Origin of the sequence: Vulcanisaeta distributa JCM 11217 (assembly GCF_001316005.1) — an archaeon.
Classification (GTDB): domain Archaea; phylum Thermoproteota; class Thermoprotei; order Thermoproteales; family Thermocladiaceae; genus Vulcanisaeta; species Vulcanisaeta distributa_B.
In genome coordinates, this window is record NZ_BBBJ01000011.1 from 1 (window position 1) to 56,671 (window position 56,671).

The 56,671-nt window shown below is 49.3% G+C and carries 57 protein-coding genes and 21 pseudogenes (1 of these 78 cut by a window edge); 55 read left to right on the plus strand and 23 right to left on the minus strand.

Features of this window, described 5'->3' with window-relative positions:
* Nucleotides 1-4: 4 nt before the first annotated feature.
* Nucleotides 5-441 (minus strand): annotated as a pseudogene (hisI, locus tag JCM11217_RS10865) (phosphoribosyl-AMP cyclohydrolase).
* A gap of 83 nt (nt 442-524) precedes the next feature.
* Between hisI and hisE the strand changes: the two are divergent.
* Together hisE and hisH are read left to right on the plus strand one after the other, a co-directional pair.
* Nucleotides 525-832, plus strand: a pseudogene (gene hisE / locus JCM11217_RS10870) (phosphoribosyl-ATP diphosphatase).
* Nucleotides 825-1,429 (plus strand): annotated as a pseudogene (hisH, locus tag JCM11217_RS10875) (imidazole glycerol phosphate synthase subunit HisH). The pseudogenes hisE and hisH overlap by 8 nt, the downstream one beginning before the upstream one ends.
* Here the strand turns inward: hisH and hisD are convergent.
* Nucleotides 1,397-2,566 (minus strand): annotated as a pseudogene (gene hisD / locus JCM11217_RS10880) (histidinol dehydrogenase). The pseudogenes hisH and hisD overlap by 33 nt on opposite strands.
* Before the next feature lie 85 nt (nt 2,567-2,651).
* On the opposite strand from hisD, the gene JCM11217_RS16665 reads away from it, so the two are divergent.
* The 3 genes from JCM11217_RS16665 (at nt 2,652) to JCM11217_RS10890 (ending at nt 4,074) form a co-directional block, all read left to right on the plus strand.
* The gene (locus tag JCM11217_RS16665; RefSeq protein ID WP_243679273.1) at nt 2,652-3,077 is read left to right on the plus strand and encodes a hypothetical protein; all 426 of its coding nucleotides are present in this window, start codon (nt 2,652-2,654) and stop codon (nt 3,075-3,077) included.
* Between the two features lie 103 nt (nt 3,078-3,180).
* Nucleotides 3,181-3,516, plus strand: coding sequence for a hypothetical protein (locus JCM11217_RS16670; protein ID WP_243679274.1), 336 nt, complete (start codon nt 3,181-3,183; stop codon nt 3,514-3,516).
* A 312-nt stretch (nt 3,517-3,828) separates the two neighbouring features.
* The gene (locus JCM11217_RS10890; RefSeq protein WP_054842922.1) at nt 3,829-4,074 is read left to right on the plus strand and encodes a hypothetical protein; all 246 of its coding nucleotides are present in this window, start codon (nt 3,829-3,831) and stop codon (nt 4,072-4,074) included.
* A gap of 62 nt (nt 4,075-4,136) precedes the next feature.
* Here JCM11217_RS10890 and JCM11217_RS10895 read toward each other — a convergent pair whose 3' ends face one another.
* The 5 genes from JCM11217_RS10895 to JCM11217_RS10915 all read right to left on the minus strand — a co-directional run bounded on the left by JCM11217_RS10895 (nt 4,137) and on the right by JCM11217_RS10915 (nt 7,735).
* On the minus strand, nt 4,137-5,474 hold the full coding sequence (locus tag JCM11217_RS10895) for a hypothetical protein (RefSeq protein WP_243679275.1): 1,338 nt from the start codon (nt 5,472-5,474) through the stop codon (nt 4,137-4,139).
* Nucleotides 5,410-5,652 carry a hypothetical protein gene (locus JCM11217_RS10900; protein ID WP_243679276.1) on the minus strand — a complete coding sequence of 81 codons (243 nt, stop codon included), beginning with the start codon at nt 5,650-5,652 and terminating at the stop codon, nt 5,410-5,412. The genes JCM11217_RS10895 and JCM11217_RS10900 overlap by 65 nt, the downstream gene beginning before the upstream one ends.
* Before the next feature lie 81 nt (nt 5,653-5,733).
* Nucleotides 5,734-6,396 (minus strand): aminotransferase class V-fold PLP-dependent enzyme, encoded by a 663-nt coding sequence (locus tag JCM11217_RS10905; protein ID WP_054842925.1) that lies wholly within the window; start codon nt 6,394-6,396, stop codon nt 5,734-5,736.
* An 89-nt stretch (nt 6,397-6,485) separates the two neighbouring features.
* Entirely contained in the window at nt 6,486-6,812 is a 327-nt protein-coding gene (locus JCM11217_RS10910) for an aminotransferase class V-fold PLP-dependent enzyme (protein ID WP_054842926.1), read from the minus strand.
* Nucleotides 6,813-6,925: 113 nt separating this feature from the next.
* The gene (locus JCM11217_RS10915) at nt 6,926-7,735 is read right to left on the minus strand and encodes a 4-phosphopantoate--beta-alanine ligase (protein ID WP_054842927.1); all 810 of its coding nucleotides are present in this window, start codon (nt 7,733-7,735) and stop codon (nt 6,926-6,928) included.
* 130 nt (nt 7,736-7,865) lie between these two features.
* Between JCM11217_RS10915 and panB the strand changes: the two are divergent.
* A pseudogene (panB, locus tag JCM11217_RS10920) lies at nt 7,866-8,612 on the plus strand (3-methyl-2-oxobutanoate hydroxymethyltransferase).
* A 60-nt stretch (nt 8,613-8,672) separates the two neighbouring features.
* Here panB and JCM11217_RS10925 read toward each other — a convergent pair.
* The 3 genes and pseudogenes from JCM11217_RS10925 to JCM11217_RS10930 form a co-directional block, all read right to left on the minus strand.
* Nucleotides 8,673-9,578 (minus strand): TIGR00303 family protein, encoded by a 906-nt coding sequence (locus tag JCM11217_RS10925; RefSeq protein ID WP_243679277.1) that lies wholly within the window; start codon nt 9,576-9,578, stop codon nt 8,673-8,675.
* Entirely contained in the window at nt 9,518-9,769 is a 252-nt protein-coding gene (locus JCM11217_RS16675) for a hypothetical protein (protein WP_243679278.1), read from the minus strand. The genes JCM11217_RS10925 and JCM11217_RS16675 overlap by 61 nt, the downstream gene beginning before the upstream one ends.
* A 20-nt stretch (nt 9,770-9,789) precedes the next feature.
* Nucleotides 9,790-10,633: pseudogene (locus JCM11217_RS10930) on the minus strand (ketopantoate reductase family protein).
* 51 nt (nt 10,634-10,684) lie between these two features.
* Between JCM11217_RS10930 and JCM11217_RS10935 the strand changes: the two are divergent.
* The 5 genes from JCM11217_RS10935 (at nt 10,685) to JCM11217_RS16690 (ending at nt 13,457) form a co-directional block, all read left to right on the plus strand.
* Nucleotides 10,685-11,341 (plus strand): 7-carboxy-7-deazaguanine synthase QueE, encoded by a 657-nt coding sequence (locus tag JCM11217_RS10935; RefSeq protein ID WP_054842928.1) that lies wholly within the window; start codon nt 10,685-10,687, stop codon nt 11,339-11,341.
* 79 nt (nt 11,342-11,420) lie between these two features.
* Nucleotides 11,421-11,564 carry a hypothetical protein gene (locus tag JCM11217_RS16680; protein ID WP_243679279.1) on the plus strand — a complete coding sequence of 48 codons (144 nt, stop codon included), beginning with the start codon at nt 11,421-11,423 and terminating at the stop codon, nt 11,562-11,564.
* On the plus strand, nt 11,509-12,864 hold the full coding sequence (queC, locus tag JCM11217_RS10940) for a 7-cyano-7-deazaguanine synthase QueC (protein WP_243679280.1): 1,356 nt from the start codon (nt 11,509-11,511) through the stop codon (nt 12,862-12,864). The genes JCM11217_RS16680 and queC overlap by 56 nt, the downstream gene beginning before the upstream one ends.
* Before the next feature lie 103 nt (nt 12,865-12,967).
* Entirely contained in the window at nt 12,968-13,108 is a 141-nt protein-coding gene (locus tag JCM11217_RS16685) for a hypothetical protein (protein ID WP_243679281.1), read from the plus strand.
* Nucleotides 13,083-13,457, plus strand: coding sequence for a hypothetical protein (locus tag JCM11217_RS16690; protein ID WP_243679282.1), 375 nt, complete (start codon nt 13,083-13,085; stop codon nt 13,455-13,457). Before JCM11217_RS16685 ends, JCM11217_RS16690 begins: the two co-directional genes overlap by 26 nt.
* A gap of 209 nt (nt 13,458-13,666) precedes the next feature.
* Here the strand turns inward: JCM11217_RS16690 and JCM11217_RS10950 are convergent, their stop codons facing one another.
* The 3 genes and pseudogenes from JCM11217_RS10950 to purE form a co-directional block, all read right to left on the minus strand.
* Nucleotides 13,667-14,467: an ATP-grasp domain-containing protein gene (locus tag JCM11217_RS10950; RefSeq protein WP_243679283.1), complete on the minus strand. Its 801-nt coding sequence runs from the start codon at nt 14,465-14,467 to the stop codon at nt 13,667-13,669.
* Nucleotides 14,468-14,586: 119 nt separating this feature from the next.
* Nucleotides 14,587-14,811, minus strand: coding sequence for a hypothetical protein (locus JCM11217_RS16695; RefSeq protein WP_243679284.1), 225 nt, complete (start codon nt 14,809-14,811; stop codon nt 14,587-14,589).
* Nucleotides 14,808-15,294 (minus strand): annotated as a pseudogene (gene purE, locus JCM11217_RS10955) (5-(carboxyamino)imidazole ribonucleotide mutase). Before purE ends, JCM11217_RS16695 begins: the two are co-directional and overlap by 4 nt.
* A 101-nt stretch (nt 15,295-15,395) precedes the next feature.
* Here purE and JCM11217_RS16700 point away from each other — a divergent pair.
* From JCM11217_RS16700 to JCM11217_RS16735, 10 genes are read left to right on the plus strand one after another with little or no spacing between them, the layout of a single operon-like run.
* The gene (locus JCM11217_RS16700; RefSeq protein ID WP_243679285.1) at nt 15,396-15,587 is read left to right on the plus strand and encodes a hypothetical protein; all 192 of its coding nucleotides are present in this window, start codon (nt 15,396-15,398) and stop codon (nt 15,585-15,587) included.
* A gap of 5 nt (nt 15,588-15,592) precedes the next feature.
* Nucleotides 15,593-17,014: a phosphoribosylformylglycinamidine synthase subunit PurL gene (purL, locus tag JCM11217_RS16705; protein WP_243679286.1), complete on the plus strand. Its 1,422-nt coding sequence runs from the start codon at nt 15,593-15,595 to the stop codon at nt 17,012-17,014.
* On the plus strand, nt 17,008-17,223 hold the full coding sequence (locus tag JCM11217_RS16710; protein WP_243679287.1) for a hypothetical protein: 216 nt from the start codon (nt 17,008-17,010) through the stop codon (nt 17,221-17,223). Before purL ends, JCM11217_RS16710 begins: the two co-directional genes overlap by 7 nt.
* A gap of 14 nt (nt 17,224-17,237) precedes the next feature.
* On the plus strand, nt 17,238-17,600 hold the full coding sequence (locus JCM11217_RS16715; RefSeq protein WP_243679288.1) for an AIR synthase-related protein: 363 nt from the start codon (nt 17,238-17,240) through the stop codon (nt 17,598-17,600).
* On the plus strand, nt 17,600-18,286 hold the full coding sequence (locus tag JCM11217_RS16720) for a hypothetical protein (protein WP_243679319.1): 687 nt from the start codon (nt 17,600-17,602) through the stop codon (nt 18,284-18,286). The genes JCM11217_RS16715 and JCM11217_RS16720 overlap by 1 nt, the downstream gene beginning before the upstream one ends.
* Complete coding sequence (locus tag JCM11217_RS16725) at nt 18,199-18,732, plus strand: hypothetical protein (RefSeq protein WP_243679289.1); 534 nt, start codon at nt 18,199-18,201, stop codon at nt 18,730-18,732. The genes JCM11217_RS16720 and JCM11217_RS16725 overlap by 88 nt, the downstream gene beginning before the upstream one ends.
* The gene (locus tag JCM11217_RS16730) at nt 18,699-18,932 is read left to right on the plus strand and encodes a hypothetical protein (protein ID WP_243679290.1); all 234 of its coding nucleotides are present in this window, start codon (nt 18,699-18,701) and stop codon (nt 18,930-18,932) included. The genes JCM11217_RS16725 and JCM11217_RS16730 overlap by 34 nt, the downstream gene beginning before the upstream one ends.
* A gap of 2 nt (nt 18,933-18,934) precedes the next feature.
* A complete protein-coding gene (locus JCM11217_RS10970) occupies nt 18,935-20,152 on the plus strand; it encodes a phosphoribosyltransferase family protein (protein WP_243679291.1) in 1,218 nt (405 codons plus the stop codon).
* A complete protein-coding gene (locus JCM11217_RS10975; RefSeq protein ID WP_243679292.1) occupies nt 20,136-20,804 on the plus strand; it encodes an AIR synthase related protein in 669 nt (222 codons plus the stop codon). The genes JCM11217_RS10970 and JCM11217_RS10975 overlap by 17 nt, the downstream gene beginning before the upstream one ends.
* Before the next feature lie 60 nt (nt 20,805-20,864).
* Nucleotides 20,865-21,143 carry an AIR synthase-related protein gene (locus JCM11217_RS16735; protein WP_243679293.1) on the plus strand — a complete coding sequence of 93 codons (279 nt, stop codon included), beginning with the start codon at nt 20,865-20,867 and terminating at the stop codon, nt 21,141-21,143.
* Between the two features lie 46 nt (nt 21,144-21,189).
* Here the strand turns inward: JCM11217_RS16735 and JCM11217_RS10980 are convergent, their stop codons facing one another.
* On the minus strand, nt 21,190-21,867 hold the full coding sequence (locus JCM11217_RS10980) for a phosphoribosylaminoimidazolesuccinocarboxamide synthase (RefSeq protein ID WP_243679294.1): 678 nt from the start codon (nt 21,865-21,867) through the stop codon (nt 21,190-21,192).
* A 186-nt stretch (nt 21,868-22,053) separates the two neighbouring features.
* Between JCM11217_RS10980 and JCM11217_RS10985 the strand changes: the two are divergent.
* Nucleotides 22,054-23,159: pseudogene (locus tag JCM11217_RS10985) on the plus strand (phosphoribosylamine--glycine ligase).
* A 4-nt stretch (nt 23,160-23,163) separates the two neighbouring features.
* The gene (locus JCM11217_RS16740) at nt 23,164-23,541 is read left to right on the plus strand and encodes a hypothetical protein (RefSeq protein ID WP_243679295.1); all 378 of its coding nucleotides are present in this window, start codon (nt 23,164-23,166) and stop codon (nt 23,539-23,541) included.
* Nucleotides 23,542-23,671: 130 nt separating this feature from the next.
* On the opposite strand, the gene purT is transcribed toward JCM11217_RS16740, so the two are convergent.
* The 6 genes and pseudogenes from purT to JCM11217_RS11015 all read right to left on the minus strand — a co-directional run bounded on the left by purT (nt 23,672) and on the right by JCM11217_RS11015 (nt 28,201).
* Entirely contained in the window at nt 23,672-24,883 is a 1,212-nt protein-coding gene (gene purT / locus JCM11217_RS10990; protein ID WP_054842964.1) for a formate-dependent phosphoribosylglycinamide formyltransferase, read from the minus strand.
* Nucleotides 24,883-25,562 (minus strand): annotated as a pseudogene (gene purQ / locus JCM11217_RS10995) (phosphoribosylformylglycinamidine synthase subunit PurQ). The gene purT and the pseudogene purQ overlap by 1 nt, the downstream one beginning before the upstream one ends.
* A complete protein-coding gene (locus JCM11217_RS11000) occupies nt 25,555-25,827 on the minus strand; it encodes a phosphoribosylformylglycinamidine synthase subunit PurS (protein WP_054842930.1) in 273 nt (90 codons plus the stop codon). The pseudogene purQ and the gene JCM11217_RS11000 overlap by 8 nt, the downstream one beginning before the upstream one ends.
* A 175-nt stretch (nt 25,828-26,002) precedes the next feature.
* A pseudogene (gene pdxT / locus JCM11217_RS11005) lies at nt 26,003-26,619 on the minus strand (pyridoxal 5'-phosphate synthase glutaminase subunit PdxT).
* A 2-nt stretch (nt 26,620-26,621) separates the two neighbouring features.
* Nucleotides 26,622-27,481 (minus strand): annotated as a pseudogene (gene pdxS / locus JCM11217_RS11010) (pyridoxal 5'-phosphate synthase lyase subunit PdxS).
* A gap of 247 nt (nt 27,482-27,728) precedes the next feature.
* A pseudogene (locus JCM11217_RS11015) lies at nt 27,729-28,201 on the minus strand (PaREP1 family protein).
* Between the two features lie 88 nt (nt 28,202-28,289).
* Here JCM11217_RS11015 and thiC point away from each other — a divergent pair.
* The 3 genes and pseudogenes from thiC (at nt 28,290) to JCM11217_RS16745 (ending at nt 30,611) form a co-directional block, all read left to right on the plus strand.
* Nucleotides 28,290-29,615: pseudogene (thiC, locus tag JCM11217_RS11020) on the plus strand (phosphomethylpyrimidine synthase ThiC).
* Between the two features lie 123 nt (nt 29,616-29,738).
* A complete protein-coding gene (locus tag JCM11217_RS11025; protein ID WP_243679296.1) occupies nt 29,739-30,116 on the plus strand; it encodes a 4Fe-4S ferredoxin in 378 nt (125 codons plus the stop codon).
* Nucleotides 30,117-30,365: 249 nt separating this feature from the next.
* Nucleotides 30,366-30,611, plus strand: coding sequence for a hypothetical protein (locus JCM11217_RS16745; RefSeq protein WP_243679297.1), 246 nt, complete (start codon nt 30,366-30,368; stop codon nt 30,609-30,611).
* Nucleotides 30,612-30,985: 374 nt separating this feature from the next.
* Here the strand turns inward: JCM11217_RS16745 and JCM11217_RS16750 are convergent, their stop codons facing one another.
* Nucleotides 30,986-31,294: a hypothetical protein gene (locus tag JCM11217_RS16750; protein ID WP_243679298.1), complete on the minus strand. Its 309-nt coding sequence runs from the start codon at nt 31,292-31,294 to the stop codon at nt 30,986-30,988.
* 506 nt (nt 31,295-31,800) lie between these two features.
* Here JCM11217_RS16750 and JCM11217_RS11035 point away from each other — a divergent pair.
* The 28 genes and pseudogenes from JCM11217_RS11035 (at nt 31,801) to JCM11217_RS16790 (ending at nt 54,088) form a co-directional block, all read left to right on the plus strand.
* Nucleotides 31,801-32,136 carry a hypothetical protein gene (locus tag JCM11217_RS11035; RefSeq protein WP_054842932.1) on the plus strand — a complete coding sequence of 112 codons (336 nt, stop codon included), beginning with the start codon at nt 31,801-31,803 and terminating at the stop codon, nt 32,134-32,136.
* A 31-nt stretch (nt 32,137-32,167) separates the two neighbouring features.
* Complete coding sequence (locus JCM11217_RS11040; protein WP_054842933.1) at nt 32,168-32,392, plus strand: hypothetical protein; 225 nt, start codon at nt 32,168-32,170, stop codon at nt 32,390-32,392.
* Nucleotides 32,392-33,463 (plus strand): annotated as a pseudogene (locus JCM11217_RS11045) (formate--phosphoribosylaminoimidazolecarboxamide ligase). Before JCM11217_RS11040 ends, JCM11217_RS11045 begins: the two are co-directional and overlap by 1 nt.
* Nucleotides 33,460-34,581 (plus strand): annotated as a pseudogene (locus JCM11217_RS11050) (formate--phosphoribosylaminoimidazolecarboxamide ligase family protein). Before JCM11217_RS11045 ends, JCM11217_RS11050 begins: the two co-directional pseudogenes overlap by 4 nt.
* A gap of 807 nt (nt 34,582-35,388) precedes the next feature.
* Nucleotides 35,389-35,589, plus strand: a complete 201-nt coding sequence (locus JCM11217_RS11055; protein WP_243679299.1) for a hypothetical protein — start codon at nt 35,389-35,391, stop codon at nt 35,587-35,589.
* Nucleotides 35,590-35,695: 106 nt separating this feature from the next.
* Nucleotides 35,696-35,863: a hypothetical protein gene (locus tag JCM11217_RS16755; RefSeq protein WP_243679300.1), complete on the plus strand. Its 168-nt coding sequence runs from the start codon at nt 35,696-35,698 to the stop codon at nt 35,861-35,863.
* Nucleotides 35,864-36,349: 486 nt separating this feature from the next.
* Nucleotides 36,350-36,631: a hypothetical protein gene (locus JCM11217_RS11060; RefSeq protein WP_243679301.1), complete on the plus strand. Its 282-nt coding sequence runs from the start codon at nt 36,350-36,352 to the stop codon at nt 36,629-36,631.
* A 75-nt stretch (nt 36,632-36,706) separates the two neighbouring features.
* Nucleotides 36,707-37,255, plus strand: coding sequence for a cobalamin biosynthesis protein (locus JCM11217_RS11065; protein ID WP_054842936.1), 549 nt, complete (start codon nt 36,707-36,709; stop codon nt 37,253-37,255).
* A gap of 121 nt (nt 37,256-37,376) precedes the next feature.
* The gene (gene cbiE / locus JCM11217_RS11070; RefSeq protein WP_054842937.1) at nt 37,377-38,063 is read left to right on the plus strand and encodes a precorrin-6y C5,15-methyltransferase (decarboxylating) subunit CbiE; all 687 of its coding nucleotides are present in this window, start codon (nt 37,377-37,379) and stop codon (nt 38,061-38,063) included.
* Nucleotides 38,064-38,090: 27 nt separating this feature from the next.
* On the plus strand, nt 38,091-38,300 hold the full coding sequence (locus JCM11217_RS11075) for a hypothetical protein (RefSeq protein ID WP_054842938.1): 210 nt from the start codon (nt 38,091-38,093) through the stop codon (nt 38,298-38,300).
* A gap of 94 nt (nt 38,301-38,394) precedes the next feature.
* On the plus strand, nt 38,395-38,556 hold the full coding sequence (locus tag JCM11217_RS16760) for a hypothetical protein (RefSeq protein ID WP_243679302.1): 162 nt from the start codon (nt 38,395-38,397) through the stop codon (nt 38,554-38,556).
* A gap of 5 nt (nt 38,557-38,561) precedes the next feature.
* A complete protein-coding gene (locus JCM11217_RS11080) occupies nt 38,562-39,149 on the plus strand; it encodes a precorrin-8X methylmutase (protein ID WP_054842939.1) in 588 nt (195 codons plus the stop codon).
* A gap of 17 nt (nt 39,150-39,166) precedes the next feature.
* The gene (locus tag JCM11217_RS11085; RefSeq protein ID WP_243679303.1) at nt 39,167-39,874 is read left to right on the plus strand and encodes a precorrin-3B C(17)-methyltransferase; all 708 of its coding nucleotides are present in this window, start codon (nt 39,167-39,169) and stop codon (nt 39,872-39,874) included.
* Nucleotides 39,871-40,935 (plus strand): cobalt-precorrin-5B (C(1))-methyltransferase CbiD, encoded by a 1,065-nt coding sequence (gene cbiD, locus JCM11217_RS11090; RefSeq protein ID WP_054842940.1) that lies wholly within the window; start codon nt 39,871-39,873, stop codon nt 40,933-40,935. Before JCM11217_RS11085 ends, cbiD begins: the two co-directional genes overlap by 4 nt.
* Nucleotides 40,895-41,587: a precorrin-6Y C5,15-methyltransferase (decarboxylating) subunit CbiT gene (cbiT, locus tag JCM11217_RS11095; protein ID WP_243679304.1), complete on the plus strand. Its 693-nt coding sequence runs from the start codon at nt 40,895-40,897 to the stop codon at nt 41,585-41,587. Before cbiD ends, cbiT begins: the two co-directional genes overlap by 41 nt.
* A 92-nt stretch (nt 41,588-41,679) precedes the next feature.
* Nucleotides 41,680-42,299 (plus strand): annotated as a pseudogene (locus JCM11217_RS11105) (precorrin-2 C(20)-methyltransferase).
* 18 nt (nt 42,300-42,317) lie between these two features.
* Nucleotides 42,318-42,968, plus strand: a complete 651-nt coding sequence (gene cobM, locus JCM11217_RS11110) for a precorrin-4 C(11)-methyltransferase (protein WP_243679305.1) — start codon at nt 42,318-42,320, stop codon at nt 42,966-42,968.
* 208 nt (nt 42,969-43,176) lie between these two features.
* Nucleotides 43,177-43,527 (plus strand): clan AA aspartic protease, encoded by a 351-nt coding sequence (locus tag JCM11217_RS16765; RefSeq protein ID WP_243679306.1) that lies wholly within the window; start codon nt 43,177-43,179, stop codon nt 43,525-43,527.
* Between the two features lie 584 nt (nt 43,528-44,111).
* Nucleotides 44,112-44,474 (plus strand): ABC transporter substrate-binding protein, encoded by a 363-nt coding sequence (locus JCM11217_RS11120; protein WP_243679307.1) that lies wholly within the window; start codon nt 44,112-44,114, stop codon nt 44,472-44,474.
* Nucleotides 44,426-44,860, plus strand: a complete 435-nt coding sequence (locus JCM11217_RS11125) for a hypothetical protein (protein WP_243679308.1) — start codon at nt 44,426-44,428, stop codon at nt 44,858-44,860. Before JCM11217_RS11120 ends, JCM11217_RS11125 begins: the two co-directional genes overlap by 49 nt.
* An 89-nt stretch (nt 44,861-44,949) precedes the next feature.
* A pseudogene (locus JCM11217_RS16770) lies at nt 44,950-46,659 on the plus strand (iron chelate uptake ABC transporter family permease subunit).
* On the plus strand, nt 46,656-47,396 hold the full coding sequence (locus tag JCM11217_RS16775; protein ID WP_243679309.1) for a hypothetical protein: 741 nt from the start codon (nt 46,656-46,658) through the stop codon (nt 47,394-47,396). The pseudogene JCM11217_RS16770 and the gene JCM11217_RS16775 overlap by 4 nt, the downstream one beginning before the upstream one ends.
* Nucleotides 47,332-48,636: a VWA domain-containing protein gene (locus tag JCM11217_RS11150; RefSeq protein ID WP_243679310.1), complete on the plus strand. Its 1,305-nt coding sequence runs from the start codon at nt 47,332-47,334 to the stop codon at nt 48,634-48,636. The genes JCM11217_RS16775 and JCM11217_RS11150 overlap by 65 nt, the downstream gene beginning before the upstream one ends.
* On the plus strand, nt 48,629-49,582 hold the full coding sequence (locus tag JCM11217_RS11155; protein WP_054842950.1) for a hypothetical protein: 954 nt from the start codon (nt 48,629-48,631) through the stop codon (nt 49,580-49,582). Before JCM11217_RS11150 ends, JCM11217_RS11155 begins: the two co-directional genes overlap by 8 nt.
* Nucleotides 49,564-50,926: pseudogene (locus tag JCM11217_RS16780) on the plus strand (cobaltochelatase subunit CobN). Before JCM11217_RS11155 ends, JCM11217_RS16780 begins: the two are co-directional and overlap by 19 nt.
* Before the next feature lie 71 nt (nt 50,927-50,997).
* Nucleotides 50,998-52,357: pseudogene (locus JCM11217_RS16785) on the plus strand (cobaltochelatase subunit CobN).
* Nucleotides 52,342-53,274, plus strand: a complete 933-nt coding sequence (locus JCM11217_RS11180) for a hypothetical protein (RefSeq protein ID WP_054842955.1) — start codon at nt 52,342-52,344, stop codon at nt 53,272-53,274. The pseudogene JCM11217_RS16785 and the gene JCM11217_RS11180 overlap by 16 nt, the downstream one beginning before the upstream one ends.
* A gap of 194 nt (nt 53,275-53,468) precedes the next feature.
* A pseudogene (locus tag JCM11217_RS16790) lies at nt 53,469-54,088 on the plus strand (adenosylcobinamide amidohydrolase).
* 528 nt (nt 54,089-54,616) lie between these two features.
* On the opposite strand, the pseudogene argC reads toward JCM11217_RS16790, so the two are convergent.
* A pseudogene (gene argC, locus JCM11217_RS11190) lies at nt 54,617-55,701 on the minus strand (N-acetyl-gamma-glutamyl-phosphate reductase).
* On the minus strand, nt 55,688-56,368 hold the full coding sequence (locus JCM11217_RS11195; protein WP_054842957.1) for a hypothetical protein: 681 nt from the start codon (nt 56,366-56,368) through the stop codon (nt 55,688-55,690). Before JCM11217_RS11195 ends, argC begins: the two are co-directional and overlap by 14 nt.
* A gap of 208 nt (nt 56,369-56,576) precedes the next feature.
* On the opposite strand from JCM11217_RS11195, the gene JCM11217_RS11200 reads away from it, so the two are divergent.
* A protein-coding gene (locus JCM11217_RS11200; protein ID WP_054842958.1) for a RimK family alpha-L-glutamate ligase crosses the window boundary here: on the plus strand, nt 56,577-56,671 show its 5' end (the start). It continues 730 nt past the right edge of the window; the window shows 95 of its 825 coding nt (coding positions 1-95); it begins with the start codon at nt 56,577-56,579; the stop codon falls past the right edge of the window.

Below are 56,671 nucleotides of genomic sequence, written 5' to 3' on the forward strand. Positions count from 1 at the left end.
CGGCTTAGATTTCGTTGAATTCCGACGAAGGACTCCTAATATCATTAAACTGCATGCGTAAGTTACTTACGTTGTTTGAGTCGAAGCATGAGCGAGTACCTAGGTGCATGCATTGCCGACTTGGTAAACGAGCAGAAGTACAGCGTCTCTATCGCAGTCAACCCTGAAGCCTATTAAATATTGGTAATGACCACTGGTCTCACCCTTAAGCCAAAGCTTTTTCCTGCTCAATGACCAGTAGTGGACCATGCCTGTGGTTAATGTCTTTATTACGGCATCCCTATTCATGCTCGCGACCATGAGCACATCCTTCGTCTCATAGTCCTGGGCCACGGCTATCACGGTATTATCAGTATGCCTATACCATAGGGAATCAGCTATTCTCCTAGCCTCATCCTCACTGAGCCTAAGCACCTTAATATTGCTTGGTGGACTAATCATCACACTTACCGAGGTATCCTAACTATTTAGTTTTTCTGTATGAGAGCATAATCAATATAAAACATATATAGACTTAAGCAGTGATGGTGTGTCAATTCCTGGATGAATTACAAAGTATAATTGATAATAGGATTAAGCATGGAGACTCCAATAGCTATACCCATAGGCTTGCCAGTGGTGGTGTGGACTTGATTAGTAAGAAGGTTGGTGAGGAGGCTGTGGAGGTCGTGGTGGCCGCCATGAGGGGGGTGACAGGGACTGGGTAGTTAGGGAAACGGCGGATCTGATGTATCACTTGCTCGTACTCCTCAGGTTCATGGGTATTAAATTCGATGATGTGTGTGAGGAGTTAACCAATAGGCACCTGGCGAGGGTTGGTTCCGATGGTTAGGGTCGGCATTATAAACTACGGTGTAGGTAACCTGGGCAGCCTAGTTAATGCATTTAGAAGGGTTGGTTCTGAGCCTATAATTATTAATGAGCCTAGTGAGTTCATGAACGTTGACGCTATAGTGCTTCCCGGCGTTGGTTCCTTTGACGCCGCCATGTCTAGGCTTGATAAATTCAAGGATGCGCTGTCTAAGATTAAGGGTTCAACACCGATACTCGGTATTTGCCTCGGACTACAGGTAATGTTTGAGGGCAGTGATGAGGGTTCACTGGGTGGTCTGTCATGGTACCCAGGACGGGTCAGTAGACTTAGGGGGGGCCTAGGGTACCGCACATTGGTTGGGACCTTGTGAAAGCAGTGAAACCCTGCGAATTACTCAACGATAATGGGTATTTCTACTTCATGCATAGCTACGCCGTAATTAACCCAGGCGATGAAATACCGTACTCGGGGATTACACATTACGGAGACGATAACATACTCAGCGTGTTATGCGATGAGAGGGCCATGACGTTTGGCGTTCAATTCCACCCGGAAAAGAGCTCCAGGAATGGCCTGAGGGTATTACGACGATTTATCGAGATTACCCATAAGTAGCCACTCCATTATCGACTTAGCATGGTTATTAAAGCCCTCCCGCACTGCCAGCAAGGCGCCATGCTTAGCCAAGTTACTTACTGAGTCCTTACTAACGGCTTTAACGTATACCACGGGCTTTAGGAAATCATAAACTGAGAGGGCACCTCTCCACCTGGCTGATGATTCCGTGGGCAATACGTGGCTTGGACCAGCAACGTAATCAATCATCGCGGAAGGCATTGAAATCGACACGGCACCGGCATTCTTAATATTACTAACTAAGTTCTCCAAGCCCCATAACGTAACATGCTCAGGCGCTAACTCATTTATTAAGTCAGCGCAATCCTCAGGTCTATCAACAAGTGTTGATAGGTAATTTAAGTTATTGAGCCTCGACTCGATAGCGCTTAGGTACTTCTCATCCCAGGTAATCACTACGCAATCGCTGAGCTATGCTCAAGCTGGGCCATGATATCCAGAGCGACGATGCCTGGGTCAATTGATGGGTCAGCACAGACCACGAGCTCGGTGGGGGGGCCCTCAATACCGTCAATACCCACGTACTGCGAGACCAGGTATTTAGCTGCCTGCACGTAAGCATTGCCTGGTCCAACGATCTTATCGACCTTGGGTATTGACCTCGTCCCAAAGGCCATGGCAGCAATGGCCTGCGGGCCACCCACCTGAACACCCTGGCATTTAGCTTAAGTGCCACGTAGCTATCTCCGGGCTTATGCCACCGTCCTTATTTGGCGGTGTTGTCACTACCAACTCCTCCACACCCGCCACCCTGGCTATAACGCCTGTCATTATGAGTGTCGAGAAGTAACCTCTAGGCACGTAAATCCCCAACCCTCCTAATCGGCACCCACCTAACCCCCCCCTAATTAATCCGCAACACTCCTCCTCGAAATCACTGGGCATTAACCTACGGTTAAAGTCCTCCACTGACCTGTAAGCCGCGTCTATTGCCTGCGCAACGTCCTTATCAACCTTAGACGCCAACTCCCTTAACTCACTTATGTCAACCTCAATCCTCGTAAGTGCAACACCGTCTAACCTCTCGGTATACGCAATCACGGCCTCGTCACCCCTAACCTTAACGTCATCCACAATAGACCTGACGGCATCTACATACTTATCTAAAGTCTTCATCCTCCTAAACTCATTAAGGAGTAACTCCCTACTTAACCTCAGGGAAGACACCCCCCCACAATCACTTAAATACATGTTTTTAAACATGCCAGTGGTCATGATAATCATCGACGTACCACTTCACATTACGAGTATTTGGTTACCGATGTACGGAGATGACCCAATGAGTACAGGTTCGCTGGGTTGCGGTGTCGTCATAAGGCCTGGGTTGAGACTTACAGTTAAGCCAGCGGCTAGCCCTATTAAGTATGGCATTGATCACGTGGATCTAGCGCTTAAGGAGTTAGGCGTTAATGCGGAGATTAATTACTCATCACCCGTACAGCTGGGCGTTGGTTATGGAATGAGTGCTGCGCTTGCGCTGGGCACTGCATTAGGTGCTGCCGTAATTGCACGTAAGCCATTAATAAAGGCGGCCCAGGTTGCTCATGTAATTGAGGTGAGGCTTAGTACTGGGCTTGGTGATGTAATCGCTGAGTATTACGGAGGGGGGGCATTGAGCTTAGGCTAAGGCTGGCGCCCCCCCTGGTATTGGGGGGGTTGTTGATAGGATCCCATACCCACAGGATTTAACTATTGTCACTGCCGACCTGGGTAAATACTCAACGAGTGAGATGCTTCGTGAATTGAGGGATAGATTGGCAATACTGGGTGATAAATACATAAGTGAATTAATTAATGAGCCGACTTATGAAAAGTTCGTGGGATTAAGCACGGCGTTCTCCAGGGAGGTCGGCTTCCTAACTAGGGACCTTGAGGATAAGGTGAAGCCATGCGTGCGCCATGCCGATGCTTACTACGTTAAGAAGAGGGTTTTGGTATTCCTAACGCATAGGGACGAGACTGAGGCCTTAATTAATTGCTTAAGGATCGTTGGTTATGAGCCGAGGATTTTTGAGCCATCGAATGAGGGCGTTAGGGTGGTGATCGATAAGGGTAATATGTCATAAGGATATATTAAGTAGTGTGGTGAAAGAGTATTGGGATTAACCTATAATGATCGATGAATTACTGATTTCGATACTTGGATTAATAATTACTATAATAGGTATGTTAGGCGCTGCGTTGTATTGACTTGGTGGTAAGTTCAGGGAGATTGGCATGAGATTTCAACAGATTGATAAGAGGTTTGGGGGAAATTGAGAGGGGGGACTTATAAACTTTGCCGACTCCGTTAGGTCGGCCATCGTGGCCATGAACTCCGTGGTCGTCGAGTTCCTAGGCGTTAAGGGATTGATAAGCCTGGTGAGGCGTCATTCTTAATGAACGAGGTTGCTAGGTTATCCCAGTCAATGAGGCTCAACCCAATTACTAAGGAGGAGCTTGAGTACATAAGGTCTGTTTTCTCTAAGGGCGATATTGATAAGATAAGTGTTGAGGAGCTTGAGAGGGTTGCGGAGATTGCGAAGCGTTGGTGGTGGGAAGACGGCTCAGAGGTAGCCTATAAGATATTTCTCTACACATGGATGTTAAGGGCATTCAAACTATATGGGAAGAAGGGTGGATGATGAGTCGGCACTAATTGCCTAAATGACATTTCACAGGCTAAACAGAGCTCCTAAACCCTTAACTACTCAGGTGGTATTTCCATATACGTTAGGGTTAGTGGTATTCCCTCCCTCTTCCTAATGTATGAGACTGCCGCGAATATCGCTAGGCCTATTACGAATATTGCTGATGACTCGGCAAGCAACTGAAGTGAATTACCCGTGATTAATAGGTAGTACTGTGGCTGTGTCAGCCAGTAGTAAGCAAATATTGATAAGACGGCTAGGTATACAACGTCTAGAGTAATTAAGACTCTTCTATTCACGCTCAATTTCGTGATACCTCTCACGTGCATTACCAATGCCAGTAGCATTGATGCCATGAAGGTGAACACCAACAGTACCAGTGCGTCTAGGTTTATTGCGTATAGTAGCGCCGTGCTTAACGGTGTTAGGATAAGTATATACATTAGGGCTACGGTAATTACTAAGTCGACTAAGTGCGCCATGACTGGCGAATGTGTCCTCAGGCTCACGTAGGAAAACGCCCTTGGGAGAACCCTATCCATGGAGAATGCCAGTAAGTACCTAGATACCTGGATTATCACGCCAGTCACTGGGGCTATGTACCAAAGGACTGACGAGTACGCCAAAGCAATGGCTATTGGCGTATGCATCAGGGCCAAGTCAGCGCCGGGATTCACAAGTACGTAGCCGTTATCCACTCCGTAAGCACTCATGTAACTCGCACCGATATAAAACCTCAAGCCAAAGCCCTTGAGAAATGCCGTAATGAATAACGTGAAGAATAAGCCACCAAGCGCGAACATGCCAATAACACCAAGAAGTGCTGTTAACCTATCCCTCCTAATCTCACCACCTATTGTCACTGGGTAATTCACATAGGCCCAGACGGCCGTAGTGAAGGCGGCCATACCGAGTAAACCGTATAATCCACCAGTTACTGACACCTTATTAGCCTCATTCAAGGCCTTTAGGTATTCAATGCCAAGCGAGCTCTCGATTATACCTCGCGGTAATAATAACACATAGACTGCAGATGCTACGAATGTTGCCAGGGCAGCCAGAGACATTGCCGCAAACATGGTTAACCCAGCCCTAGCTGAAACTACATTAATCATAATTAATACGGTGATTAAAATTATGGCCAGTATGAACTCATTCCTCGGGTTAAGTACAGCACTTGCCAATGGGTTATTCAACGCTTGCATTACAGTGCCCAACTGAACTATGGCGAAATATACGAGAACCGCGTCATAGAGCATTTCACCCACGGTGAAGTTAAACCAAGCTGCGAAACCAATGGGTGGGTTTAGCCTTGAGAAGTACACGTAGTCACCTGCAGTCCTTGGGTACTGTCTGGTTATGTAGTACCATATCAATGCCCCGGGTATGAACATTAGCCATGAAATTACTAAGGCTATGTAAGCTATGGCCCCCTGCACCATATAAGTAAAGCCCAGCAAGGTAGACGAATGGTATAGTAAGGAAGCCATTATAACCCATACTCATTAATAATAGCTTAAATGGACCGACCTCCCTAACCAAGCCTGTGCTCTCCCTAACGAAGACGCTCATGCTTAACACCACTCAGGAATGCCTCCACTGCATCACCCACCTTAACTCTGTGACCAAGCTCGTTTAAGGCCTTAGCCAGCGCTATGATGCATTCGCCATTATGTTTAAGGATGCCGTGTACCCCCCCATGTGCCCAATCCTAAGCACCTTGCCCTTCAATGGTCCCCCCCATGAGCCGGCTATGAAGACCCCGTACCTCCTCGCCGTTTCTATAACCTTAATGTCACTTAAGCCGTTGGGTACGTAGAATGCCGTGACAGTTGGACTCGAGAAAACCTCCGACTCAGGGACCAACTTGAGATTCATGGCCTCAACAGCCCTAACTACGCCCTGAGCCACGGCCCTATGTCTCATATAGACGTTGTTTAAGCCCTCCTCACGAATTATCTTAAGCGACTCAAGCAAGCCATTGATCAACGGTTCACTGTGAGTATACGGGAACTCCATCTTCTCCATCACATCCCTCCACAATCTAATGTTTAGGTAGAACCCCCCTGTAATTGACTCTCTCCATGCTTCCCAAGCCTCATCACTAACGGCCAGAATCGTTAGGCCAGACGGCAGGTTAAGCACCTTCTGGCTACCGCCAATGAGTATATCCACGCCCCCCCATTTAACATCAATCTCCACACCGCCAATTGATGAAACCGCATCAACGATTAGGAGCTTACCCTCGGATTTAATGGCCCTCGCCAACTCCTTAAGGCCATTCAACGTTCCGCTCGGCGTTTCGCAGTGAACCATCGTGACAACCCTCGCATCCTTAGCTTCACCCTTGAGGAATGATATGACCTTATCTGGATCAAGTACCTTTGTATACTCAACCCTATGTATTATAGGGTCCCGCCATATGCTGTGACTAAATCCGCAAAGGCATCGCCGAATATGCCATTACTCAGTACGGCGACCTTATCACCACTTCTCACTAGGTTTGCTATGGCTGCCTCAAGACCACTCATTGCCTCGCCAACCCAAATAATAATATTGTTCCTTTTAGTGCCAAGCATTTCCGCAAGCATTGACCTAGCCTCGTCATAACGTCTAAAGAATTCTGGGTCTAGGTCGGGGGGGTTCGTGGTTCGCCTAGCCATGGCGAGCAGTATTCGGTGAGGTATCTCTGTAGGTCCTGGCGTAACTATTAATGTGTCCGTTACGAGCATTATCTAGCCTTGCTTAGGGCAGATTATATACTTAGTTAAACGTTTAATAGTTAATTGGTTCGGAGAGATTAGGAAAGGAGGAAGCTCTTGCATGTTCACTAACTAGGTGTTTCCTAGACCTTGTGGAACTCGAACGTGATACCCTTGTTGACTAATTCCGTGAGCCTATCCCTAATGAACATTAACGCTGCCCTTAGGTTTTCCTCGTTATTGAAGCCCTTAACAATGCTGATTAACTCATCCCTAGACATAGACCTCATTTCCTCGGCGAATCTTATCATGTTTGGTATTGCCCTAACAACGTTGTCAACAATCGTTATGCTCGCAGCCCTGGAGGTCCTCGAGAGTGGGTTCAAATCAATGGCTATCACAGTCTTCCCCATCCTCCTGAGGGCCTCCGTCCTATCACCATCCTCAAGCGGCACCAAAACCACATCGGCAATGTATATGCCCCCCCTGCAGGAAACCCTACGTCTCTCGCTGAATAGCTCAGGTATTACGCAGGATGCGTCGTCACCAACACCGAGGACCTCCTCAGCACCGCTCTCCCTGAGCACCCTAGCTATCAACTCCTCTCTCTCCCTGGTCCTATAGAATAAGTTAACCTCGAGCTTTGCATTGACGAGTTTAGCCAATTCAACGATTTGCCTCGGCACGAGGGCCGCCGTGTTTCCATTGATCGAAATGACCGGGTGCTTGGCCGTAAGTAACGCCGCTACGGCAGCCCTCTCTGCGGTCAATGCGGGAGGTATTGTGGACTCGCCAATGAGGTAATCAAAGCACTCACCACGACCATGCGCGATCAAGCCCTGAAGCGCGACGTAACCCTCCCTAAACCCATCAACTAACCTCTCCCTAATCAGCAATGATTCTCTTCTTGGATGGTTAGGCGGTATCCAAGATGCATGGTTTTCCTTAGCCATTATCGCTCAGTATAAATTTGCATTTCTTAAAGCTTTAATTCAGGGATAAATAAGGACCATTAATATGGAGAGGAGGAAGGTCACGGTACAGACAATAATGGGGGGGATGAAGGGTAAGCAGAGAATCGCCATGATAACGGCCTATGACTACCCAACGGCAAGATTGGTAGACCAGGCGGGCGTTGATGGTATATTGGTTGGCGATTCTCTGGGAATGACCGTATTGGGCTTCGAGAACACCCTAAAAGTCACGCTCAGGGACATGCTCATACATGTGGCTGCCGTGGCCAGGGCAAAGCCCAAGGCCCTATTAATAGCTGACATGCCCTTCATGACATACGAGACCGGCGTCAGGGATGCCATGAGGAATGCCTCGAGACTCATCAGAGCAGGCGCCGAGCTGTAAAGCCCGAGGGTGGCCAGGAAATATTTGATATCGTGAATAACCTGGTCAAGTTCGGGATCCCAGTGATGGGGGCACATCGGACTCAACCCACAGAGGGTTCTCTCGCTCGGCGGGTTCAAAATGATTGGAAAAACCGAGGAACAGGCAAAGAAGTTAATCGAGGATGCCAAGGCGCTTCAGGAGGCTGGGGGGGCCTTCGCTATAGTCATAGAGATGGTCCCAGCTAGTGTGGCTAAGGCGGTGACGGAGAGCGTTAAGATACCGACAATATGCATCGGCGCTGGCCCACACTGTGATGGGCAAATACTCGTCATTCACGACGTCCTCGGTCTCACGGAGAGGCCGCCGAGCTTCGCCAAGAAGTACGTGGACCTAGCCTCCATTATAAGGGATGCTGTGGCTAAGTACGTGAGTGAGGTTAGGAATGGTGAATTCCCGAGCACCGAGTACTATAAAGATATCAAGTCCTGAGGCCATGCGTACTCATCAATGTCTTCAACATTTAAAATTAGCTGATCGCGCCATGACTACTCACGTAGTATTACCCATACTCCTTAGCAATTCCTCATAATCACTAAGTATAGCCCCCTGCAACTGACTGATTGAGTAACCCCTGGAGATTGCCGCAATGGACGCACCACCAGCGCCGACACCCTCCTTCACAAAGCCACTCTCATAAGCCTTTAAGCCCTCATAGGGCATGTTGCCGAAGTCCAGATTCGCGGAGGCCACGGGCACATGCGCAATCTCCCTAACGAGGCCTATCAAGTCCGCCGTCCTATCATTAACTAACCACCTAGTGGTCCCGATAGCTACGTTGCTGAGTGCGTTCTTATCTGCGTGCTTTATGAACGCGAGGACGGCGGCCATTTGAGTACCGCCGGCTAGGAGGACCTTGGCGCCCTGCTTAGCAGCGCCGATAGTTATCGAAGCCATGGCCACTATCACTGGGTCACCAACCCTCGACACGGCCTCAAGCGGGTCCTCCAACGGCTTGTTAATACCCGCGTTCCTCAGCGCCTCCCTAACAACAGCTATCTTCAATTCCCTTGGGTTGACAGGCGATGCGCTGGACATCTTATCCCATGCGTCGTAGCCCATGGCCACTAAGAAGGCCATGGCTGTGGTGGTCCCTGCGGGTATTGACTCGCCAATAACAATTGCCTCGCTTATCCTGGCCAGGTTCTCCCCCCCAAGGATTACGCCGTTCTCAAAAACCCTATCGACAACCTCATGATTAATGGCCAGCCCAGTCCTAATGTCCCTACCAGGCTCACCCTGCAGGTCAATAATGGGTATGTTCGGCCTAACCCTAGCCCCCCCAGCATTGACAACGAGAACGCCCGCGCCCGTTAGTTTGATTGCGGCTCTGGTGATCAATGCCGGTGTTGGCTTGCCATCGGGGGGGTCATGGGTACTGTGGGTATTACACGGCATTTACCAAGCAACAAGTACTCGGCGTCGGCCGCCGGCGTGTAGTGTGTTAGCTCGGGCTTGGCCCCGGCGATGGTTATTCCCGGTATTAGGCTCGTATCCGTGGTGCCTATGACTAGGGTGAAGAGGAAGCCCCTACTTAATTGCTGCATGTGCTGTGAAATATCGCCTAAGTGAACCGTCACCGGTTCCATAACGAGTTAGGATAGGAATCCTACTTATAAGAACTAATCTCCAACGCCTTAACCAACAACCAAAGCACGTAATTAACAGGAGTATTAACACCAACCTCCCTACCCTTAATCACTATGGCCCCCGTTTATGTAATCAACCTCAGTCCTCCGGCGATTCAGCACGTCCTGCAGCATAGATGAGTAATTATTCCTCGTAGTTTCCGCAATCCTTAAAGTCTCGGCCAACGGATCACTGGGTAGCTTAATGCCTAGCCTACTAACGACTTCAACACCCTCCTTAACCACGGCCACCGCCAATGCCTTGGCATTGGAATCCTCGAGAATTACGCCATTCCTAGCCCTCAGAATGGCCGTTACTGGGTTAATGGCTGCGTTAACGATCACCTTCAACCACCTGTAAGGCTCAATGTCATTAACCACCCTGACATTAGCACCTCCGGCCTTTAGGGCATCGGCAACCTCACCCACTGAACTCGGCAGTATTACCTCACCAACGCCCCCCCTGACCTCAGCCACACCACCACTCCTCGTAACGCCATACGTAATGACAGCACCATAACCAACGCCAAGCCTCTCCCTGATCAATTCAACGCCACCAATTCCGTTTTGAAATACCACGGGGATGTTAACCACCTTATCGATTATGGACTCCGTATCGTAAGCCTTAACGGCAATTAGGGTATACTTAACATCACTGGGTAATTTATCGACAAGCCTCACCCTGACCTCATACTCCCCCCCACCGAATTTAATAAGGTAACGACCATAGCGGGTCCTCGTCACGACATACGGCACGTAACCGGCATTGTTGAGGAAGTAGGCGAGGAGCATCCCCACACCGCCAAGTCCAATTATTCCAAACATCAGTGATTCGTGGTTAACCCTTAAAAATAAGCGTTATACACGCGATAGTCCGTGAGGGTTATCGAGATATTTAGGTCATGGCAGGGCGAGGGCCCCAACGCGGGTAAGGAGGCCGTCTTTCTAAGGTTGGCCTTTTGCAACTTAAGGTGTTCGTGGTGTGACACTAAATATTCGTGGTTTGGCGGGACTGAAATGAGTGTTAACGATGTTTATGATGCAATAATGAAGATAGCCGGTAACGTGAGGCACCTGGTGGTGACAGGTGGTGAACCACTTTTATGGCGTCGAGAACTACTCCCACTGTTAAGCCTTGTTAAGGCCCAAGACTTCTTCGTGGAGGTTGAGACGAATAGCACGCTTAAGCCTGGTGAACTCGTTAAATACGTAGATGAATTCAACGTATCGCCCAAGCTATCTAACTCGGGCATTTCAGTAAGGCTTAGGGTTAATGAGTTGGCCATTAGGGATTTCGTGACCAGCGGCAAGGCCATCTTTAAGTTCGTTGTTGATAAGCCTGGGGATATCGATGAGGTCCTTTGGTTTATTAATAAATTCAGTATACCACGTGATAAGGTTTACTTAATGAGCCAGTGCACGACCCGTGAGGAGTGCATTGCCAAGGATGAGGGCATTACCAAGCCCATGGCAATGAAGCTCGGCGTTAATTACACACCGAGGCTCCATATTTTAGCGGGGGGGTTTAGGTGAAGGGCTCTGGTCTACAAACGCAATCAAAACCGTCAAAGACAAACTAAGGCTTAAATACACATGCATAGCCCAGGTCAGGATGTGCACCATCGGTGGAGTGCTAATCTTTGGCGATAAGTTGGATAGGGATAGGGCTAATAGGATTGAGGAGGTCTTAAGGATGATCATTGTTAAGGGCGAGGAGAGGGGGTCGCGACAGCTTCGGCATTGTTGCCCTGGATAAAAACGGTGAATTAAGCGTGTTCAAGAGCAGGGATAGACCGAGCATTGCCGTGAATAAGATGCCCAGCATCATTAATGAGAATACCGTAGCCGCAATATTCAACAACAGGGCCGAGCCAACGACAGAGTATGTAAAGGCTAAGACGGAGGATGACATACAGCCAATGATTAGTGAGCACGTGGTAGTGGCTCATAACGGTACGATAGCCAACGACAAGGACCTGGAGACAAGGTTCAACCTAACCCGTAGGTCCAGGATCGATACGGCAATACTACCGCCATTACTTGAGAGGTTTTGGGATGGATCACTGAATGGACTTAGGGATGTGTTGATTAACTACGTCATTGGTAGTTACGCACTGGCGATAATGGATGCCCGCAGACCTGGCAGGATTTGGCTCGCCACAAACTTCAAGCCGCTTTACATGGCCTGGTACAGTGACCTGAAGGCTCTATTCTTCGCGAGCCTAGATGACTACTTAATTGATAGCCAAAGCAGGCCCATTTGGGACATGCCGGTCATAAGGCGTGTTGAGCCATACACGGCCATGGAGATTGGGGGGGTTGACGGTACCTGGTCCACGGTATCGCTGAGGAGGGAGGAGCAGGGTAGGAGAAGGAGGGTTCTTGTGATAGCCAGCGGAGGCCTTGACTCGACCACGGCGGCGACTCATCTGCTTAAGCAGGGCTACGATGTGACATTACTGCACTTTAACTATGGGCATAGGGCTGAGACCCAGGAGGACAGAGCCATTAAGAGGATTGCTGAGTTCCTCGGTGTTCCGCTGCTCGAGGTGAACATGGACTTCTTCAAGGTGGTTAGGCACTCGCCACTCCTTGGTGATGGTGAGATCAATAGGGTTGATGAGGGCAGGGAGGGCGCGGAATTCGCGCATGAGTGGGTTCCCGCCAGGAACTTCGTGTTTATAGCCCTAGCAACAGCCATTGCGGAGGCCTACGGTTATGACTACATAGCCACGGGCATTAACCTAGAGGAGGCCGGCGCCTATCCTGACAATGAGATGGAGTTCATAAGGCTTCTCAATAAGGTGATGCCCTACGCCGTTGGCCCCCCCAATAAGCACGTGGAATTATTAATGCCCGTGGGGGGGCACTTGGTTAAGCATGAAATCGTTAAGCTAGGCCTCGAGGTCGGCGCACCACTTCACCTGACCTGGAGTTGCTATGACAATGGAGAAAGGCACTGCGGCAGGTGTGGGCCGTGTTACATGAGGAGGTGGGCGTTCAGGATAAATGGTGTTAGAGACCCCCGTGGAGTACGACCTACCAAACGAGGTTGAGGAGGAGTTTTGGAGGGGGGGCACGAAGCCGTACGAAATCCCTAAAAGGCCAAGTGATTAATGCGGCGTCTGGTTTTAAACCCAATGCTGGAAAATTAAGTTAATGAGTGTTAAGGTTGGTAGGATTAAGTATGGGAGTTTCGCCTATGTTGGTAGGATAAGGGTGAGGCTGGATGGCCGTGAGGCTGAGGATAAGGATAAGGGTAAGGAACAAGGCGGTGGAGGAGGTGGCGCTACTCAATAGCGGTTTTGAGGCACCTACGCCACAATTATTAATTCCATTAAGTACTGCGAGGACCCTTGGCCTCTGGCCACCCACTGAGGATGCCAGGGAGGTTAGGGTTGACACGGCTGGCGGGCCATTAAACGTGTGGTTTTACCCGAGAATAGCAACCGTTAAGATAATTGCAGGCGATGCCGAGTCCAGGGAGGTATTAGTCGACGTCTTAGTTTCACCATTAGCTGATGAGCCATTAATAAGCGACTTACTTGCTGATGAGTTAGAGATAGTCGTTGAATCCTTCGGTAAGGGATTGTGGAGGTTCAGAGGCGATCCGCCGGGTAAATTAAGGCCCTCGGAAATAAGGCGGTAATTTCGCTGGCGCCTTTTTATAGTCATGGCTGTAGCCAACCACATCATTGACTACGCGGCTCACCATCCCTGCCCTAAATAATGGAAATTGACTAGGCACGGCGTGGCGGTAGACTCCATATTCCTAGGCATAGTTGCGCTGGTGAATTGATGGAATACTTTTAATCATTATAATATTATGTTAATTGTATTGACGATATCTATTGTATTTTATATGGAGTCCCACGGCGGCACGTACTTATCTATTTCATTACCATACACAATACCCAACACCTCATTAATTCTTCTCCTCAAATCAGTGATGCTGTCAGCCACTATGTTTACGTGGCCCATCTTACGCCTCGGCCTAACCCCGGCTTTACCATACCACCAGACGCTGGTTCCTGGCACCGCCAGTACCCTCTTAATCATCTCCTCACTGTAAGGCACGCCTAGCATGTTTACTATGCCTGACGGCTTTAGCAACGTAGTGGGCCCCCCCAGCGGCATGTCCAGGACTGCCCTCACGTGATTCTCGAATTGACTCACAGCCGCGCCCATTAATGTCCAATGCCCTGAGTTATGGACACGGGGTGCGAATTCATTAATCAACACCTCCCCACCCCCCCTCGTTATGAAGAACTCAACCGTGAGGACCCCCCCAACGTAATTTAAGGCTTCAGCAAGCTTTACGGCTATTTCCCTAATCCTACTTGCAACCTCCTCATTTATCTCCGCAGGGGGGGCTATGCTATATAGGAGGATTCCATTATAGTGGTAATTCTCGGTTACGGGGTATGTGAGGACCTCACCGCCGCTAGATCTAACAAGCACTATCGAAACCTCCTTATGAATATCCACAAACTCCTCGGCCAATAATGGGAACTTCCTGGGCACTTTACTTAAGTCACCCCCCCTACCCATCACGTAATACTGACCCTTACCATCATAGGCGCCCTGGGGCTCCTTGAAAACCACCCTCCCAAACTGCTCAAAGGCCCTATCCACGTCCTCAGGGCTATTAATTATCATGAAATGGGGGGGCACTGGGAATCCGTGATCCCTAAGGAATGTCTTCTCACGAATCTTGTCCTGCTTTAGCCATATCGTTAGCGAACTAGGCCTTAACTTGCCGAGTGATTCAGCAGTACTTACCGCGAGGGGGGGTTCACGTGCTCAAATTCGAAGGTGACTACGTCGGATTTATCCACTAGTTCCTTCCATGAACCACCGAAGTACTTACCATCAGCCACGCCTAGTGCAGGTGCCTCCGGGTTTTCGTCATGTACGAGGAATTTAATGCCTAGTTTTTTGCTCTCTAAAACCATCATCAAGCCCAGTTGCCCACCGCCTAGGATACCTAATACCCTACTCATAGACTAATCACCGTGTTTAGTACTTCGTTCTTCATCGATTCCATTAATTCAATCACCCTAGCTCTGATGCTTGTATTTAATACCAAGTATCCTCGCGGCCAGCAATGCGGCGTTCTTTGCATTACCTATGGCGACAGTAGCCACTGGGGTGCCAAAGGGCATCTGTACTATTGATAGTAATGAGTCAAGACCATTCAAGTGCTTGCTTGGTATTGGTACGCCAATTACGGGTAGGGGCGTCAGTGATGCCGTCATACCCGGTAGGTGAGCCGCGCCGCCAGCGCCGGCTATTATTACCTCTAGGCCCCCCCTGTCGAGCGCCGTCTTTGCGTACTCGAACATGAGTTCCGGCGTTCTATGGGCCGAGACAACCCTGGCCTCGTTGGGTATGCCTAATTTATTGAGCAATTCCACGGCCTCCCTCATCACGTCCCAGTCATTTTTACTGCCCATTATCACTCCAACCAGTGGTTTTGTGCTCATTATGATTAATTGTTTAAAGAAAAATTTAAAAGTCTTTTTTCACTATTAACCTAGTATGTCCGTGTATTGTTTAAATAAAAAATTAAATGGTGATCGACGCCATGCCCCTTAACGATAATGAGAAGTCAATAATTAGGAAATCCCTAGGGAGAGAGCCAACGCAGGCTGAGTGGCTTGTGTTTGAGGCTGAGTGGAGTGAGCATTGCTCGTATAAAAGCAGTAGGAGGTTCCTTAAGTTACTGCCCAGTAAGGCACCGCACGTAATTAGGGGGCCTGGCTTGATGCGCCATTAATACGCGTGGGAAACCTAGTTGTTAGTTTCAAGATAGAGAGTCATAACCACCCATCCGCCGTGGACCCCTACGACGGCGCCGCAACGGGCATTGGCGGCATTGTAAGAGATATATTAACCACAGGCTTAAGGCCCATAGCGTTAATGGACAACCTACACTTCGGCCCATTGAATGATCCCCCCCACCCCCCCCAGTGGTTGATGAGGAATGTTGTTAGGGGGGGCATTTCGGATTATGGGAATAGGATTGGGGGGGTGCCCGTGGTTGCCGGCGAGGTGTGGTTTGATGAGTCGTTCACCACGAACCCGATAGTCCTAGTAACGTGCGTTGGCGTGGGCAGACCGGAGGACGTGATACTCGGTGAGGCAAGCCCTGGCGACTTAGTCCTGGTCATAGGCAATGACGTGGGTAGGGATGGAATGCTTGGCAGCTCTTTCGCATCCAAGGTCCTGGACAGGGATAGAAATGAAATAGGCGCCGTGCAGGTCGGTAATCCATTGCTTGAGAAGCTGCTGATCGACGTTGTGATTGAGTTAAGGAGCCGTAGGTTAATTAAGGCGATAAAGGACGTGGGCGGTGGAGGATTAGCCACAGCACTCAGTGAGCTGGCCGATCAATTCGGACTTGGTATTGAGATTCGCCTGGATAGAATTAGGACTAGGGAGACCATGCCGCCCGAGGAGATCCTGGTCTCAGAATCCCAGGAGAGGATGGTGATCGTAGTGAGTAAAGGCGTCCTTAATGAGGTAGAAGAGGTGTTGAGGAGGTACGGTGTTGGCTATGACGTAATAGGTGCGTTGACGGGCGATGGCAGGTTTACGGCCTATTACGGTAGTGATAAAATCATAGACCTACCCGTTAAGCTCATCACGCACGCACCAGAGACTAATTATGACGTAAAGGAGCCACAGTACCTAAGCAAATTAAGGATAATACCAGAGTTGCCCGAGATACCACTTGATAAGGCATTGACTAAAATATTAAGTAGCCCAAACATTGCGTCTAAGGAGCCCATATTCAGCCTTTATGACTACGAGGTCGGCGTTAGGACCGTGATTAAGCCAGGCAGGGCCGGCGCGGCGGTGCTTAGGTTCCTTGATATTGATGGAGGTGATGGTAAGCTGGGGATTGCGGTGAAGGCCGACGCTAACCCAAGGTATTCATTTCTCGACCCATTCATCGGGGCTGCTAATTCCCTAGCCAAGGCCTATAGGAACGTGGTGGCCGTCGGCGCGGAGCCCCCCCTGGCTGCCGTCGATTCGATAAACGTAGGCAATCCTGAGAAGCCCGATAGGTACTGGTACTTCGTGAACTCGGTGCTGGGGGGGCTTTCCTGGATGGCGCGGGAGCTGAGCGTGCCAATAGTTGGTGGTAAGGTTAGCTTCTATAATGAGGACGTTAATGGCAACGTGATTAAGCCGTGGTAGCCGTTGCCGTGCTGGGCCAAGTGAATGACGTTGATAAGGTCGTCGATGGCGGGCTCATTGGTGGTGGGTCAATAATAATCATAGGTAACACATCGGCCGAGGTGGGAGGGTCTGAGTACCTATACGCGGTTCACGGCATAGTCAGAGGCATACCACCAAGCCAAGGCCGAGGGATGAAGTTAAAAACTCGAGGGCTGTCCTTAGATTAATCCAAGAAGGCTTAGTGACCGCTTCAATGGATATCGGCGTTGGCGGGTTATTAACTACATTAAGTAAGATGGCCCTGATTAATGGGGGGGTCGGCTTCAACATCGACCTATCCAGGGTGCCAACCGATGAATGCGGTATTGACCCAACGGTATTGGCGTTCTCCGAGACCAACGCGAGGTATGTTGTTGAGGTTAGAAATAAGGATATTGATAAGGCAACGAGCATCCTCACTGACTTAGGCGTGCCATTCTCAGTAATAGGCAGTTCAGGCGGTGATTACGTGGTAGTCCGCTGGGGGGGAGGTCGTGAATTAATGACACTAAAATTAAATGACCTGAAGACCGCGTACAACTCATTATGGGGGGGTGCGTTGTGATGTGCGGCATATGGGCATTCTTAGGCCCTAATGCGGGTAATTACGTGGTTAAGATGGCTCCATGGCTAATTCATAGGGGGGGTCAGGAGGGGGTGTCATTTGTATGCCGTATAAATGGATCGCTTATTAAGTTAAGCAATTCTTTAACAACGGATTCAACGCTATGCCTTGGACATGCTAGGTATAGTACGAGCGGTCCCTATGGTGTTGAGCTTCAACCTATCGTGCTTGGTAATGACTTTGCCCTGGTATTTAATGGCACAATAAGTAACTACATCGAATTAATTAAGAGACTAAGGGATCTCGGCGTAAATGTTGGGACGAATTATGATGCCTTGGTTTTGGCCCATTACATGAGGGAATTACTTACTAGGCGGGGGGGTATTGATGGCGGTGTTAATGAGCTTTTCCGCACATTACGTGGTGGCTACTCCATAATAGCTATTTGGAAGGATTCCCTAATAGTGGTTAGGGATCCCTGGGGCATTAGGCCTCTTGCCATTGGTAGTGATGGCAATGGCATAGCCATAGCTTCGGAGACGGCGGTGCTTGAGACATTGGGTATGAGTTGGCGTGAGGTGGAGCTGGGAAGGCCCTTGTGTTACGTGGGTCTGGTAGGGAGTATTGGATTGAGGGTCCCAGGGTTAGGAGAGCTTATTGTGCGCTTGAGTATATCTACTTCCTAAGGCCCGACTCCTACTTCAACGGTATTAACGTCTATGAGGCTAGGCGTAGGCTCGGCATGGCGTTGGCCCGTAAGGAGACCACTCACGACATCGACTTTGTATCGCCAATACCCGAGACCGCTAGGGTTGCAGCGGAGGCCTACGCGAGTGGTATTGGCAAGCCGATCCACGATGTCGTAATTAAGAATAGATACGTTGGGCGCGGCTTCATTAAGCCGCCTAGGGAAAGGTCTGTGGACATGTATAGCGTGGTTAAGGATGCGACCAGGGGGGGCGCATCCATAGCCTTAGTTGACGACTCGATCATAAGGGGGGGTGATACCCTTAGGAAGGTCTTGCCTAAGCTCAGGCTTCAGGTGCGAGGGCCATCCACGTTAGGGTCTCCTCACCGCCAATTAGGTACCCATGCTTCATGGGCATGGACTTCCCAACTAGGCGTGAACTAGTGGCTCACGGTAGGTCAATAGATGAGGTTAGGAAATACCTCGGTGCAGACTCCCTGGTCTACCTAACGGTTGACGAATTAATAAACGCCATTGGAACCACCGAGCTATGTACCGCCTGCTTCACGGGTAATTATCCATTCACGATAAATATTGACGAGGCCGAAAAGGCATTCACAAGTGATAGGTTATGGGAGCCGTAGGGATGGTCGGCGTGACATCCTTCCACGATGGTTGGAATGTGAGTGAATTAATGAAATACGCAGTGCCAGTGCTTAGACATAGGGGTGATGATGGCTGGGCCGCAATATTCAGTAAAGGTAATGGATTAACCACGTTTCAGGTTAAGGAGGGGAACAACGCCTTAAGCGGCGAGGCTGGCCTGTTATGCCTCAGTACAAACAGCGACTCTAGAGGTGTGGTAAGGTGCGGTGATGCAGATGTTGCGTATTGCCTCGAAGGTCTCGTAATAAGGCCTGAGGACGTATGTAGGCTGATTGATAATGAGGTCAAGGCCCTTTCATACACGTCATTGATTGCTCTAACGAGTAACGGCGAATTGATCGCGCATAGGCCCATCACTGGGTTAAGGAACCTAGTTCTCGGTGCATACGGCTTCGACCTGGCCATGATAACCAACGAGAGCTCAGCCATAGGCGCACTGGGCGGTGATGTAAGGACGTTTATAAGGCCTGGATCAACCATTAGAGTCAGTAGGTTGAACCTCTCGATAATAGAGGGTCTCAATAACTCCAGGGGGGGTAGGCTATGTGCCGTGGAGTTTATATACTTATCAAGGCCTGACTCAGAGATTGACGGCTACTCCGTCTATGAATTCAGGAGGGTATTAGCGAGTAAGTTGGCTGGGAGATTAATGGATAGAATGAGCGATTTCGATGTCGTTATTGGCATGCCGGAGACGGGCGTGATCTACGGCATTAAGGTTGCCGAGGCGTTGAGAAAGCCCTTTGAGTACGCCCTCATGAACATCGAGAGGCGTAGGTCGGCTTTGAGGAAGGACCTGATTGATAAGTTATCTTCCATTCATCTAAAGCTCAGCCCAGTCACCAGCGCAGTTAGGGGGGGTAAGAGAGTCCTTTTAATCGATGATTCGCTACTTACTGGACTATCCATTAAGGAGGCATCCCAAGTCCTTAGGCATAGGGCGGGCGTGAGTGAGATCCACGTGGCCATAGCTAGCCCGAGGATAGTTAGGTCATGTCCCTACGGCGTTGACATGCCGCCTAATAATCAATTACTCACCAATACTTTCAATGATGAGGACGCCCAGAGGGTGCTTGAGGTCGATTCGTTAACGTGGTTAAGTCTTGAGGACCTATACGAAGCGGCCGATGAGGTGGGTATTGGCAGGGATTACATATGCACGTACTGCATGGGTGGTGGGCGTGGGCTGGACATATGAAAAGGCTGGAGTAAGCCTAACTAGGCATTGGGAGATGCACTCAATAGCCCGTGAGGTAATCCATGAACTTGCCAATGAACTTGGCATCAAGCTGATAGAGGGCGGTTTTACGAGGTCGATAAATCTGGGCAACTACGAAATAACGCTGCACACGGATGGTGTTGGTACCAAGTCAATGATTGCCTGGTCCACGGGCAGGCTTGAGGTGATTGGCTGGGACTGCGTCGTCGGTAACGTTAACGATATAGCATGCGATGGCTTTGTACCGATTGCGGCCACGGATTATATAGCAATATCCAATAATGATGCCGACGCCGTGGATAAGGTCCTTAAGGGCATTAGGGACGCAGCCGCCAGGGCTGGCGCAATGTTGCTGGGTGGTGAGACGGCTATAATGCCTGACCTGGTCAATGGTATTGACGTCTCTTGTACCGTACTTGGGGGGGTCAGGAGGGTCAGGGTGGTGGGTAAGGCTGGGGGGGTTGGTGATGTGGCCATAGGTGTCGAGTCCAGCGGTCTTCACATGAATGGTTACACCCTAGCCCGTAAAGTCCTGTTAGGTAAGTATGGCTTGAATGCCGAGGTCTGCGGTGATGAATTAGTCAATTGGTTGTTGAAACCAACGGCTTACTACGGGGGACTTATTGATTGAGCTTTATAGCCGTGGGTTAATCAAGGCCGCGGTTCACGTGACGGGTGGGGATTTACTAAGTTGAGGCGTGTTATTGGTGATTTAGGCGTTGAGCTCGAGGTCCCTGAACCGCCATGCATCTTCAAGGTAATTAAAGACTCAGGCAACATTGAGTGGGACGAAATGTATAGAGTATTTAACATGGGCATTGGACTCGTGATCTTGACGAGTGAGGAGTACGTGAAGGAGGTTACCAAGGTGATTAGGGCGCTGGGCCTTAACCATTGGGTCCTTGGTAGGGTCATTAATGGCGGTGGTATTAATATTTTAACGCCAGGCGGCCTTAGGGTGAGGCTTTAGGATATGCCGAGTAGCCTATTCATCTCCTCATAGGCTCTGACCAAGTCTAGGCTGAGGCGCCCCCCCTCCTAAATAATTCCTTATCCAAGTGCCTACCATTGATCAGTATCCTCATGGTATCACCACTCAACTCATCAGCGAGAACCAAGTTGCCTGACTTATCAAAGCCAAACTCAAGTTTAAAATCTACGAGTGTTAATCCCCTACTCACCATGTAGTTACTCAAAATCTCATTAACCCTTAATGCAATACCCGTTATCTCATTCAACTGCTCCTGCTTTGCTAAGCCAGCCTCTATTATATCGTCGGTGGTTATTAATGGGTCGTGAAGCTCGTCACTCTTCAGGTGAAACTCAACGAGGGGCTTGCTGAACCTCGTCATTGGCTTTACTAGAGGCATTCTCTTTAGGAATGAGCCGTAGGCGTAATTCCTTACAATCACCTCTATTGGTATCATCCTGAGACCCCCCCTCACCAATATTTTCCTATCGCCATCCCAATCAACCAGGTGATTCTTAATGCCGTACCTACCTAATAATCTCATGAAGAATGCAGTCTGAGCCGCGGCTAACCTACCCTTACCAGGCGCAAGCTCCTTCCTGGCGCCGTCAAATGCCGTGACCTCATCCTTAAATTCCATGACGAGGAGCTCATCATTAACCCTATAAACCCTCTTGGCCTTACCCTCATATATCAACTCCCCCCCAACCCAATTACTAACCATACTTAATCCAAATCTGGCGCCGGTTATTTAAGGTTTACTTAATTGATTAAATAAATACCTAGGTAATACCGTGATTATACCCCCCCTTTATTGTTTAATTAATTATTTTAACAATATGTTTAATTATTTAATTAAACAATTTAAGGATAACAATTATTAAGGGGTACGCAATTAATTTAATTAATTATGATAAGGAGTAAGGTCCTAATCGTGGGCGACGGTGCGAGGGAGCATGCCCTGGCCGCAAGGCTTAGTTTGAGCGTTCACGAGCCTAGGATAAGCGCGTTGGTGATGCATGAAAATCCTGGGATCAAAAGGATCGTGGAGAAAACGGGCGGTGAATTGATTAAGTCTAGGTTAGATCCAAATGGCTTGATCAACGCTGTTGATAGGGTTAATCCTGACATCGTGGTTATTGGGCCCGAGGAACCGCAGTTCGCCGGCGTTGCCGATAAGGCTATCGAGCTTGGTATACCCACCTTCGGGGGGGTTCCTAAGTTACTAGCCATGATAGAACAGAGTAAGGCCTTCGCGAGGACCCTAATGTGGAAGTATAGGATACCAGGTAGGATAGCCTTTAGGGCGTTTAGGGACATTAACGAGGCATTGCAGTACGTATCCAGTGCAGGTTCCGTCGCGATAAAGCCGGCCAGACAAAGCGGTGGTAAGGGCGTTAGGGTATTCTGGGATAGGCAGGCCTACCTTAGGGACAGTCTTAATAAGGCTAAGGCTACCCAAGTGATCACGGCATCAAGCGATGTTAAGGCATATGGCGACATCGATGATTTAATAGTCATCGAGGAGGCAGTGACTGGAGTTGAGTACACGGTTCAGGTAATCACCGACGGTAAATCTATCATAGCCCTACCACCAATCCAGGATCACCCGCATGTGTTTGACTATGACGTAGGCCCCGAGTGCGGTGGGATGGGGGGGCCATAGTCGGTCCAGGACCCGCACTGCCATTTTTAACCCAGGAAGAGTATGGGGGGGAAAGCGTCGAAATAGTGAGGAGAACCTTGGACGCACTACAACGTGAGGTTGGCCTTAGGTACGTCGGCGTATTAAGCGGTCAATTCATGCTCACGACGTACGGACCAACACTCATCGAGTACTACAGTAGGTTTGGTGACCCAGAGGTCCTCAACGCATTAGCGATGCTGAACGGCGACTTACTTGAAATCATCGAGGCTGCGGTGGAGGGTAGGTTAGCGAGCATTAAGTTCTCATTTAGAGAGGGCGTTGTCGCGATCTCAAAGGCCGTGGCGCCCCCTGGGCTACCCACACAATAGGGAATTGGCACGTGGAAGAACAATAACCATGGACATGGATAAAATAAGGAGGTTGGGTTGTGAGGTTTACTTCGGCTCAGTAGTTGAGGAGGGTGGGCTTTATAAAACCCTGGGCTCCAGGGCCGTCGAGGTACTCGTCGTGGGCAGCACGTATGAGGAGGTCTATGAAAGAATCGAGAATTGCATAGCCAGCATCAAGTCACCTGATTGGCAATTAATACATAGGCGGGATATAGGGGGGGGTAGGGAATTAATTGAGAGGAGGATTAAAGACGCCGAGCGCGTCAGGGCAGTCTATAGATGGAGAAGAGAACATGGGCTGGGCAGGGTAAGGATTGACTGGGTACCTGGTGGTGAAATCACTATATATGATTACGCATAAAACGCGCCATTGTGGCTAAATAACAAGGAGGTGCCAAGCCTTGCGCTTATCAGTAAAGCTCTCAGGAACTATTTAAAAATAATTTTTTAATTAGTTTAGTTTTTAACTTTAAAATATCCAAATATATCCTTTACCTAACCTTAATTAGTGACGCAGCTAACCTAGCCTTCTCCCTGGCCTCCTGTACCGTACTTCCCGTGGCTAACACGATGCCCATCCTCCTATGCCTATACGTGAAGGGCTTCCCGAATAACCTAACCTGGACCCCCCCAGGTATCCTCAGCGCCTCCTCAAGCCCTGTGATCCTAGGCGCCCAGGTCTCGGTATCCGCGAGTATTACGTGGGCTGCTGCCGGCGTTACTAACTTAACCTCAGGCGTTGGTAGCCCAAGGGCGCTTCTCACGTGTATCTGAAACTCGTTTATATCCGTGCTGACTAACGTGACGAGGCCAGTGTCGTGGGGGGGCCTCGGCGCTGCTTCACTAAATAATACCCTGCCATCCCTAGTTATGAGTATTTCCACACCGTATATCCCAAGCCCTCCTAACTCATTGACGAGCCTAATGGCGTAATCCCTGGCCCTCTTCATTATTTCCTCACTCACCGTGGCTGGGTGCCAGGACTCAACGTAGTAATAAACGCCCTCAGGTCTCTGATGCTCTATAGGTAATACCGTGTTGGTCACTACGTTATTGCCCAGCAGGTACCTGTAGGTTAGTACCGTTAATTCTCTGTCAATCTTCACATACTCCTCAACCACAACCTTACTACTACTACCCCCCCTCGCATGGGCAAGGGCCTCCTTGAAGCCTCGCTCGACATCATCATACTTACTGATGAGTACGTGCCCATGCCCGCTGGAACTCATTTCCGGCTTTAGTAGGCATGGGAAGCCCAAGTCCTTGCACGCCCTCTTCACATCCTCAACACTCTCCGCAAAGAAATACCTGGTGGTTGGTAATTGAAGCTTCTCCGCAGCCAGTCTCCTCAGCTCAATCCTATTCATGCAGATCTTAACGGCCCTGGCGTTGGGCACGACTTTGAAGCCCTCCTCCTCCAGCTCCACAAGGGCGTCGGTGTTTATCGCCTCTATCTCGGCAATGATCGCGTCGGGGGGGCCCTCCCTATGCACCAATGCCTTAATGGCATTTTTATCGAGCATATTAATCACGTACCTCCTATGGGCAACATGCATTGCCGGGGGGGCCATGTCATACCTATCGACAGCTATAACCTCGACACCCATTCGCTGCGCCTCAATGGCCATCTCCTTGCCCAACTCACCACTACCCAACAGCATTATCTTCTTGGAACCCACAAGTAGTGGTGAACCAATCTCCATCACCAACCACCCACGAGGCTATCCCTAAGACTAAGCCAAAGCTTTAGCCCACCAGGCACGAAACCCCCCCTTGGGGGGGTTAGTACGGCTTCCGCCGACCTCTCTGGGTGCGGCATGAGACCGAGGACGTTGCCTCGTAATTAACCACACCGGCTATCAAGGCTGCTGAGCCGTTTGGGTTCTCGCCATAGTACGTGAAAGCCACCCTGACCTCGTCGACGCTATCTATGAAATACCTACCTTCGCCATGGGCTATGGGCATTGAAACCACCTCATCAAGCGAATATAACTTAGTAAAGGGCGTCTTAATGTCGTTGACCTTGACCCAAACCCACTTTGCTATGAACCTAGGCGGATCGTTGGGTAGTAATGCCCCCCCAGGTAGTAATCCAGCCTCAACGAGTATTTGAAAGCCATTACATATGCCAAGTACGGGTACACCACCCTCCGCATCCATGATTACCTCCCTCATCACCCTTGACCTGGCGGCGATTGCGCCAGCCCTTAGCCAATCCCCATAGCTAAAGCCTCCAGGTACTATAATGGCATCGTATATGCCGTGCCTAAAATCTTCATGCCAAACCAGCTCGGCGTCGATGTGAACCACATTCTTAAGAACGTGAATTACGTCTAGGTCGCCATTAGTACCTGGAAACCTAATAACAGCTACTTTAGGCATTCTCAACACCAAGTATTAGCAATCTATGGACCGTTGGGTTAAATATCCTAGCCCTCTCGCAGACCTCCCTAACGTAGTTTATGGCCTCCGCATCGTCCTTCGCGTTAACTATGAAGCCGAGGTACTTACCGCTGATGACCTTATTGACATTACTAAAACCACTAATTGAAACAAGGTCCTTAAGTATGGTCTCGCCCTCAGGGTCTCGAACACCCTTAAGTACAATAGCCGTATGGACCAAGTACTTATTCGATACGTTACCCATTGATTAATTAAATGATTAAAAATATTTAAAGGTTTCCCTTGAAGAATACCGGCTATTGTTTAATTAATTATTTAAACAATAATTGAGAGCCGATGCACCATTAAATTTGTTAAAAACATAATTACTAATGAAATTGAAAATTTAGACGATGACGCTTTAATTTTATTACACCGACTCAATGCTTACCCAACGCCAATTCGAGTAAGTACTTATGCACTGCCGTTGTCGTTAGTTCTGGGTGGAAGGCTATCGCCAACATGTGGTCTTCCTGGGCCGCAGCAATGACGCTACCCAGCCTTGGGTGCTTAACGCTAGCCAACGCCCTTGCATTTCCCCCCCAAACCTTCACTATGCTGGCGCCCTAATGAAGACGGCCCTTACCGCGCCAATACCTTCAATAGTTACGTCCACCTCAAAGGAGTCCCTCTGCCTACCGAAGGCGTTCCTAACCACGGCTATATCCATAACACCGAGTATTGGCTGGCCAGTCTCGCCAACCACGGAGTCCCTGACCTCCCTGGCCATGAATATGGCGCCGGCGCACGTGCCCAGCGTCGGTAGTCCATTGATTATTAAGTCCCTAAGCCTATCAAGAAGGCCGTTACGACTGGCCAATGAGCCTATCGTGGTTGACTCACCGCCTGGTATTACTAGGGCGTTTAAACCGTTTAAGTGCTCGGGCTTCTTAACCCTAACGACATCAACGTTGATCTTCAACTCATCCGCCGCCCTCCTAATGGCATACTCGTGCTCCTCAACATCACCCTGCAATGCGAGTACGCCGACCTTCACGTCTAAACACCCCCCCTTACCTGAAGTAATTCCTCAGGCTTCAGGGACTTAATGTCTATACCCATCATTGACGCCTTCTCACTAACCATCCTCTGAGCCTCAACCACCGTCTCCGGGTCGTCCCAATGCGCAGTGGCTATTACTATGGCCTCAGCCCTCTCCCTCGGGTCCTGGCTCTTGAAGATACCGGAACCTACGAAGACTCCGTCGGCGCCGAGCCACATCATTAAGGCAGCATCGGCCGGCGTGGCTATACCGCCTGCGGCGAAGGTGATCACCGGTAACCTACCCATCCTAGCCGTTAAGGTCACCAACTCGACTGGTACCTGGCACTGCCTGGCGAAGTCCCTCAGCCTCTCCTCATCACCATCCCTATAGGCTGCGTATAACTCATTAATTGCCTTGTAAAGAACCTTAAAGTGCTTAACGGCCTCACTGACGTTCCCCGTGCCCGCCTCACCCTTAGACCTTATCATCGACGCACCCTCACTAATCCTCCTAAGTGCCTCGCATAACTCACGGCATCCATTGACGAAGGGCACAGTGAACAACCACTTATTGATGTGGTGCTGCTCATCAACCGGCGTAAGCACCTCAGACTCATCTATTAAATCAACGCCCACCTGCTCAAGGATAAAGGCCTCGTAGTAATGACCAATCCTCACCTTCGCAGAAACCGGTATTGTTACGTGCCTCATCACATCCTCAATAACCTTGACATCAGCCATCCTGCCACGCCACCTGCCTTACGCACATCGTAGGGCAACTTATCAAGGACCATTACGCCAACAGCACCCGCCTCCTCAGCAATTTGAGCCTGCTCCACATTGGTCACGTCCATTATGACCCCATTCCTAAGCATTGATGGGAAGCCAACCTTAACCTTCACCGTGCCGGTAACAACGCCATCCACCTCATAAGGCCTAGGCCAGTTAAATCCCCTCTCCCTAAGCCTATCCCTCAACTCCAGCATGCCGTAGAAGAAGTCCCTGAGCTTCTCGAGGTACTCGAAGGAGGGTGATACCGACATCGGGAATTAGCCTGCTTAGGGATTATTTATGGTTTGTTAAACGTTTAATAACGTAGTAAGTGACGTTTATTATCATTATTTAACGCTTTAATAAACCCCCCCTTAACTTATTTATTAATTTAAGAACGTATTCCCTATGCACCTCATACTCGTCCCTCGTCATGAAATTATGGTAAAAATTTGCGTGTAAACGCTCAGCGGCCCCCCCAAAGTAAAGCGGTAATTCCTTATCATTTGTCTCTTTAAATAATCTATTGATTATTACGTCGTAGTCCCTATGGCTGTAGTGATCCCAACCCCCCCTCAACTCGGCGATCGCATTAAGTAAAGCCGCAACGGCACCCCCCCAAAGTTTTTCGCTCGCTTGAACTAAGTCGCCCTTGGCATACTCATCATCACTATGCTAAGTAATTCCTCATGAATCTTCAGATAAATATCAACCCTATCCTTAGGATCAAGTCTCTGAGCCAGTAAATCGGCCAGGAATAACTCTACGGCAACACCCCCCCTATTCCTACTCTCCTCATTTATCAACCTAAGCAGTTCCTCCACGTGATTAATTATTACGTGGTTCCCTTAAAAAGGGTTTGTAGGCTATGTTCAATAAAAGCTTAATAATAGGATAATAAGTTAGTTATTAATGGCTAAGACAATAATCGAGGAGGTTAGGGAGGGTAGAATTCCAGATGAGGTTAAGGCTGTGGCTAAGCGTGAAGGTGTTGATGAGTATAAACTGGCTAAGAGGATAGCCAGCGGCAGAGCCATAATTATTAGGAACATTAAATTGCCCGACAAGGCTAGCGCGGTTGGCCTAGGGTTAACGACTAAGGTTAACGTTAATATAGGCACGTCAAGCGAGGTCGTGAGTCTGGAGACCGAGCTTGAGAAGGTTAGGATCGCCAATAAGTGGGGGGGCGACACGCTAATGGACCTATCGACCGGCGGCGACCTAGATGAGATACGCAGGGCGATAATTAAGGAGTCTAGGTTGCCGTGGGGGGGACAGTACCGACTTACCAAGCATTCATAGACTCGTTTAAGAGGAAGGGTGGTGGGGGGGCTTATTTCGCTGAGGATGAGCTCTTTGATGTTGTCGAGAAGCATTTAAGGGATGGCGTAGCCTTCATGACCATACATGCAGCCGTCACCAGGGAATTAGCAATTAAGGCTTTGAAGAGCGGTAGGGTTATACCATCGTCTCTAGGGGGGGTGGGGGGGACATGCTCATTGGCTGGATGCTCCATAATAATGCTGAGAACCCATTCTACGCCAGGTGGGACTATGTGCTTGAGCTCTTTAAGGAGTACGACGCCATCATCTCAATAGGCGACGCCCTACGCCCAGGAGCCACGGCAGATAGCCACGACGAGTTCCACGTGGCTGAACTAATCGAAGCAGCGAGACTGGTGAAGAGGGCTAGGAAGGCCGGGGTTCAGGTGATGGTTGAGGGTCCGGGGGGGCATGTACCACTTAACGAGATTGTTTGGGATGTTAAGCTAATGAAGAAGTTAACGGATGGCGCGCCGTACTACGTCCTGGGGGGGCCGCTTCCTACCGATGTGGCTGCCCCCTACGACCACATCGCGGGCGCATCGGCGCCGCAATTGCTGGGGGGGCGGCTGGCGCGGACTTACTATGCTACCTAACGCCTGCTGAGCACCTGGGCTTACCAACGCCAAAGCAGGTTGAGGAGGGCGTGATAGCCTTTAAGGTGGCGGCTCACGTGGCGGATATAATAAAGCTCGGCAGGAGGGCCAGGGCCTGGGATGACGAGGTCAGTAGGTTGAGAGGTAAGCTCATGTGGAGGGAAATGATATCCAAATTAATAGACCCGGATAGGGCCTGGGCCGTGTACACGCAGTACGGGGAGCCCAAGGTTAAGGGTTGTACAATGTGCGGCGGTTACTGCCCAATGCTCATGGTGATGCAGCAAATTAGGAAGGTTAAGGGTGAGACCAATGGATGAGGCTTGGGTCTGGAGCACGTGGGTTAAGGCTAGCAAGTTAAGGGGGGCGCTGACGTTGCGATAGTCGCCGCTTGCCTACCCTTCGTAAACCCGAAACTCTATCAAGAGATTTCGAAGAATAAGGTGGTGCTGCTCGCCTGCCCTGAGCGTGAGCACTCGGCGCTTTACGGTAAAATAGCGAGCATGGTTCGGTCGTCAAGGCCGAGGTCGATAACGGTAGTCTCAATAGATGGCAGTCCGCACTGTGCATTACTTCACGCATCGGTCAACGAGGCCGAGTACATACTCAATGAAGACATACCCAGGAGGCACTACGTGGTACTTGACGGCGAAGAGCTTAGGGAAATATCGCCGAATGCCGTGAGAGTCGCTAGATACTTATCGATTGTTGAGGAGTTGATCAGGAAAAGCCCCGAGGCGCTCGAGGAATTAGCGAGACACAGCCTCGAATATAGAAGTAGCCTCGCCAGAGCCGGTAAAGGCGATGCATCAAGGGCCTAATGGTGCTATTTCACAATACTCCCTGCTTTACTAAGTCCTCCATGTGCCCCACATCCTCCTCAATCTGCCCAGCTTCAACATGGCCTTATGTAATCCCTCCACATGCAGGAACCACGCCCTACCCACCAAGCTTAATCTCCCTATTACTGAGTTTGCTGCTCATTGGATCCACGGCGTTGAACAGCAACGTTGCTATCCATCCTCCCTGGGTCTTAGCAGTCCCTGCCTCGTCTAAACCTAGCTACTACCATGGCTTTGATGGTCTCTTCGGCAGCCTTACAGAGCTTCTCACAGACTTATTCAGGATTCCTATCATGTGATGATAGGGAGGTTGATATGTCCTATTGCCGTGAAGCAGAAGAAAGTTCTGCAGGTAGTGACTATTTACGTAGGTGCTACGTCAGAAGTGGGAGGGCTATGAGGTTTGTTAGGCACCATGATAGTGCTAACACCGTCTTATGGAGGTATTACCTACTTCCCGCCGCTAGATTATAGAATCCATAACAATAACAATGATTAATTTCCACCCCCCCATTGGGGGGGTGGTAGTAACTCAATTTGGTAAATTACTATACTATTTATTATATACATACTATCTATCTATTATTATATTATTTATTATTCACTTCTTAACCATAGTATCGAATGTGTAGAACTTATCATATGCAGCTTATATAAGGTATTAAAGGTTTCATGTTTCTATCATCAAATACCTGATTAACGGAAATACATGATCCATTTAAAGTTCATCATTACCTTAATTTACGACTGATGATTCTTAAATGTATTTTGGACATTAATGCAATATAAAAATAGCTATTATGTTTTAATTGCGTTGTTTTATGGGTTGTTAATATCTTAAGGGCAATCTATTCTGGTGGTATTTCAGCGTATGCCATTGCTATGTCTATTCCGTAAAGCCTCTTATTTAAATGCTGTGATAGTAAAAATACTGTAATGCCCAGTAGCATAGAGCTCATCACCACACTGTATGCCAGCCAGTTACCACCCCCCCATAGGTTCGGGTACTCAATGAACTCATACGTTAAATAGGCCATTACAATTGCCTGCAATATGCCGAAGACCGATAATATAACTCTAGTTGATCCATTGACGCTGAAGGACCCCCCCTTAATGCCTATTATTATCGCCGCTATACTAACAATTAAGAAGTACATCAATGCGCCTATTGTTACGCGTAGAGTGCCGTGAATGTTCCTTAGAATAAATCCGTCAGTGTGATTAATATGGCCGTAATTAATAGGTCGAATAGGTGTGCGCATATTGGTGTTCCAAACCTCGGGCCTAGGTAAGCGAAGGCACACTATCAGCTCATGCAATGAATTGACATAATCCATGAGGATTTTCGGGAAAGGCTAGATCTAAGCCATACTTAATCATGGCATTATCACACTTTATCATTGATATTTTTGATTAAATAATACCTTATAAAAGTTGCGTAAAAATTCACATTGATTTGTTTAATTAAATGATTAATAAATAATCCACGCTACTTCCTTTCGACTCATTTAAGAAACTTTATTTAATTAATTGTTTAAATAATTAACGTATTATATACCGAGGTTTAGTAAGTAACCTTTAAATAAAAATTAATTAATTATTGATAGGTTATGTCGAACATGGAACTTATTAGGGTTTATGGGGGGGGCAGTCGTTTCATGAGGTGGAGGTCTTCGGTCTTAGGCGTAGCTTACCCATAGTGCCCATTGGTGATGGTTTGTGGATTGCCTCGGACGCTGGGCTTGTGCTTGGTGATGTGGAGTTCATTGGTAGGGCTGGTCGTGAGGTTGCCAAAGTGGTGAGGCAATACGACCCGGATATCATTGTTACGGCTGAGGCTAAAGCCATTGCCATGACCTATGAGGCGGCTAGAAACCTCGGCCATGGTAGGTTCGTTATTGTTAGAAAGAGTGTTAAGGGTTACATGAAGGGTTACATTGCTGAGAGAGTGAAATCAATAACGACTAAGGAACCCCCAAACCCTCGTACTTACCGGTGAGGATGCGGAGTTTATCAGGGGGGGTAGGAGGGTGTGCCTATTCGATGATGTTGTTTCGACGGGCAGCACAATGAGGACTCTGGAGAGACTTGTTAATAGGGTTGGTGGTGAGGTTATTTGTAAGGCGTGTATCTGGCGTGAGGGTCCCTGGTACACCTCCAATGATTTGATATTCTTCGATTACCTACCGATCTACGTATCGAGGGAGCTGTACGACAGGTTCATGGAAGTCCCTCATTGGGGGGGTGGTAGGTAATGAGTGAGGTCCTTGCTAGGTATGACCTGGATAGGGTCACCATAGCCACGCTAGCTAGCCACTCATCGCTTCAGATATTCCACGGGGGCCAAGCTCGAGGGTTTCGAGACCGTAGCCATCGTGCCCAGGGATAGGCTTTGGTTCTATGAGCAGTTTAGGCACTTGATTAATCACTTCGTGGTCCTCAATAACTGGAGGGAGCTATGTAGTCCTGAGGTGGTTGGGAGGCTCCAGTCGTTGAATGCCGTGTTGGTGCCTCACGGTAGTTACGTGGAGTACGTGGGCCTTGATTGCGCCGAGGGTATTGAGGTGCCCATCTTTGGGCTTAGGAGACTGTTTAGGGTTGAGAGTGACCAGTGGGCTAAGATGGATCTCCTCAGGAGGGCCGGTATACCAATACCGAGGCTCTTTGGCGTTGGCGATGATGTTGATGGGCCAGTGATAGTCAAGTTGCCGGGTGCGAAGGGTGGTAGAGGCTACTTCATTGCCAGGTCTGGGGGGGGAGGAGGTGGTTAGGGGGGGTGTTGAGGAGAGGGTTAGGGAGGCTTGGTGAAGACGCCCAAGGAAGCCATAGTCCAGGAGTATCTGATAGGCGTACCGATATACATACACTACTTCCACAGCCCAATACTGGGTAGGGTCGAGATACTGGGCGCCGACATTAGGTATGAAACCAACATAGACGGTCTAAGGAGGTTACCACCAGACGTGATAATTGAGATGGGCTTGAAACCAACCTTCGTCGTTGTGGGTAATATACCGCTTGTGCTTAGGGAGAGCCTTTTGCCCAAGGTCCTCGATTACGGCATTAAATTTACCGAGGAGACCAGGAGAAGCCTACCGCCGGGTATAATTGGGCCCTTCTCCCTAGAGGGCGTTATTAATGATGAGACCAATATAAGGATTTTCGAGTTCTCTGGGAGGATTGTTGCTGGGACTAATTTATACGTGTATGGTAGCCCGTACTCATACCTCTACTGGGGGGGCGAGCCTATGAGTATGGGTAGGAGGATTGCTAGGGAGATTAGGATGGCGATTGAGAAGGACTCGCTGGAGAAGGTGGTTACATGAGGTATAGTGCCAGGGAATTACTAAGCAATTATAAGCTTGGCGTGGATTCGGTTCACATAGCCGCCATAGCAAGCCACTCAGCCCTTGATGTTTTTGATGGGGGCTAAGGACGAGGGGTTCAGGACGATAGCCGTCTGCCAGAAGGGTAGGGAGACGGCGTACCTCAGGTTTAGGAGGGTTGTTGATATTCCGTTAATACTTGATAAGTACGCCGACGTGGCTAGGGAGGATGTCGTGGGCAAGTTGAGGGCGTTAAGCACCATATTCGTGCCTAACAGGAGCTTCTCGGTTTACGTGGGTTACGATACTATCGAGAGCCAATTCCCAGTGCCCATATTCGGCAATAGGTACCTGCTTAGGTATGAGGAGAGGGTTGGGGGGGATAAGACGTATTACAAGATCCTCGATAGGGCAGGCATTAGGAGACCTAGGACCTACGTCTCACCCGACGATATTGATAGGCCCGTGATGGTTAAGATGCCCCACGCGAGGAAGAGGGTTGAGAGGGGGGGTTCTTCGTTGCCGTTGATAGGGAGGACTTCTGGAGGAAGTTTAGAAAGCTCGTTAGTGATGGGGGGGTAGTGAGTGAGGGTGACCTTAATAGGGCATCGATTGAGGAGTTGGTCGTTGGGGGGGCTCACTTCAACGTTAATTACTTCAGGAGTGTCGCGAGGGATGAGGTGGAGATCCTAAGCATTGATAGGAGGATTCAGACGAACCTTGATGGGCTACTGAGGCTCACGGCTGATGTGCAGTTGGAGATTAAGGATTACTTTGACGTGGAGATGATTGAGATCGGTCATGAGCCGGCCACCATCAGGGAGAGCGAGCTCAATAGGCTCTTTGAGGTGGGTGATAGGTTCGTTAAGGCCACCGAGGAGGTCGAGCCGCCGGGCGTCATTGGGCCATTCACACTACAGTTAATGGTCACCTCAGACCTCGATATAGTGGTCTTCGACGTGGCCCTCAGGATTGGCGGTGGCACGAACATATACATGGGCATTGGCAGTCAGTATAGCAAGCTGTACTTCGGAAGACCCATTAGCATGGGCAGGAGGATTGCCATGGAAATTAGGGAATGCCTTGAGGGTAATTGCCTAGAAAAGATAATAACCTAACCATAGCCTTATTCCGCAATCATTCACAGCAATAAGTCTCAAATAAGTCTCCATCCCTAACCGCCTAAGTAAGCAGCGCAACCTCCGCGCATTAAATCAATATTTACGTTAAAATAACGAATGGTATTATTAATGCTGAATAATCGATACTTTGCCCCCCTGCATGCACCCACACCATTGGGTCCCGCGGCCCGGTTTTGCCGGGTCGTGGGTGGCCCAATGGTGTGAATGCAAGGCAGGTATGGGCTTTTTTAATTGCTTGTTTGTTCGTGGCTTATATTGATTACTTCATTAATTAGCCTATGAATTACACTTGAATTACGCTTAAATTACTCATGGATTACGCAAGAATTACCTAAGCACTCTCACCACTAATTAACAACTCAACCATGTACTTCATGGATTTACTCAAAATTAATTCTTACTTATTAACCCCCCCATCATTGCGAACATGCCTAACCTTAATTGTCCTCAGCTCGCTTCTCGTTATGATGTACGTGGCTCTCCACCTCAGCTTAACAACGTCATCGCCCATTGCCCTCACCTGCCTGATTACCTTGTAAGTCATTCATAGCGCATATGTACACGAAGAACTTGGCGATTGAAATTATAAGAGTCGCCAAGACAGGTAGTATAACCGCATCATTATCACTAACTGGCCTTAGGGTATTAATATCGTGATGCCTAAGCTATTCGGTGATAATGTGTTCAAGCCCGCGGGATCATTATTAACCAACGGAGTGCTCGAAGAGAGATACCCAGTAATAAGTAATAATCAGTTATGGTAAACCATTAATGGTTAATAACGTGGTCAGGAAAAACCATGTATACATAAGCAATGTGAACCTTAATGAAGGTGACGTGAGTATCATGTGGAGATTAATAGCGATGGATAATAAGGATGAGGTTGAAAATAAAGCTAGGACCGTTGAGAGGGTTCCTAAACTTAATGATGGGGGGGAGTTTTACGTTCCTATTGTTCGCTATATTAGGCGATGGCGACGTTAATGTTAAAAAGAAGGGTATTAAACTTACGATCTTAGAATGCATTGATTAGGGTTTTAGTTGAGGGCTTGGGCTCGCTTATGCTGATGGGCTTAGGCAATCGTCAGCGTTGGCAGGCATGAGGGTTAAGTCCCTGGGTAGGTCTTCAATTAAGGTTATTGGAGGCGTTAGGATGGCTGTGCACGTGAACAATAACGGCTACGTGGAGTTGAGGGTTAAACGCGAGGATTACGATAATGCCGTAGAGGTCTTAACGAGACCGGAGGCGCGGCTATAAGGGATTGGGTTTAAGAGTCTTAAAAGGCTTCGAGGTCTACGTAGGCCAGGTGGAATCAAGAAACACCCAGAGTCAATGGCTAAGGTCTATGGGGGGGTGTAAAGAGGATTCTTGATGAGGTGGTGAGTGAGGGTAAGGAAAGGAGGGTGGAGACAGTAATAAAGGCAATGGCAAGACTAGGCTGTCAATAACCCCCCCGCCCGGAGTCCACAGGTCTTAAACGAAGACAAGGTTTAACAATTCCGAGAACTGGGAAATTAAACTTCTGGCTCGCACGTAGGTTCCGTATGGCCTGGGCAGTACTATGGCTGGGTTGCTCATGGATTATGCGGAATTCTCGTTATCAATGGTGCTGGGAGGCGTCATAGCGTTGCTCGACCCAATACTTTACTACGTATTCTTTAGGTATGGCGGTGAATAAGGTATTGTTTATTAATTTTGGGTGTGTATTTGTAGTGCTTATAAATAGGGTTGTTATCCTACATCGTGTCGGCTCTGGAGAGATTATGGAGAGGTGTGCTTATTGTTTATGCTAGCAATGCCGGTGCTGATACCGCCAATAGGCTATTTAAGTTGTTGAGGAGGGTTGGCGTACCGACGGTGGTGATTAAGTATGACGGTGATTTAAGCAGGTACTGGGGCTGTTTCGACGCCATAGTCCTCGTGATGGCGTTGAGCGGTGCCGTCAGGCTAGTTTGTAAATACGCTAAGTCTAAGGTTGTGGATCCAGCCGTAGTTGCCATTGATGATGGGGGGGGTAGTACGTAATACCAATATTGAGCGCCCATTGGGGTGCCAACGAGGTCGCTGAAGCAATCGCTGAGTTAATGGGGGGCCGAGGCCGTGATAACCACGGCGGCCGAGTACATGGGCATTACGGGCATTGAGGAACTAGCCAGGCTTCTTCACTGTGACATTATCAATACCGAGGAATTACCAAGCTTCTACTCAGCGCTCCTCGGTGGTAAACCAGTATGTATCGTCGGCATAGATAAATTACCAAGTGGTGTCAAGGGTAACTACATGGTTGGGCTTAATACGGAGTGTGAATACGCCGTGGTCGTGGGTGATACACAACAATCATTAGGGGGGGGTATCAGGGTGCTGCGGTGCATGCCGTATAAGGTGATCATTGGGGGGGTTGGGCTTATGAATGAGGCCGGCGTTGATGAGGTAATTAAGGCCATAAGGGCTGTGTTGGATAGGCTCGGCATTGAAGTCAATAGGGTCTTGACCGTGGCCTCGATAAAGCCGAGGGTCGGCGAAGCAGCCAAGGCATTGGGCTTACCCTTTAGGTTAGTAGGTGTTGATGAATTGCGGAGAATCGATTACGGATGCGCCACACCGCCAAGCGATGAGCTAAGAAGGCTAGGCATTAGGGGGTGTTGCTGAGCTTGCGGCATTAGCCGCGGGAGGAACCTCACTATTACTTAGGAAGATCGTTGTTGGGAGGGTCACGGTGGCCGTGGCGAGGGTTTAACGCTTATAAGCTAGGCATTAAGTCACGCCTTAAATGCTGTACATAATCGGCGCTGGACCTGGCGATCCAGGGCTAATAACCGTTAAGGGCCTCAACGTACTACGCTCAGTTGACACGGTGGCCGGTTGGGGTAGTGTGCTTGATAGGTTTGGTGAATACCTCGTTGGTAAGAGGATCATTAGGCTTAGTTATAGGAATGAGGCAGAGGGCCTTAAGGAACTAGTGATCAGCGCCGTCAATGGTGATGCGGCACTGCTAATACATGGGGATCCCTCGGTGTCAGAGTCACAATTAATATCCAAGATAACGCAGCTATGCAGGGAGTACGGGGTTAATTACGAGGTAATACCAGGCGTCTCCTCGGTAAATGCGGTATTGGGGTTACTGGGTATTGACTTAGACTCCTCCGTATTTATATCCCTGCATGTGAGGGGTTCTTTAGACGATAGGCTGAGGGAGCTTAAAACAATATTAAAGGTACTGAGGAGGTTCATCATTGTATTACCACCTCCATACCCACATGGGCCACGGCTGATCGCCAAGACGCTTCTGGATTTGGGTTGCGACCCTGAGGTCATAATAATTGAAAGAGCCACGTATAACGACCAAAGAATTATGAGGGCCAAGGCCTCAAGCGTTATAAACTTAAGTAATGAGTTTAGTGATTTAACAATCATGGTAATACCGCCCTGCAGCTGTGATAGTAATTCTTTTAAATAGGATGTATGTCCAGTTTTTAAGTAGGATATGAATCCTACATCGGTACTCGTAATAACCCATGGATCCCGCAGATCTGAATTCCTAGATTGGTTCAATGATTTAGAACGTTACATTAAGGGCAGGTTGGGTGGCTTGGGTTTGATGGCTCATGTTAGTATTGCTCATAATGAGTATTCAAGCCCTAACTGGAGGGATTCATTAAGGGAGCTTCTTGCTCTGGTACCAAGCGCGTTGTGATCGCCCTAGCGTTTCTAGGCCCTGGTAATCACGTGATTAGGGACATAATGGGGTCCCTGGGTGTTCAGGAGTTTAATAAGTGGGTTAGGGCATCGTGGGGGGTGGTTACGAGTTTGAGGTTTACGTTACAAGGCCGCTAATTGACTCAGCGCTTGTTAAGGAGGCGTTGCTTATGAGGATAGTCAACGCCCTGAACACATCCGTGAACGTGGATAGGTACATCATGGATCCCGAGGAGATTGAAAGAAATAGCTAGATAAGGTGGTTGAGTTGGTCCGTAGAGAGCTTGGTACTAACGATGAATCAATTATTAGGCTTGTGGCCAAGGCCGTGTTTGCCACCGGTAACCCCCCCGCCCTTATTAAGTACATGCATGTGGATCCCGAGGTATTTAATGTATTTAGGGAATTAATTAATGGTAACGCCACGGTAATTACTGATGTTAAGATGGTGGCGGTCGGCGTGAGGTGGGGGGGTAACACCGTGACCCTGATAGACGATGTGGAAGTCACAAAGTTAGCAGTGGAGCTTGGCATCACGAGAGCCGCAGCATCAATGAGGATGGGGGGGCTGAGCAAGTTCAAGCCCGCGATTCCAATTATCGGTAATTCACCCACGGCCCTTATCGAGGTAATTAAGATGATTAGGGAGGGCTTGGAGGTCCCCATGGTAATCGCGACGCCGCCGGGCTTCACCAATGCTGTGGACGCGAAGGAGGAGTTAATCAGGATGGGGGGGATACCTAGCGTGGTCGTGAGGGGGGGTACGTATGGGGGGGGTAGTAACGTGGCTGTGGCCGTATTTAATGAATTACTAAGCATTGTAAGGGAGGGGGGGCATGGCGGGTAGGCTCTACGTAGTTGGCATTGGACCAGGAAGCCCCCGAGTTAAGGACTGTGGCCGCAATTAATGCAATCAGAGACAGTGATGTAATTATTGGCTATAACACGTACATAAATCTAATTAGCGATTTAATTAATGGTAAGGAAGTAATTAGATCAAGAATGCATGAGGAGGTCATGAGGGCTAAGCTTGCCATTGAGAAGGCCCTCGATGGCCATGTAGTCTCGCTGGTGAGCGGTGGCGATCCCCAGGTCTATGGATTGGCGAGTCTCGTCCTCGAGTTAATAAGTAAGGAGGAACTTGACTTGAGACCTACCGTAATACCTGGGGGGGTCACCGCGGCCCTCGCGGCGGCAGCCAGGTTGGGCGCGCCCCTCAACATGGACTTCGCGGTTGTAAATCTGAGCAATCTATTGGTTAGTGATGAGGAGATTATGATGAGGATTAGGGCGGCGGCAAGCGGCGACTTCGTGATTGCCCTGTACAACCCGATCAGTAAAGACGTACTTATCAAAGCCATGAATCTAATATCCATGTTTAGAAATGCATCAACGCCGGTGGGTATAGTCAGGAATGCCTATAGGGATGGCGAGTTCGTGATAACGACAAACTTAGGTAACTGGATGAGGTATTTAGAGGTCATAGATATGAATACGACATTAATAATAGGTAACTCAAGAACCTACGTTTACAGAGGACTCATGATAACGCCAAGGGGTTATAGGGTATGAGCGTGATTGATTATTTCAAACGCTTCGGCATAACCACGGGGGCAGCGGCTGCGGCTGCCGCTAAGGCGGCAACCATCGCATTAATTAGGGGTGTTACGCCCAGTAGCGTCACAATACCAACGCCTGTTGGGCTTAGGCTTGAGGTCTCCATTGATAGGGTCTTTACGATTGGCGATTATGTATGCGCCGATGTGCGTAAAATCGCCGGTGATAACCCAGACAGCCTAAATAACGCGGTGATTAGGGCCTGCGTCCATTCAATAAATGAACAGGTAATAAAAATCAAAGGTGGGCATGGCGTGGGTAAGGTCGTGAGACCAGGTTTAAGCATCCCCCCCATGGGTGAACCGGCCATTAGCCCCCCCACGGCTAAGCTCATGATTGAAAATGCTGTTAGGGAGGTCGTTAATGCCGGTGTTGAGGTCATAATAGAGGTACCCAATGGCGAGGAGTTGGCTAAGGCAACGATGAACGAGGACGTCGGTATAGTCGGCGGCATAGCTATACTTGGGACGACTGGGATTGAATGGCCTATCAGCAATGAGGCCTTTGTCCAACATATCAAGGCCCAATTAACGGCATTAAGGGGGGGTAAGTACGATGGTGTAGTGATTGCCTCAGGGAATAGGGCTGTTAACTACGCTAAGGCAATTTACGAGATGCCCGTGGTTAAGGTAGGCGACTTAATAGGCGCCTCTGTTAAAGAGGCCATTGGGCTAGGCTTCCATAGGGTAGTCATTGCGCTGCTGCCCGGCAAGGCCGTCAAGTTGGCGGCTGGTTTAATGAATACTCATAGCTCAATTGGAGATGCGCGTATTGAGACGATTACCTGGGCAGCAGTAATGGCGGGGATTAATGGAGAATTACTACGGAGGATAGCGGTCTCAAAGACTGTTGGTGAGGCGTTGCATTACCTTGGCGATGCGGCGGGTAAGGTTATGAGGGTGATAGCCGAGAGGGCATTGGGCAGATTAAGGAGGTTTGGCAATGCCTCTCTTGAGGTCGTGATATTTAGTGAGGATGGGGGGGAGGTACTCGCGAGGGTTAATAGCCATGACTAGCCCTGCCTGGCCCTACATAACTCCTGGAATACCTGATGAGCTGTTTGAGCGTGTTGAGGGCATACCAATGACTAAGGAGGAGGTTAGGGCGTTGGTGATTTCTAAGCTTAGGCTAAGGGAGGACTCGAGGGTTCTGGATGTCGGTTCAGGGACTGGCTCAGTGGCTGTGGAGGCTGCCCTAATAGCGAGGAGGGGTCTCGTATATGCTATTGATAGGGATGAAAGAGCCATTGAGTTAACCCGCAGGAATGCCATGAGGTTTGGCGTGGGTGATAGAGTCGTTGTAATACATGGCGAGGCGCCAGAGGCCCTGGACAAAGTACCTAATGAGGTTGACGCGGTATTCATAGGTGGTAGTGGCGGTAAGTTGAGGGACATAATCACTGGTGTATGTGGTAAATTAGCCGTGGGCGGCCGTTTAGTGATTGACGCGATAACCCTAGAGAATGCATCGCTCGCTTTAACTATCATGGCTGAGTTAGGCTTCGTAAACGTGGAGGTTACTGAAGTCGTGATAGCCAAGGGCTTTAGAACAAGCTTAGGCACGGCAATGCTCTCGAGAAACCCAATATTCATAATAGTCGGTGAGAGAGACGAATGCCGGCCAACGCATTCAATGGCGAGCATTAAGGATGCCATTAAACGGTGGTGATCATGACACATGAAAAAGGCGGCAATGGGGGGGTACCTAGGCTATACATCATTGGGCTGGGGGGGCCGGGCGACCCAGGTTTAATCACGGTTATGGGTGCCGAGGTCCTCCGCCAGGTCAAGCTAATTTTCATACCCTATTCCACCGGTAGCAATAGGAGCTTGGCGTATACAATAGTTAGTAGGTACGTGAGTTCCGACGCCAGATGATATTCCTGGGATTCCCAATGGTCAAGGAACCAAGCGCCGAGACTTTAATGGCTAATGCGAGCGTGATATGCGATGGGTTACGCAGGTACGGTAGTGCGGCGTTTGTGGTTCTTGGCGACCCATCACTATACAGCACCTTCTACAGGGTCAAGCCATTCATTAATTGTGACTATGAACCCATAATCATTCCTGGGGTCTCCTCAATAACGGCATGCGCCGCCAAGGCCGGTATTGACCTGGCCATAGGCGGTGAGTCTATAGTCATACTCGTGGGCGATGATACCGAGAGGTTAACGAGGGTTATGGACTTCGCCGACACGATAATAGTGCTTAAGGGCAGCACCGACATGGGCGGTATAGCGGCATTACTTAGGGATCATGGGTATTCCGTGACCTACGCCAGGAGGTGTTACATGGATGGCGAGTTAATAATTAGGGAGCCAAGCGATGAGCTGCCCAGGGACTATTTCTCGCTTATCATTGCTAGAAGGATTTATAAATAGGATTTACATCCTACATCGATGGTTGGGAAGGTAATATTCGTGGGCGCGGGGGGGCCTGGCGACCCTGAACTAATTACTGTGAAGGGAATGAAGTACCTCCAACAGGCTGATGTCATTATCTACGCAGGTTCCCTGGTAAACCCGGAAGTACTGAGGTGGGCTAGGCCAAATGCGGAGATCTATAATAGTGCGTCAATGACGCTTGAGGAAATCGTGAATATAATGATTAGTAGGGCTAGGGAGGGCAAGTTGGTGGTTAGGCTTAAGTCAGGCGATGCAAGCATATATGGCGCATTGCTTGAAGAAGTTGTCGCCCTCAGGGAGGCCGGCATACCGTATGAGGTGGTGCCTGGAGTAACGGCAGCGCTGGCCGCAGCCGCAGTCCTAGGCATTGAGTTAACCCTACCCAAGATAGCCCAGACGGTGATCATAACCAGGGCATCGGCTAGGGTGCCGATGCAGGGCTCGATAAAGGACTTCGCTAAGGCACTACTCATAGGCGCCACAATGGCCATATACACCGGTGTCCACTTAATTGATAAGGTTGTTAAGGAGTTAAGGGAGGCCGGCGTACCTGATGATACGCCGGTTGTGGTGGTTTACAAGGCGACATGGCCCGACCAATTAATAATCAGGGGGCACGCTGGCCGACATTGCCGAGAAGGTTAAGAGGGCTAGGATAACCAAGGACTCCGTGATAATAGTGGGCAAGGCCGCGGACCCCCTCCATCCTAGACCTGCCACTAAGATCGAGCGTCTACGACCCAAGGCACACCCACAGCTTTAGGCCGAAGCTAGGATCAGTAGCACAGATGTTGAGTAAAACGATTAATTAGGACGTGAAAAGCTTAATACATTAACCTCAGTGAATAAGAACGTGGGTATAGCATTCGCCGAAGCCGAGATAAATGGAGTTAAGTTCAGGGCTCTCGTGGACACGGGCTTTAATGGGGGGGACGTATTAGTTAGGCGCGAAATCGCTAAGAACCTGGGGGGGCTCCAGGTAATTGGCAGGACCAAGCGGAAAACCGCGGACAACAGAGTCGTGGAGCTCGACGTATCATACGCCAGGTTAAGGCTTTATGGTGAGGAGGGTTACGTGATCGTAGAGATAATCGATGACTCGCCAGTCGACGTACTAATAGGTGTTAGGGCCCTTGAGGCCCTAGGCTTCATAATTGACCCAGCAACCGGGACATTAAGGAAGATAGGCCTAATAGCGGTATAACGGCTAATTATTTTACGTTTACTGCATTGGTTATTTTAAACATTAACGACTCATTCAATCCATAAATACTTAGTAATGCCCATGGGATTAAAGCCCTAGCCTCAACTGCCGTAAATGATCGTAATAATTGAAAGGTATATTTACTGTAATAATCCTCGATGTATTTTCGTAAATGAAAAAGCTTTTAAATAGGATGCTTATCCTACCACGTGATGCCGAGCGATAAATCGAAAAACGGTAAGGTCACTTCCGCATTAATCACGATAATAGTGGTGGCAATAGCCTAGCAGTAACGATAGCAATATATGAGTGGAATATACATAGGTCACTGGTCAAAACCCCCCCCTCTTACACTTATTATTTATCGCCTAATTTTGAAATCGTTAGTTATAATGGTACTTCCGTTACTGTTGAGAATTACGGATCTAACGTGACCATAGGCATACCCGTTAAGAGAATCGTGGCTGATAACACGGTTGCCATGCAAGTATTAATTGACATAGGGCGGGTAACACAATAGTTGGGATTGAGGGCTATGCCATAGAGCTCCCTTGGCTCTTTGGGAATCTAACGGCGTTACCAGCGTGAGCCAGGGAATGTGGTCGTGGAATTATGAGGAGATGGTTAACTTAAGGCCTGACCTAGTCATAGAGTGGAGTTACGGTGTCCAGACAGTGAGGAGTAAGCTGGCTCCATTCGGCATCCCGGTGATTGGTTATGGCCCCCAGGACAACTTGACGTCATTCATCTACCTCCTCGGACTAATCACTGACCATACCAGCAATGCCGTGAGGCTCATAAACTTCATCAATAATGTGCACCACGTATTAAGTGAGGGTTTAAGCAAGGTCTCCACTAGGTATAAGGCTTACGTAATCTTTGACTACGAGTATAGCCTATGGTTCACGTCAGGTCCTCTGGGGGGGATCCATATTGGGCTGCCGTAAATGCCGGCCTACAGCCATGCTTCAATAAGTCCATGCAGGTTGAGCCCGGCGCAGTGCTTCAGTGTAACCCAGACGTCATTATTGCGGTTACGTGGAATTTAAACCCGCACTCACCAAATGCCACGGCCTATTGCGAATCAATAATCGAGACTATTAAGGACAACCCAGTGCTTAATGCGACAAACGCCGTTAGGTACGACAGAGTCATCATCATACCCGGCTACCTAACCGAGGGACCTCCGCAGGTGATAGTCTCGCTATACATAGCGAGTCAGGTGTACCCAAGCGCCTTCAGTGGCGTTAACGCCACGCAGTACCTCAATCAGTACTTTGAGGAGTTCCTGAGAACCGCCGAGCCAGGTGGTGTCTGGTGGTGCAGTGGGTGAGGTGGGGGGGGATAGTGGCGGTTAGTGGTTTGGCGCTCCTCCCGTTGGTCGTCCTTGACATCATGATTGGAGCCTATGGAATTGGGCCAATGACCGTCTTAAAGGCTGTTATTGACGGCATAGACCCAATATTCAACGTGCCACGCGACGTATACCTAGTGGTTTGGCAGATAAGGCTACCGGAGGCCCTGGCATCGCTAATACTCGGCGCATCGCTTGCATCAGCCGGCGCCGTGTTGCAGGGCATACTGAGGAATCCACTGGCGTCAACCTACACGCTCGGCGTCTCCGCCGCAGCGGGCTTTGGAGCGCCGTGGCCATACTCCTAGGCGCTGGTTATGTTATTAGGTACTACCTGCCTGTGATAACAGAGCCGTACCTGGTGATCATTGGCGCATTTATAGCGGCTTCACTCGCAGCATTGCTCGTTTACTTCCTATCCTTCATTAGGGGTGCGTCGCCGGTCACGATAATACTGGCGGGCGTGGCCGTGATGTTTGTATTTAGCACGGGGACCTCGCTCATCCAGTACTTCTCTGGCAATCCTGATGTGAGCCACGCCATCGTCATGTGGATGTTGGGTAGTGTAACTAACGTGACCCTCAACTACATACCATACATGGCCCTATCCCTACTTGCAATACCATACTACGTCTTAATATCTTGGAGATTAAATGCACTTAACCTTGGCGATGATGTTGCCCACAGCCTCGGAATTAATGTTAGGAATACGAGACTGGCTGCAATGCTTGTGGCGGCATTCCAGCTGCGGCCACGATAAGCTTCGTTGGTCTAGTGGGCTTTATCGACTTGGTGATACCGAACATAGCGAGGGTCTTGGTGGGCAGTGACAATAGGTACTTGATACCGGCATCGGCGTTGATGGGCGCCGACATCGCGGTACTCGCCGACGTGGTTTCAAAGACCTTAATACCGCCATACGTGATACCCATAGGCGTTGTACTCTCAATGATTGGCGCCCCATACCTACTCGCAATAATAATATCGAGGGGGGGGCTAGGTATGGTTATGAGTAAGGCCGTACTCGAGGTTAGGGACCTCGAATGCGGCTATGATAGGCCTGTGATTAGGGACGTCAACATTAACGTTGATGGTGGGGGGGAGTTGGTGGTGCTAATGGGGGGGCCTAACGGTGCTGGCAAATCCACACTAATTAAATGCATCCTAGGCATGGCGAGGGTTTTCGGCGGCTCCATTAGGGTTAATGGTGAGGATGTGTTGAGGATGGGAAGGCGTGAGATTGCTAAGCTCGTCTCCTACGTGCCGCAGAATCACGCAGTTGCATACCCAGTTAGGGTTTTTGACGCGGTTTTGCTGGGTAGGTTACCACACATGGCTTTAGGCCGAGTAAGCTGGATATTGACACGGCCCTCAATGCCATGAGGAGGCTCGGCATTGAGCACCTAGCCAATAAGTTGGTCACTAGATTAAGCGGCGGTGAGGCGCAGCTCGTCCATATCGCTAGGGCAATTGCGCAGGGAGGGGGGGTCCTAATGCTCCTTGACGAGCCTACGAGCAACCTAGACCTAAAACACCAGGTGGCGGTCATGGAGACCTTGATTAGGATTGCACGTGAAGACGGAATTGCAGTGCTGGCGACAATGCATGACATAAACCTAGCCCTTAAGTATGCGGATAGAATTTACGTAATGCGCGAGGGCAGGATAGTCGCTGAACTAAGCCCAGGCGATATTAGCCCGAGTATTATCGAGGAGGTGTATGGGGGGGTTAAAACCACGGTGATCGAGCACAATGGGAGGCCCGTGGTAATCGTATGAACCGCCGTGTCGTTTTCCCATTTCCAGCCATTGTCGGTATGGAGAAGGCTAAGTTGGCCCTCCTCGCCGTTGCCGTGAACCCATCAATAGGCGGCGTCCTGCTTAGGGGGGGTGATAAGGGTACTGGGAAGACGACGCTCGTTAGGTCCTTCGCGGATGTATTGCCTGAGATCGAGGTCGTGGCCGACTGTCCATTTAACTGTGATCCACATGACCCGCAGCTCATGTGTGATTCGTGCTATGCAAGGTACCAGCGTGGCGAGAAGTTGCCGGTGGCTGTTAGGAAGATGAGGGTTGTTGACATGCCACTCTCGATAACCGTTGATAGGCTCATCGGCACGCTGGACATTAGGAGGGCCATAACGGAGGGCGTGAGGGCGTTACAGCCAGGTCTCCTTGCTGAGGCGAATAGGAATATTCTATACATCGATGAGGTTAACCTACTCGATGACTACATAGTTGATGTAATCCTAGACGCGGCGGCCTACGGCTGGAATATCGTGGAGAGGGAGGGCGTGTCTGTAAGGCACCCCCGCCAGGTTCATACTAATAGCCTCCATGAACCGGAGGAGGGTGAGCTTAGGCCGCAGCTCCTCGATAGGTTTGGCCTAGTGGTGGATGTGGAGACTCCTCAGGACCCAGGGGGGGTTAGGGCTGAGATTGTTAGGAGGGTTGAGGAGTTCAATAGGGACCCAGAGGGATTCTACAGGAGGTGGGAGCGAGATCGAGAGGATTAGGGAGAGGATCAAGATGGCTAGGGAGTTGGTTAGGGATGTTGAGGTGCCGGAGGACCTACTTAAGCTCTTAGCCGAGACCGTGGTTAAGCTGGGCATTAGGACAAGCCGTGCAGAGATAGTCACCATCAGGACTGCGAAGGCGTTGGCCGCCTTAAATGGTAGGGCTAGGGTGGCGATGGAGGATCTGCAGAAGGCCATGGAGCTGGCACTACCCCCCCACAGGCTCAAGGCTAGGCCCTTCGAGAGGCCCAGGATGCCGATACCCCCCCCACAGCCAATGCTCAACGAAGGTAATTCCCAAGGTGGGCGGCAAATGCCTAGCTCAATGCACAACCAACAGGGCGGTGCAGTGCGAGGTGGTGAGGGTAATGAGCAGGGTGGACTTAATGGCGGGAGTAGTGTAGGTGATGAGGCTAATGCTTATGGTGATACCAGGAGGTATGGAGTATCCAGCGTGGATATTCCTGTGGAGTTTAGGAGGGAGCTAATACGTACTGGGGGGGACCGCGGCCTTAAGTCGAGGTCCTCCTTCAGGAGAGTTGTTGGTCAGCCCCACGGTATCCCGTACATGTACCTACCGCCGAGGAATGGGGGGGATTTAAGGGACATAGACCTCACCGCATCTATCGTCCACGCATCGCTCAGGGGGGGCTCAGGCCTACCCATTAGGGTTAGCTTGGGAGACCTGATGGTCAGGGTTAGGAGGTCTAGGACCCCCCCTAGGGTCTCGCTCATAATACTTGACGCCAGCGGTAGTATGAATTTCATGAGGAGGATTGAGGTTGCGAAGGGGGGGCTCGTGAGGAGGATAACCGAGGAGTCCTACGTGAGGAGGAGCTATGTGGGGGGGCTAATAAGCTTCAGGGGGGGCCGTGGTGTTGATGTGGTCATAGAGCCCACGAGGAATTATTGGCAGGTCCTAAACGCCCTAGATGAGTTACCAAGCGGTGGGGGGGCAACGCCAATGCCCGCGGCGCTGGCCTACGCAGTTGATTTAATCAAGAGATTAAACCTCAAGCTAAAGGGTGATTACTGGGTTTACCTAATAACTGATGGTAAGGCAAACGTGCCCCTCACGGGTGATGTTAGGGAGGAGGTTGAGAGGTTCATGGGTGAGTTGAGTAGGTTGGCTAGGGTCGTCGTTTACGACACAAGGCCGCGGCTCCTCTACGACCCATCAATAAGCCACATGGACATACTAAGCAGGTACGCAATTGACGTTGTTAGGGTTGGTGAGTAACATGCCCAGGTGCCGCATACTACTAATCACAAGGTCAGTCCTCACTGAGGGGGGGTTTTATGAAGCGTTAAGTGAGGCGTTAGGCGGAGTTGGCGATGTAGACCTTGAAGTCATATACCTGGAGAGTTACGAAGTTAATGAGGTCTCTAGGCAATTGAAGGCCGTGAGGAGACCTGACATTGCCTTGCTAAGCTTAATGGGGGACCACCCAGAACTACTAAACTACCTAAGGAATTGGTTACGCGAGACTCCCATTGTCTTTACACTAAGTACGGGTTTAGAGACTATAATGCTTACGAAGGTTCGTAATTACGAGTTAGGCGGATTCTTAATTAATTCAGTATCTACGTATAATGACACTATTAAAACTACGAATTACTTTGACCCAAAGACCCTTTCTCACGTTCTTCATGAGGCATCCAAGGCCCTTTCAGACCCCATATCCCATTACGTTAAGGATTGGGCATTATTAATTGATTATTGGAGGAATTGGCGTAAAGAAAACATAGTCAATATGATACGCCTAGTGCTGAGGAATTACTGCGGCATAGCCGTACCAGCGCCAGAGCCTCCCATCGAGTTAGGGGATTACTGGATTGAGGATTATGAGGGGGGGTACGTATACTATAGCGCTGACGAACTTCTGAAGCAGAGAGATCTCAAGTCGCCGCTCATAGTGTTAATGGCCTACTCTGGCCAGTCCTATGATAAGGCTAAGAAGGTAATTACCCATATAATGAAGAGGAGAGTCGACACGATCTCGCTTCTTTCTAACTATGGCTATACATTGAGGGGGGGCTTAAGGAGCTGTTTAATAATGCTGATGTGGGGGGGCATACTCGACCTTCAGTGGTTCAGGTTCGTTAGGAACCGAGAAGATGAGGGCGTTCTGCTAAAGTTCAATGTTCCTGTCATGAACCGGTGGTCATGTACGGCAGGGACATAGATGCGTGGATTAAGGATCCAACGGGGGGGCTTAGCCCCGTTGAGGTTATATATGCCGTGGCCATGCCCGAGGTTGATGGCGCCATAGAGCCCATACCAATAGCGGGCCTCGTTGATAAAAATGGCGTGAAGGCTATGGAGGTAATTCAGGATAGAGTTGATAGGGTCCTCAATAGGGTTGATAAGTGGTTGGCCCTTAGACATAAGTCTAACGCGAGTAAGAGGATTGCCATTGTGATGTATAATTATCCACCCGGTGAGGAGAATATTGGTAGAGCCTCATACCTCGACACGCTTAAGTCGGTCGAGGTACTGTTGAGGAGATTAAGAGAGGAGGGCTATGGTGTTAAGGCCATTACCGCTGAAGCCATTAAGGAATTCTTCGTGAAAAACCCAAACTCCGGTAGGTGGTCGGCCGGCACCGACTATGTGCTGGTTGATCAAACAACGTATATGGACTTATTCAATAGGTTAAGGCCGGAGCTTAGAGATAAAGTCATTAAGCAGTGGGGTGAACCCCCCCTGGCAATATAATGGTTAAAAACGGATACCTCACACTGCCCGTGCTTGATCTAGGCAATGCAATTATCGTATTGCAACCAAGTAGGGGCTGGCATGAGGATCCTAACAAGATTTACCATGACTCGGAATTATACCCGCATCACCAATATGTCGCACTTTATAGGTGGCTTGAGGAGGTTTGGCGCGCCGATGCCGTTATTCACGTGGGGGGGACCCACGGTACACTCGAGTTCCTCCCAGGTAAGCAGGTCGGCCTATCCTCCAGCTGTCCCCCCCAGATGCGCTCCTCGGCAATTTACCAAACATTTATATCTACCATGTGGTTGTCGTCGGTGAAGGTACAATCGCCAAGAGGAGGTCATACGCCGTATTGATTAGTCACCTCTCACCCAGGATGACCGAGGCGGGCCTCAGTGATGATCTCAAGAGGATACGTGATTTAATCGATGAGTACAGAGAAGCAAACGTTGTTGATCCACCTAGGGCAAGCGCTGTGCTCAAGACCATAGAGGGCATTGCAGGTAAGTATGGGCTAGAGGTTAAGGACCTCGATGTGCTTTACGACGAGCTTATGAGGATGGAGCACTCGGCAATGCCGTATGGGTTGAGGGTACTCGGCATGGAATTAAGTGATGATGAGATCGTTGATTACTTAACGCTGGCGTTAAGGCGTGATAGGGGTGTCGTTAAATCGCTGCATAGGCTCCTGGCCGAGGCAATGGGGGGGTATAACTATGATGACTTACTCGAGCGCCCAGGTAAGTATGCGAATATCCTAAGGTTAATAGACGAGGGGGGGTTAAAAGGATTGTCAGGGCGTTAATTACGAACGGCATTGATTTGGCAATTAAGGTAGCTGAGGAATATGGGATTAGGAGTGATGACGCGAAGACCGTGCTGAATTATGCACGTGACATAGCAGAGAGGTTAAGGCTATCGCCTAAACTTGAGCTTGAGAACGTAATTAGGGCTTTGAGTGGGGGGGAGTACATACCGGCCGGCGTTGGCGGCGACTACGTAATGGACCCCCCCGATGTCTTACCTGCAGGGAGGAACTTCTACGCGCTCGACCCACTTAAGATACCCAGCGATTCGGCATTGGAGTTGGGGGGGCTAGGATTGCGGAGGATAGTATTAGGAAATACTTGGAGCAGTATGGTAAGTACCCCCCCGAGACTGTGGGCGTCGTTGTTTGGGGCGGTCAGGAATCAAGGACTAGGGGCGTCACTATTGGGCAGGCGCTGCGGTATCTTGGCGTTAAGCTTATTCATAGGCCAGGTAGTTGGGATCCAAGACTTGAGGTAATACCACTTAAGGACCTCGGTAGGCCTAGGATAGATGTCGTTGTTACGATGAGCGGGGGGGTGTTTAGGGACATGTTCCCGCACTTAATATCATTGATTAATAAGGCCGTCAAGCTCGTTGCCGAGTTGGATGAGCCGTTGGATATGAATTACGTCCGTAAGCACTACCTCGAATTGAGGAGTAGGTATGGTGAGGCTTCCTTAATAAGGACTTTCAGTGAGAGGCCCGGTGACTATGGGAATAAGGTTAATCACTTGATAGAGACATCGAGTTGGAGGGCGGGTACGGACATCGCCAGTGTTTATACCATGTATATGGGCTATGGCTATGATGGAGACATGCGTGGGATAAGCTCAAGCGAGCTTAAGGACCTATTCAAGGCATTGCTCAGCAAGGTGGACATCACAAGCCAGGTCCAGTCGAGTGTTGACTACTCAATAATCGACATAGATGATTACTACGCATACCTGGGCGGCCTATCCAAGGCGGTTGAGGTATACTCAGGCAGGAAGCCCCTTATCCTATACACGGACCTAACGCAGGATAGGCCTAGGATGATGACTGCGAAGGATGCCGTTGGGTTCTACGTGAGGACTAGATTACTCAATCCTAAGTGGATCGAAGGCATGAGAAAGCACGGTTACATGGGCGCCAGAACATTTCGAAGCGCGTTGAGTATGTTCTCGGGGGGGTTGCCGTGACTATGAATGCCGTGGATGACTGGGTTTGGGACAGGATTGCGGAGACGTACGTGTTTAATGAGGAGATGAGGAGGTGGTTTACTGAAGTTAATCCCTACGCATTGGAACAAATCATTAAGAGACTATATGAGGCGCATGAAAGGGGGGGCTTATGGCATACATCAGAGGACGTCATACGTAAATTAAGGGAGATATACACAGAGTTAGAAAATGCGCTGGAGGGAATCGGCCAATGGGGGGGCAGGTAACTAACTTAGTTATTTACGAGCTCCACTACCTAGCATTCGCCATACTGGGCATAGTACTGGGTGTCCTTACGATGTACTACATAATGAGTAAAGAAGCGGTAATAAGGGCCATAGGTAGGCTGGGGGGGCGGTGGATAACGGCGTTGTCTGGGTTACCCAGCTATTGTTCCTTACCCTTCATTGTCTCCCTCGTTAGTCCATCCACCGCATCCTCAATGCTCATAGCCATGTATAAGGACGGTAGATTGACGCGTAGGGAATTGTACATATCATCACTCATTAATTCCTTCCCAGCCCTACTCTCGCATTTAAGGACCCTCATGCCGGTGCTACTGAGTACCATGGGGGTCTACGGTCTACTATACCTCCTAATCCTTATGACCCTCGGCTTAATGCAGATGATCATATTCGCAATCCTTGGGAGAAGAGGTTCAAGTAGGGATAGAGACGAGGACGGTATAGCCGAACTTACAGAACAGGCAGTGAACGGTTCGTTTAATTTAGGAAGGGTCTTGAAATTGATTGTAAGGATAGTACTGGTTACGTCAATAACGAGTGTTGCGTTAACGGTCATTGAGCTTTTAGGACTCAATAACTACCTCAGTGATTATCTATCGCATATGTTCGGTACCCTAAGTCCATACGCAGTAAGCCTAATAGTGGCTTATGTAATTAGTGACAATGCAGCCTTCGCCGTCGCGGGCACACTCATTAATGAGGGACTCAGCGGCATCCTAATAATTAAGTGGTTGCTGATTGGCTACGTGGCCTTATCACTAACACGTGGAATTAGGCACAACGCGCCCTACTACCTCGGCATTTACGGGCTTAAGGATGGCGTTACCATAATGCTCATCTCCATACTAACCAGGGCACTCCTGGCGTTACTTGTCTTGGGAATTCTCTACCTTATCTAGGACTTTTCATAATGTGATAGTGCTTATTAATAGGATTTGCATCCTATCACGTAATGAATGTAGCGTTTAGGGAGGTCTGGTCCCGTGATGGCGTGACTGCCCGAATATACTATCAAAGCTATGGCGGTATCAACGTTAAGACACTCCTCATAGACCTGGCACAGAGGAGACGAGTGCTCAGTACAATGCATGGCATGGTTAACGTACGCTTTGTATGCAATAACTACGCACCGCCAGACCTATGGTGCGCACTACACAGCCAGGGCTTCCGTGAGAAGTACCTAGACACATTAATGGGTCAGCTTGGGGGGGTACCCCCTCATGACCATGCATGCCTGGGCACGGGCGTTGACATGGATGACTTAGCGGTGGCGAGTGATGAGTATAGGGATGTGTGGGTTACAGCCCTCACCACTGCGGGTGTTGAGTCGAACGCATTAAGGACGGGTATTGACAAGGCATCTACGTACGAGGTTGATGGCGTGTTTGAGAGGGTGGGCACGATAAATATCATATTGATAACCAATGCCTTATTAACCGAGGCCGCCATGCTAGGGCCTTAATTACGATAACCGAGACTAAGTGCGCGGCACTTCAGGACTTAGGCATAGAGAGCAGTTACTCACCGGGCTTAATAGCCACGGGTACGGGCACAGATAACGTAATCGTGGTCCCCCCCGGCAATGGGATACGCATAACGTACGCTGGCGGTCACTCTAAGGCCGGCGAGCTAATTGGAAGAGTAGTCTACGAATCTGTTAAGGAGGCCGTGACCAGGCATAGGGCCAATGTTAGGTCCAAGACTATCCAGTAGACCTTAATCATTAAATTATTAATTAATACATGTGGGCTAAGTCCTCTCTGAGTATTTTTGTGAGGGCGTAGTTAGATAGGGTAATGCCAATCACTATGTATGCAAGGGCTAGGATAACCAACGGCCATAGGTAATTAAGTAGTTGCGGATGCCATAGCCACCGAGCATAGCACCTCTAAGCCCCGATAACTAGGCTCAAGGCCCTCTGACTAACAATACTCATAAAAACAATGTGCCCTAATGCCTAACTTATTTCTCCTTGGGCGAATAAGCGATTAAATAAATTATGTGCACATTCAAGCATGCATAGTAAATTAGTAAATTAATACAATTAATACCGTATATTTAAGTTTAGGAGAGCAATGTTTGATAGTGGCTAGGTCTATGAACCTTGAGGATGAACCAAGATAGTTATTTTAAGCGTGATGGTTTCATCATGTCCGTGGGCCCTAGGCAGGGCAGTTTGGATCCCCGTTACATATTTTAAAAATTATGTCATTATACTACTTATTTATTATTATATAAGTACTACACCGGGTATAAAGGAATTTGATTTAGTGCTGTGGTTTCGGGGAAGCCTAGGGCCACATTCATTGCCTGCACGGCCTGTCCCGACGCGCCCTTCATTAGGTTGTCTATTGCGGCTAGGACAACAAGCCTGTTCAGCCTGGTGTCTATTTCGAAGCCTATGTCAACTAGGTTTGACCCTATCACGTACTTGACGTCTGGATACCTCTGGAAGCCCGCCCTGTCCTTAACAATCCTGATAAATGGCTCATTACTATACATGGCCCTAATTGCCTTCCACACGTCTGGCTCCTGCACGGATTTCGTTAACCACGTATGTGACGTAGTTAATATCCCCCTGACAAGGTCCACGGCGTGTGGGGGGGTAAATGCCACGTGTACCTGCTTATTAATTAATAAGCTCAACTCCTGCTCTATCTCCGCCGTATGTCTATGGTGAACAACCTCGTAGGGCCTAATCACGTACGTCCTAAAGGGATGTAGGTCGAGCCTGGGCGCGTGCGCGCCGGCGCCTGAGCTCGATATCTTCGCATCAACAACAATCCTCTCAGTATCCACGAGACCTGCCTTTACCACAGGGGGGGCTAGGGATATTATGGCTGCGGTTGCATGCACCCAGGCACGGCTATTAGCTTGGCGTTTCTCAACTCCTCCCTATGTAACTCGGGAAGTCCATAAACGGCCTTCTTAAGTAGGTCTGGGTATGGGTGTGGCTTCTCCCACCCGTACCACTCGACGTAGGCGTTTGGGTCCTTAAGCCTGAAGTCCGCGGATAGGTCAATCACGGTTAGTCCAGCCTCGTAGAGCTTTGGAACCCACTCAATACTCTGCCCATGGGGGGGTAGCGCCAGGAATACCACGTCAACCTCCTTTTTGAGTATGGCGTCAATCGTGGAGTCACTGAAAGTTAGGTTTGTCCTGCCCCTAAGGTTTGGGTGAACCCTAAATATGTACTCGCCCTTAAACTCCCTCGAGGTTGCGCAGGCAAGTTCGATACCTGGGTGATTAAGTAATAGCCTAAGTAACTCACCGCCAGTGACGCCGCTGGCCCCTACGACGCATGCCCTATACTTACCACTCGCCATTGTACCACCTCACTATCGTATTTACCACCTTATCCGCCAAGTCCATTGTTAATTCGACCTTAGGCTCTATACCGAGGACCAGGTGTTCATTGCCGTAAGTACCTATTACGTATGTGCACATGAGGCACTTAATATCCCTTGAAATCTTTAAGACCCAGGGCTTCAAATCGCCGCAGTTAAGGCACTCATCACCAATGACCTGGGCATTGATTATCCTATCAGGCGCCTTAATAATCATGTTTATCCTAACCAGTGGGTTGGCCATGTACATCCTATGCTCGGCCACTGATTTACCGCCCTCCCACGTAGTTACGTTGCCATCAAGGCCAAGTGACGGCGCTGGCGTCGCTAGGTATGCCCTACCGAGACCCTTAATTACCTTACCAACTACGTTGGGATTTAACGCAATAATTAAGTCAGGGGGGGTTGGGTAGCCCAGCCCTGAGAGTTCCCTGAATAGGAGGGCCCTGTTGATTGCTAATATGTATGTATCACGTGGGTTCAACGTATCATCGAATAACCCAGATATTACGAATGCCTCAAAGACATCGTCAAGGAGTAAGACGGCTTTACCGCCCTTATGCCTTACCTCATCATCCCTGGTATTTATTATGGCTACCCTGAAACCCCCCCTATTAACTAATTCGCTGTGTATTTTCTGTTCCACTGGGCCGTACTTACTGAGTATGAGTACGAGGTCTTGATTAGCCGTGGCCCCCCCCGCTTCAATGACGACTCACCAGCGCTTACCGTAATGACGAGGCTTTTAAATATTTTCTTTATTATTCCGGGAGTTATAAGCATGTTATTGTTGATTAGGGAAATATTTATATAATGTATTTAGGATTGTGGGTTGGTAGTATGGAACGGTTTCCATGCTATACGACACAATGAGAGTTGAGGAGAGGTTAATATTGAAGGAGCTTAGGGACCTCGGCGCCAATGTCGCTTTAATAAACATTGATAATGT

What these genes read in the sequence shown, in the direction of transcription:
- cobM (WP_243679305.1), top strand. Translation starts at nt 42,318, where the DNA reads ATGGTTGGGAAGGTAATATTCGTGGGCGCGGGGGGGCCTGGCGACCCT.
- JCM11217_RS11180 (WP_054842955.1), top strand. Translation starts at nt 52,342, where the DNA reads ATGGGGGGGCAGGTAACTAACTTAGTTATTTACGAGCTCCACTACCTA.
- JCM11217_RS10970 (WP_243679291.1), top strand. Translation starts at nt 18,935, where the DNA reads ATGGTCGGCGTGACATCCTTCCACGATGGTTGGAATGTGAGTGAATTA.
- JCM11217_RS10980 (WP_243679294.1), bottom strand. Translation starts at nt 21,867, where the DNA reads ATGGTTAGTAATTGGGTTGGGGGGGAGTTGATATATGAGGGTAAGGCC.
- JCM11217_RS10915 (WP_054842927.1), bottom strand. Translation starts at nt 7,735, where the DNA reads ATGGCTAAGGAAAACCATGCATCTTGGATACCGCCTAACCATCCAAGA.
- JCM11217_RS10925 (WP_243679277.1), bottom strand. Translation starts at nt 9,578, where the DNA reads ATGCCGTGTAATACCCACAGTACCCATGACCCCCCCGATGGCAAGCCA.
- cbiE (WP_054842937.1), top strand. Translation starts at nt 37,377, where the DNA reads ATGCTGTACATAATCGGCGCTGGACCTGGCGATCCAGGGCTAATAACC.
- cbiT (WP_243679304.1), top strand. Translation starts at nt 40,895, where the DNA reads ATGGGGGGGAGGTACTCGCGAGGGTTAATAGCCATGACTAGCCCTGCC.
- JCM11217_RS16720 (WP_243679319.1), top strand. Translation starts at nt 17,600, where the DNA reads ATGTGCGGCATATGGGCATTCTTAGGCCCTAATGCGGGTAATTACGTG.
- JCM11217_RS16775 (WP_243679309.1), top strand. Translation starts at nt 46,656, where the DNA reads ATGAACCGCCGTGTCGTTTTCCCATTTCCAGCCATTGTCGGTATGGAG.
- JCM11217_RS10910 (WP_054842926.1), bottom strand. Translation starts at nt 6,812, where the DNA reads ATGCTCGTAACGGACACATTAATAGTTACGCCAGGACCTACAGAGATA.
- JCM11217_RS11125 (WP_243679308.1), top strand. Translation starts at nt 44,426, where the DNA reads ATGGTTCACGTCAGGTCCTCTGGGGGGGATCCATATTGGGCTGCCGTA.
- JCM11217_RS16700 (WP_243679285.1), top strand. Translation starts at nt 15,396, where the DNA reads ATGCCCCTTAACGATAATGAGAAGTCAATAATTAGGAAATCCCTAGGG.
- JCM11217_RS16750 (WP_243679298.1), bottom strand. Translation starts at nt 31,294, where the DNA reads ATGTACTTCTTAATTGTTAGTATAGCGGCGATAATAATAGGCATTAAG.
- JCM11217_RS10905 (WP_054842925.1), bottom strand. Translation starts at nt 6,396, where the DNA reads ATGGTTCACTGCGAAACGCCGAGCGGAACGTTGAATGGCCTTAAGGAG.
- JCM11217_RS16680 (WP_243679279.1), top strand. Translation starts at nt 11,421, where the DNA reads ATGTGCACCATCGGTGGAGTGCTAATCTTTGGCGATAAGTTGGATAGG.
- cbiD (WP_054842940.1), top strand. Translation starts at nt 39,871, where the DNA reads ATGAGCGTGATTGATTATTTCAAACGCTTCGGCATAACCACGGGGGCA.
- JCM11217_RS10900 (WP_243679276.1), bottom strand. Translation starts at nt 5,652, where the DNA reads ATGAGCGTCTTCGTTAGGGAGAGCACAGGCTTGGTTAGGGAGGTCGGT.
- JCM11217_RS16665 (WP_243679273.1), top strand. Translation starts at nt 2,652, where the DNA reads ATGCCAGTGGTCATGATAATCATCGACGTACCACTTCACATTACGAGT.
- JCM11217_RS11000 (WP_054842930.1), bottom strand. Translation starts at nt 25,827, where the DNA reads ATGGGTAACGTATCGAATAAGTACTTGGTCCATACGGCTATTGTACTT.
- JCM11217_RS16695 (WP_243679284.1), bottom strand. Translation starts at nt 14,811, where the DNA reads ATGAGTAGGGTATTAGGTATCCTAGGCGGTGGGCAACTGGGCTTGATG.
- JCM11217_RS16685 (WP_243679281.1), top strand. Translation starts at nt 12,968, where the DNA reads ATGAGTGTTAAGGTTGGTAGGATTAAGTATGGGAGTTTCGCCTATGTT.
- JCM11217_RS11075 (WP_054842938.1), top strand. Translation starts at nt 38,091, where the DNA reads ATGAATCCTACATCGGTACTCGTAATAACCCATGGATCCCGCAGATCT.
- JCM11217_RS16745 (WP_243679297.1), top strand. Translation starts at nt 30,366, where the DNA reads ATGGCTTTGATGGTCTCTTCGGCAGCCTTACAGAGCTTCTCACAGACT.
- JCM11217_RS16670 (WP_243679274.1), top strand. Translation starts at nt 3,181, where the DNA reads ATGCTTCGTGAATTGAGGGATAGATTGGCAATACTGGGTGATAAATAC.
- JCM11217_RS10890 (WP_054842922.1), top strand. Translation starts at nt 3,829, where the DNA reads ATGAACGAGGTTGCTAGGTTATCCCAGTCAATGAGGCTCAACCCAATT.
- JCM11217_RS16675 (WP_243679278.1), bottom strand. Translation starts at nt 9,769, where the DNA reads ATGGAACCGGTGACGGTTCACTTAGGCGATATTTCACAGCACATGCAG.
- purT (WP_054842964.1), bottom strand. Translation starts at nt 24,883, where the DNA reads ATGGAGATTGGTTCACCACTACTTGTGGGTTCCAAGAAGATAATGCTG.
- JCM11217_RS10895 (WP_243679275.1), bottom strand. Translation starts at nt 5,474, where the DNA reads ATGTTCATACCCGGGGCATTGATATGGTACTACATAACCAGACAGTAC.
- JCM11217_RS16730 (WP_243679290.1), top strand. Translation starts at nt 18,699, where the DNA reads ATGGGCATGGACTTCCCAACTAGGCGTGAACTAGTGGCTCACGGTAGG.
- JCM11217_RS10950 (WP_243679283.1), bottom strand. Translation starts at nt 14,467, where the DNA reads ATGATAATTAATAGCCCTGAGGACGTGGATAGGGCCTTTGAGCAGTTT.